The 57,351-nt window shown below is 69.1% G+C and carries 53 protein-coding genes (1 of these 53 running past the window's edge); 22 read left to right on the forward strand and 31 right to left on the reverse strand.

Translation table 11 applies throughout. The annotated features are described in order from the left end of the window. Nucleotides 1–145 precede the first annotated feature (145 nt). The 3 genes from ABFX45_RS07745 (at nt 146) to ABFX45_RS07755 (ending at nt 3,523) form a co-directional block, all read left to right on the forward strand. The gene (locus ABFX45_RS07745) at nt 146–1,243 is read left to right on the forward strand and encodes a neutral zinc metallopeptidase (RefSeq protein WP_346128667.1); all 1,098 of its coding nucleotides are present in this window, start codon (nt 146–148) and stop codon (nt 1,241–1,243) included. A gap of 325 nt (nt 1,244–1,568) precedes the next feature. Beyond that, complete coding sequence (locus tag ABFX45_RS07750; RefSeq protein ID WP_233439271.1) at nt 1,569–2,609, forward strand: neutral zinc metallopeptidase; 1,041 nt, start codon at nt 1,569–1,571, stop codon at nt 2,607–2,609. Between the two features lie 17 nt (nt 2,610–2,626). Beyond that, nucleotides 2,627–3,523, forward strand: coding sequence for a neutral zinc metallopeptidase (locus ABFX45_RS07755; RefSeq protein ID WP_346128670.1), 897 nt, complete (start codon nt 2,627–2,629; stop codon nt 3,521–3,523). Here the strand turns inward: ABFX45_RS07755 and ABFX45_RS07760 are convergent. The 3 genes from ABFX45_RS07760 to ABFX45_RS07770 all read right to left on the reverse strand — a co-directional run bounded on the left by ABFX45_RS07760 (nt 3,520) and on the right by ABFX45_RS07770 (nt 6,058). Further along, nucleotides 3,520–3,999: a hypothetical protein gene (locus tag ABFX45_RS07760; protein ID WP_346128672.1), complete on the reverse strand. Its 480-nt coding sequence runs from the start codon at nt 3,997–3,999 to the stop codon at nt 3,520–3,522. The genes ABFX45_RS07755 and ABFX45_RS07760 overlap by 4 nt on opposite strands. 119 nt (nt 4,000–4,118) lie before the next feature. Beyond that, nucleotides 4,119–5,378, reverse strand: a complete 1,260-nt coding sequence (locus ABFX45_RS07765) for a sensor histidine kinase (protein ID WP_233442289.1) — start codon at nt 5,376–5,378, stop codon at nt 4,119–4,121. An 11-nt stretch (nt 5,379–5,389) separates the two neighbouring features. Next, nucleotides 5,390–6,058 (reverse strand): response regulator transcription factor, encoded by a 669-nt coding sequence (locus ABFX45_RS07770; protein ID WP_109632599.1) that lies wholly within the window; start codon nt 6,056–6,058, stop codon nt 5,390–5,392. 80 nt (nt 6,059–6,138) lie between these two features. Here ABFX45_RS07770 and ABFX45_RS07775 point away from each other — a divergent pair, with 80 nt between their 5' ends. From ABFX45_RS07775 to ABFX45_RS07785, 3 genes are all read left to right on the forward strand, one after another. Beyond that, on the forward strand, nt 6,139–6,708 hold the full coding sequence (locus tag ABFX45_RS07775; RefSeq protein WP_109632597.1) for a single stranded DNA-binding domain-containing protein: 570 nt from the start codon (nt 6,139–6,141) through the stop codon (nt 6,706–6,708). 43 nt (nt 6,709–6,751) lie between these two features. Further along, on the forward strand, nt 6,752–7,204 hold the full coding sequence (locus ABFX45_RS07780) for a hypothetical protein (protein WP_146231419.1): 453 nt from the start codon (nt 6,752–6,754) through the stop codon (nt 7,202–7,204). A 146-nt stretch (nt 7,205–7,350) separates the two neighbouring features. Continuing rightward, nucleotides 7,351–7,947, forward strand: a complete 597-nt coding sequence (locus ABFX45_RS07785; protein ID WP_346128677.1) for an RICIN domain-containing protein — start codon at nt 7,351–7,353, stop codon at nt 7,945–7,947. A gap of 56 nt (nt 7,948–8,003) precedes the next feature. Here the strand turns inward: ABFX45_RS07785 and ABFX45_RS07790 are convergent, their stop codons facing one another. Further along, nucleotides 8,004–9,044, reverse strand: coding sequence for a potassium channel family protein (locus tag ABFX45_RS07790; protein WP_109632590.1), 1,041 nt, complete (start codon nt 9,042–9,044; stop codon nt 8,004–8,006). After that, nucleotides 9,041–10,450 carry a M20/M25/M40 family metallo-hydrolase gene (locus ABFX45_RS07795; protein WP_346128680.1) on the reverse strand — a complete coding sequence of 470 codons (1,410 nt, stop codon included), beginning with the start codon at nt 10,448–10,450 and terminating at the stop codon, nt 9,041–9,043. The genes ABFX45_RS07790 and ABFX45_RS07795 overlap by 4 nt, the downstream gene beginning before the upstream one ends. A gap of 62 nt (nt 10,451–10,512) precedes the next feature. On the opposite strand from ABFX45_RS07795, the gene ABFX45_RS07800 reads away from it, so the two are divergent. After that, nucleotides 10,513–10,893 carry a DoxX family protein gene (locus ABFX45_RS07800; protein ID WP_346128682.1) on the forward strand — a complete coding sequence of 127 codons (381 nt, stop codon included), beginning with the start codon at nt 10,513–10,515 and terminating at the stop codon, nt 10,891–10,893. A 66-nt stretch (nt 10,894–10,959) separates the two neighbouring features. Beyond that, nucleotides 10,960–11,496, forward strand: a complete 537-nt coding sequence (locus ABFX45_RS07805) for a hypothetical protein (RefSeq protein ID WP_112228759.1) — start codon at nt 10,960–10,962, stop codon at nt 11,494–11,496. Nucleotides 11,497–11,604: 108 nt separating this feature from the next. Here ABFX45_RS07805 and ABFX45_RS07810 read toward each other — a convergent pair whose 3' ends face one another. Next, nucleotides 11,605–14,964 carry an ATP-dependent helicase gene (locus ABFX45_RS07810; protein ID WP_346128685.1) on the reverse strand — a complete coding sequence of 1,120 codons (3,360 nt, stop codon included), beginning with the start codon at nt 14,962–14,964 and terminating at the stop codon, nt 11,605–11,607. 223 nt (nt 14,965–15,187) lie between these two features. Continuing rightward, nucleotides 15,188–18,328: an ATP-dependent helicase gene (locus ABFX45_RS07815; protein ID WP_346128687.1), complete on the reverse strand. Its 3,141-nt coding sequence runs from the start codon at nt 18,326–18,328 to the stop codon at nt 15,188–15,190. Nucleotides 18,329–18,502: 174 nt separating this feature from the next. Here ABFX45_RS07815 and ABFX45_RS07820 point away from each other — a divergent pair, with 174 nt between their 5' ends. Then, on the forward strand, nt 18,503–19,450 hold the full coding sequence (locus tag ABFX45_RS07820) for a chitinase (protein ID WP_112228762.1): 948 nt from the start codon (nt 18,503–18,505) through the stop codon (nt 19,448–19,450). Between the two features lie 42 nt (nt 19,451–19,492). On the opposite strand, the gene ABFX45_RS07825 is transcribed toward ABFX45_RS07820, so the two are convergent. Both ABFX45_RS07825 and ABFX45_RS07830 read right to left on the reverse strand, forming a co-directional pair. Then, entirely contained in the window at nt 19,493–21,502 is a 2,010-nt protein-coding gene (locus ABFX45_RS07825) for a putative bifunctional diguanylate cyclase/phosphodiesterase (RefSeq protein WP_346128690.1), read from the reverse strand. 208 nt (nt 21,503–21,710) lie between these two features. Beyond that, nucleotides 21,711–22,526 (reverse strand): SAM-dependent methyltransferase, encoded by an 816-nt coding sequence (locus ABFX45_RS07830; RefSeq protein ID WP_109633269.1) that lies wholly within the window; start codon nt 22,524–22,526, stop codon nt 21,711–21,713. 160 nt (nt 22,527–22,686) lie between these two features. On the opposite strand from ABFX45_RS07830, the gene ABFX45_RS07835 reads away from it, so the two are divergent. Together ABFX45_RS07835 and ABFX45_RS07840 are read left to right on the forward strand one after the other, a co-directional pair. Beyond that, a complete protein-coding gene (locus tag ABFX45_RS07835) occupies nt 22,687–24,000 on the forward strand; it encodes a cytochrome P450 (protein WP_346128693.1) in 1,314 nt (437 codons plus the stop codon). Between the two features lie 17 nt (nt 24,001–24,017). Further along, complete coding sequence (locus tag ABFX45_RS07840; protein WP_233439222.1) at nt 24,018–25,016, forward strand: alpha/beta hydrolase; 999 nt, start codon at nt 24,018–24,020, stop codon at nt 25,014–25,016. Here ABFX45_RS07840 and ABFX45_RS07845 read toward each other — a convergent pair. Together ABFX45_RS07845 and ABFX45_RS07850 are read right to left on the reverse strand one after the other, a co-directional pair. Next, nucleotides 25,013–27,094: a putative bifunctional diguanylate cyclase/phosphodiesterase gene (locus tag ABFX45_RS07845; protein ID WP_346128696.1), complete on the reverse strand. Its 2,082-nt coding sequence runs from the start codon at nt 27,092–27,094 to the stop codon at nt 25,013–25,015. The two genes, ABFX45_RS07840 and ABFX45_RS07845, sit on opposite strands and share 4 nt — an antisense overlap. Before the next feature lie 102 nt (nt 27,095–27,196). Beyond that, on the reverse strand, nt 27,197–28,015 hold the full coding sequence (locus tag ABFX45_RS07850; protein ID WP_346128698.1) for an SAM-dependent methyltransferase: 819 nt from the start codon (nt 28,013–28,015) through the stop codon (nt 27,197–27,199). A 178-nt stretch (nt 28,016–28,193) separates the two neighbouring features. Here ABFX45_RS07850 and ABFX45_RS07855 point away from each other — a divergent pair, with 178 nt between their 5' ends. The 3 genes from ABFX45_RS07855 to ABFX45_RS07865 are packed head-to-tail and all read left to right on the forward strand — an operon-like array spanning nt 28,194 to nt 30,827. Further along, on the forward strand, nt 28,194–29,489 hold the full coding sequence (locus tag ABFX45_RS07855; RefSeq protein ID WP_346128700.1) for a cytochrome P450: 1,296 nt from the start codon (nt 28,194–28,196) through the stop codon (nt 29,487–29,489). 17 nt (nt 29,490–29,506) lie between these two features. After that, complete coding sequence (locus tag ABFX45_RS07860; protein ID WP_170154756.1) at nt 29,507–30,496, forward strand: alpha/beta hydrolase; 990 nt, start codon at nt 29,507–29,509, stop codon at nt 30,494–30,496. A gap of 13 nt (nt 30,497–30,509) precedes the next feature. Further along, nucleotides 30,510–30,827, forward strand: coding sequence for an MGMT family protein (locus tag ABFX45_RS07865; protein WP_109632568.1), 318 nt, complete (start codon nt 30,510–30,512; stop codon nt 30,825–30,827). A gap of 160 nt (nt 30,828–30,987) precedes the next feature. On the opposite strand, the gene ABFX45_RS07870 is transcribed toward ABFX45_RS07865, so the two are convergent. The 11 genes from ABFX45_RS07870 to ABFX45_RS07920 form a co-directional block, all read right to left on the reverse strand. Further along, a complete protein-coding gene (locus ABFX45_RS07870) occupies nt 30,988–31,629 on the reverse strand; it encodes a sirohydrochlorin chelatase (RefSeq protein WP_109632566.1) in 642 nt (213 codons plus the stop codon). Further along, nucleotides 31,626–32,720, reverse strand: a complete 1,095-nt coding sequence (locus tag ABFX45_RS07875) for a uroporphyrinogen-III synthase (RefSeq protein ID WP_112228764.1) — start codon at nt 32,718–32,720, stop codon at nt 31,626–31,628. Before ABFX45_RS07875 ends, ABFX45_RS07870 begins: the two co-directional genes overlap by 4 nt. Further along, nucleotides 32,717–33,031, reverse strand: a complete 315-nt coding sequence (nirD, locus tag ABFX45_RS07880; protein WP_109632561.1) for a nitrite reductase small subunit NirD — start codon at nt 33,029–33,031, stop codon at nt 32,717–32,719. Before nirD ends, ABFX45_RS07875 begins: the two co-directional genes overlap by 4 nt. Beyond that, complete coding sequence (nirB, locus tag ABFX45_RS07885) at nt 33,028–35,484, reverse strand: nitrite reductase large subunit NirB (RefSeq protein ID WP_346128704.1); 2,457 nt, start codon at nt 35,482–35,484, stop codon at nt 33,028–33,030. Before nirB ends, nirD begins: the two co-directional genes overlap by 4 nt. Before the next feature lie 112 nt (nt 35,485–35,596). Then, nucleotides 35,597–36,901 carry an MFS transporter gene (locus tag ABFX45_RS07890; protein WP_109632557.1) on the reverse strand — a complete coding sequence of 435 codons (1,305 nt, stop codon included), beginning with the start codon at nt 36,899–36,901 and terminating at the stop codon, nt 35,597–35,599. 98 nt (nt 36,902–36,999) lie between these two features. After that, nucleotides 37,000–38,430 carry an FAD-dependent oxidoreductase gene (locus ABFX45_RS07895; protein WP_109632555.1) on the reverse strand — a complete coding sequence of 477 codons (1,431 nt, stop codon included), beginning with the start codon at nt 38,428–38,430 and terminating at the stop codon, nt 37,000–37,002. Next, entirely contained in the window at nt 38,415–40,346 is a 1,932-nt protein-coding gene (locus tag ABFX45_RS07900; RefSeq protein ID WP_346128707.1) for a molybdopterin oxidoreductase family protein, read from the reverse strand. Before ABFX45_RS07900 ends, ABFX45_RS07895 begins: the two co-directional genes overlap by 16 nt. A gap of 105 nt (nt 40,347–40,451) precedes the next feature. Further along, nucleotides 40,452–41,249 carry a TIGR02569 family protein gene (locus ABFX45_RS07905; protein ID WP_346128709.1) on the reverse strand — a complete coding sequence of 266 codons (798 nt, stop codon included), beginning with the start codon at nt 41,247–41,249 and terminating at the stop codon, nt 40,452–40,454. Nucleotides 41,250–41,397: 148 nt separating this feature from the next. Next, nucleotides 41,398–42,570 (reverse strand): adenylyltransferase/sulfurtransferase MoeZ, encoded by a 1,173-nt coding sequence (gene moeZ, locus ABFX45_RS07910; protein WP_109633261.1) that lies wholly within the window; start codon nt 42,568–42,570, stop codon nt 41,398–41,400. An 83-nt stretch (nt 42,571–42,653) separates the two neighbouring features. Further along, nucleotides 42,654–43,643, reverse strand: a complete 990-nt coding sequence (locus tag ABFX45_RS07915; protein WP_233439219.1) for a DUF3152 domain-containing protein — start codon at nt 43,641–43,643, stop codon at nt 42,654–42,656. Between the two features lie 40 nt (nt 43,644–43,683). Next, entirely contained in the window at nt 43,684–44,637 is a 954-nt protein-coding gene (locus ABFX45_RS07920) for an alpha/beta fold hydrolase (RefSeq protein WP_233439218.1), read from the reverse strand. Nucleotides 44,638–44,763: 126 nt separating this feature from the next. Between ABFX45_RS07920 and ABFX45_RS07925 the strand changes: the two genes are divergently transcribed. Then, a complete protein-coding gene (locus tag ABFX45_RS07925; protein ID WP_109632542.1) occupies nt 44,764–45,393 on the forward strand; it encodes a TetR/AcrR family transcriptional regulator in 630 nt (209 codons plus the stop codon). Between the two features lie 30 nt (nt 45,394–45,423). Here ABFX45_RS07925 and ABFX45_RS07930 read toward each other — a convergent pair whose 3' ends face one another. Beyond that, nucleotides 45,424–46,206: an alpha/beta fold hydrolase gene (locus ABFX45_RS07930; protein ID WP_109632540.1), complete on the reverse strand. Its 783-nt coding sequence runs from the start codon at nt 46,204–46,206 to the stop codon at nt 45,424–45,426. After that, the gene (locus tag ABFX45_RS07935) at nt 46,179–47,066 is read right to left on the reverse strand and encodes an AurF N-oxygenase family protein (RefSeq protein WP_346128713.1); all 888 of its coding nucleotides are present in this window, start codon (nt 47,064–47,066) and stop codon (nt 46,179–46,181) included. The genes ABFX45_RS07930 and ABFX45_RS07935 overlap by 28 nt, the downstream gene beginning before the upstream one ends. Before the next feature lie 61 nt (nt 47,067–47,127). On the opposite strand from ABFX45_RS07935, the gene ABFX45_RS07940 reads away from it, so the two are divergent. Both ABFX45_RS07940 and ABFX45_RS07945 read left to right on the forward strand, forming a co-directional pair. Continuing rightward, nucleotides 47,128–47,811 carry a TetR/AcrR family transcriptional regulator gene (locus tag ABFX45_RS07940; protein WP_109632536.1) on the forward strand — a complete coding sequence of 228 codons (684 nt, stop codon included), beginning with the start codon at nt 47,128–47,130 and terminating at the stop codon, nt 47,809–47,811. Further along, nucleotides 47,811–48,119, forward strand: a complete 309-nt coding sequence (locus ABFX45_RS07945) for a DUF4873 domain-containing protein (RefSeq protein ID WP_109632534.1) — start codon at nt 47,811–47,813, stop codon at nt 48,117–48,119. The genes ABFX45_RS07940 and ABFX45_RS07945 overlap by 1 nt, the downstream gene beginning before the upstream one ends. A gap of 46 nt (nt 48,120–48,165) precedes the next feature. Here the strand turns inward: ABFX45_RS07945 and ABFX45_RS07950 are convergent, their stop codons facing one another. Further along, nucleotides 48,166–48,390 (reverse strand): DUF3107 domain-containing protein, encoded by a 225-nt coding sequence (locus ABFX45_RS07950; protein WP_109633259.1) that lies wholly within the window; start codon nt 48,388–48,390, stop codon nt 48,166–48,168. Nucleotides 48,391–48,433: 43 nt separating this feature from the next. Then, a complete protein-coding gene (locus tag ABFX45_RS07955) occupies nt 48,434–49,075 on the reverse strand; it encodes a ferritin-like fold-containing protein (RefSeq protein WP_109632532.1) in 642 nt (213 codons plus the stop codon). A gap of 225 nt (nt 49,076–49,300) precedes the next feature. Here ABFX45_RS07955 and ABFX45_RS07960 point away from each other — a divergent pair, with 225 nt between their 5' ends. The 3 genes from ABFX45_RS07960 to ABFX45_RS07970 are packed head-to-tail and all read left to right on the forward strand — an operon-like array spanning nt 49,301 to nt 53,109. After that, nucleotides 49,301–50,875 carry a DEAD/DEAH box helicase gene (locus ABFX45_RS07960; protein ID WP_170154789.1) on the forward strand — a complete coding sequence of 525 codons (1,575 nt, stop codon included), beginning with the start codon at nt 49,301–49,303 and terminating at the stop codon, nt 50,873–50,875. A gap of 4 nt (nt 50,876–50,879) precedes the next feature. Then, nucleotides 50,880–52,223, forward strand: coding sequence for an Rv3212 family protein (locus ABFX45_RS07965; RefSeq protein ID WP_215732494.1), 1,344 nt, complete (start codon nt 50,880–50,882; stop codon nt 52,221–52,223). A gap of 7 nt (nt 52,224–52,230) precedes the next feature. Further along, entirely contained in the window at nt 52,231–53,109 is an 879-nt protein-coding gene (locus ABFX45_RS07970; RefSeq protein ID WP_109632527.1) for an alpha/beta fold hydrolase, read from the forward strand. Between the two features lie 35 nt (nt 53,110–53,144). Here the strand turns inward: ABFX45_RS07970 and ABFX45_RS07975 are convergent, their stop codons facing one another. Next, nucleotides 53,145–53,579: a hypothetical protein gene (locus ABFX45_RS07975; protein WP_109632525.1), complete on the reverse strand. Its 435-nt coding sequence runs from the start codon at nt 53,577–53,579 to the stop codon at nt 53,145–53,147. Between the two features lie 591 nt (nt 53,580–54,170). Between ABFX45_RS07975 and ABFX45_RS07985 the strand changes: the two genes are divergently transcribed. Then, nucleotides 54,171–54,665 (forward strand): response regulator transcription factor, encoded by a 495-nt coding sequence (locus ABFX45_RS07985; protein WP_233439216.1) that lies wholly within the window; start codon nt 54,171–54,173, stop codon nt 54,663–54,665. Here ABFX45_RS07985 and ABFX45_RS07990 read toward each other — a convergent pair. Together ABFX45_RS07990 and ABFX45_RS07995 are read right to left on the reverse strand one after the other, a co-directional pair. Then, nucleotides 54,662–54,958, reverse strand: a complete 297-nt coding sequence (locus ABFX45_RS07990; protein WP_146231417.1) for a hypothetical protein — start codon at nt 54,956–54,958, stop codon at nt 54,662–54,664. The two genes, ABFX45_RS07985 and ABFX45_RS07990, sit on opposite strands and share 4 nt — an antisense overlap. A 146-nt stretch (nt 54,959–55,104) precedes the next feature. Beyond that, nucleotides 55,105–55,944, reverse strand: a complete 840-nt coding sequence (locus tag ABFX45_RS07995) for a RecB family exonuclease (protein WP_109632515.1) — start codon at nt 55,942–55,944, stop codon at nt 55,105–55,107. 117 nt (nt 55,945–56,061) lie between these two features. Here ABFX45_RS07995 and ABFX45_RS08000 point away from each other — a divergent pair, with 117 nt between their 5' ends. Next, nucleotides 56,062–56,364, forward strand: coding sequence for an ArsC/Spx/MgsR family protein (locus tag ABFX45_RS08000; protein WP_346128721.1), 303 nt, complete (start codon nt 56,062–56,064; stop codon nt 56,362–56,364). Here the strand turns inward: ABFX45_RS08000 and ABFX45_RS08005 are convergent. After that, nucleotides 56,361–56,972, reverse strand: a complete 612-nt coding sequence (locus ABFX45_RS08005) for a MarC family protein (RefSeq protein WP_109632511.1) — start codon at nt 56,970–56,972, stop codon at nt 56,361–56,363. The two genes, ABFX45_RS08000 and ABFX45_RS08005, sit on opposite strands and share 4 nt — an antisense overlap. A gap of 9 nt (nt 56,973–56,981) precedes the next feature. Continuing rightward, nucleotides 56,982–57,351: the 3' portion of a PHP domain-containing protein gene (locus ABFX45_RS08010; RefSeq protein WP_211337158.1), read on the reverse strand. Its footprint extends 488 nt past the window's final position; the window shows 370 of its 858 coding nt (coding positions 489–858); its start codon lies beyond the right edge, outside the window; it ends in the stop codon at nt 56,982–56,984.

A 57,351-nucleotide genomic window follows, 5' to 3' on the forward strand; every position in this document is an offset into this window, starting at 1 on the left:
GGCGATGACGCAACCACCGCCGCCGGGCAATTGGCCGCCGCCACGCCCGGTAGGCCCACCGCCCGTGCCCGCACCACGGCAGTACGGGCCGCCGATGCCTCCCCGGCCTGTTCAGGGACCTCCGCGTCCACCCCAGATGCGTCCGATGGGCCCGCCTCCCGGCTACCGGCCGTTGCCGCCGCCGCGTCCCGTGATGCCGCCGCCGCAACGGATGTGGGGCCCGCCGCCGCCCGGAGCGCCCGGCGGGTTCGCGCCGCCGTACCCGGTGATGCCTCCGCGCCGCCAGAGCAGCAACGGCCCGATCCTCGCGTTGGTGCTGGGCGGCGTCGTGGTCCTCGGCCTCGGCGCTGTCGGCGTCTTCGCGGCGACGTTGAACAGCAAGGTGAAGGACGCGGGCTACTCCAACTACACGACGTACAGCCCGACCTACACCTACACAACTACGGCGGCAGCGACCACCACGACGACGCCGTCCACCCGTACGTCGTCGACGCGGACGTCCTCGACGCCGACGACGCCGCCCGGCCCGAAGGCGGTCTACAAGCTCGCGGACCACCCGATCTTCGCCACCGGGGTCGGCGCCAACGACTTCCCGTCGTGCCCGCTGCCGAGGATGGAGTACAACCCGGCGGGCGAGGAGCGGTTCCTCTCGGCTGCGCTGCCGTGCATCGAGAAGGCGTGGCAGCCGGCGCTGAAGGCGGCCAACCTGCCGTACCAGCCGGTCGAGCTGCAGGTGTTCACCGGCACCGTGCAGACGCCGTGCGGCTCGCGCCAGGCGAACTCAACCGCGATGTTCTGCCGCGGCGTCATCTACTGGCCCGGCAACTTCTACGCGAACGAAGGCGGCTCGACGGTCCGTCACCCCGGCGTCTACCTGGGCCAGCTCAGCCACGAGTACGGCCACCACGTCCAGTGGCTGACCGGCCTGCTGCGCGCCGCCGACCAGGCCCAGTACGACGTCGGCGGCTGGGACACGCCGAAGGGACTTGAGCTCAACCGCAGGCTGGAACTGCAGGCCACCTGCATCGGCGGCATGACGCTCGCCCCGTTCTCGCACAAGAACGTCGTGCCGATGGACGTCGTGAACACCGGTCTGCAGGACGCGGGCCAACGCGGCGACTACAACCGCACGCCAGACCACGGCAGCGCGCCGAACAACCAGCGCTGGGTGATGCACGGCCACAAGCAGAACGACATCAAGGCCTGCAACACGTGGGCGGCGAGCCCAGCGGACGTCTCGTGAACCGATCCCCCGGCCCGTGCGTCACAAGGACGTGGACGGGACGCGTTAGCCCGGTCGGGGGACGCACGAAGACAGTCCGCATATGCTCGTACCCGACCCAGGCTCACCAATGGGGGGACCTCAGGCGATGACGCAACCACCGCCGCCGGGCAACTGGCCGCCGCCACGCCCGGTCGGCCCTCCGCCGATGCCCGCACCTCTCGGGCAGCGTCCGCCCCAAGGCCCACCACCTCCCTATGGCATGCCGCCACAGGGAAATCCGCCACAGGGCCCGCCGCCCACCTACGGTCGGTACGGCGCTCCACCGCCGCCACCGGGCCCGGTCATGCCACCCCCGCAACCGTCGTGGGGCGGCTACCAGCCCGGTTACGCGCCGTACCCGACGATGCCGCCCCCAAAGAAGAGCAACGGCCCGATCGTGGCGCTGATCCTCGGCGGCGTCGTGGTCCTCGGCCTGGGCGCCGTGGGCGTCTTCGCGGCGACCCTGAACAACAAGGTGCAGGACGCGGGCTTCTCGAACTACACGACGTACAGCCCGACTATCAGCTACACGACCACCACCACCGACGCCACGACCACGACAACCACCCCGTCGCGCCCGTCGGCCTCCCGCGCCCCGTCGACCTCAACGGCCCCGGCAGGCCCGAAGGCCGTCTACGCCCTCGCCGACCACCCGTTCCTGAAGGGCAACTTCGGCGCGAACACGATCTCCGGCTGCGCCCTCCCGGCGATGGACTACTCCCCTGCGGGCCAGGACCGCTTCCTGCGCGCCGCCCTCCCGTGCATCGAAAGCATGTGGAAGCCGGCCCTGCAGGCCGCCAACCTCCCGTACCAGCCGGTGGAACTGCACGTGGTCACCGAAACGATGCAGTACCCGTGCGGCACCGTCCGCCCCGACTCCACGGCGCGCTACTGCCAGGGCGGCATCTACTGGACGGCCAACGCCTACGCCGCCGAACGCAACCCGAACAACCCGAACCACCCCGGCAAGTACCTGGGCCAGCTGGCCCACGAGTACGGCCACCACATCCAATGGCTCACCGGGATGCTCAAAGCCTCGGACCGCGCGCAGTACGACGCGGGCGGGTGGGATACTCCAAAGGGACTTGATCTGAACCGCCGGATGGAGCTGCAGGCCACCTGCTTCGGCGGCATGACCCTGGCCCCGCTCTCGCACGGCGCAGTACCGATGGACGTGATCCGGGTGGGCCTGTCCGACGCAGGCAACCGAGGCGACTACGACATCTACCCGACGAAGGACCACGGCACACCGCAGAACAACGCGAGCTGGGTGGACAGGGGCTACCGCACCAACAAGGCCTCCGAGTGCAACACCTGGGCCGCCGACGCAGGCTCAGTCTCCTAGACCCGGAAGGGGCAAACGTGACCCAACCAGCCAAGAACAACCCGGTAGTGCTCGGGTCCGTCTTCGTGCTGGTGGTCGCCTTCGTCCTCGGAATCGGTCAACTGAGCCGCCCGAGACTGGTGACGGGCCACCCCTTGGCGGGTTCCCGCCCGGCCCCGTCCCCGTCCACCACGGAACCGTCCACCCCGGTGCGCCCCCGCGCGGTCTACCGCCTGGCGGACCACCCGTTCCTGGTGACTCCGGCCTCGCTCCCGCAGGTGACCTGCCAGCTCCCGGTCTTCGGCCTCTCCGACCAACAGCTGGCGGCCTACTACTCCGCGGGCGTCGAATGCCTGGACAACGCCTGGGGCCCGCTCCTGACGTCGGCAAACCTCCCGTTCGAAAAGCCCACCCTGGACGCCTCCCCGGAGCTGAAGGACGGCCCGTGCGGCGCCGCCCCGGAATCCGACCACGCCGTCGCCTACTACTGCGGCCGCAACCGCACCATCTACATGCCCACGGCCCGCCTGCGCGACAACGGCGGCGGCGACGCCCCGGCAACCCACCTGGCCACCCTCTCCCACGAGTACGGCCACCACGTCCAAGCGCTCTCGGGCCTGCTGCGCGCCGCCGACCTGAAAATCACCGACGCGGGCGAGAAGACCCCGGCGGGCCTGGAAATGTCCCGCCGGCTCGAACTCCAGGCCAACTGCTTCGCGGGCATGTTCCTGACCAGCGTCTCCGGCAAGGGCTCCATCCCCGCCAGCCTCGCCAGGCAGGCGCAGGAGGACTTCAAGTACGCCATCGAGGAAAAGCCGGAGAACAACGCCCACGGCTCAGCGGCCAACCAGGCCCAATGGGCCACCACAGGCTTCAAGTCGAACTCCACGGCCGCCTGCAACACCTTCGCCGCCCCCGCAGCCCAAGTCGCCTAACGCAGCCGAGCCCGCTCGTCCACCAGCCGAGTGGGCTTCCCGAGGAACACCTTCAGGTCCGCAACGCCGCCGTACGCCAGGTTGAGCGTGGTCATCTCGTAGTTCCACCCACCGTCACGCGGCCGCACCCACCGGTGGTCGAGCTGCCACCGAACCCACTCCCCACGCTGCAACCGCACAGGCGAAGGCCGGGCCCACCGACGAGGCGCGGCCAGCATGACATCCTGCAACTGCACCGCCAGGATCCCGTCCTCCTCCCGGAGGCTGAGCCGCATCCGGTCGATCGAGGAGCTCTCCTCGGACCACACGGGCTCGTAGTCTTCCCACTCCCGCTGAAACACCTCGTGCACAGCAGCCTTGGTGTGCGGCAACGCAATCGCCACAGGCAGCGAGTTCCGCAGACCGGCCGAAACCCCACCCCGTGAGGCCTTGGTCCACTCAGTCCGCACCCACTGCACAACAACGTCAACGTCCATCTCTAAAGGGAACCAAACCCCGCAAAACGAAGCGACTGGTTGACCCCAGAGGACGGGAGCCGAAAAGACCAATGCGGCCTACCCCACGCATCGCAACCACCTGCGCAACCGGGAACGACCTACGAAACCGGCGCGCCCCCAGAAATCACCCCAGGCAGAACAACCCGAAACACCGCCCCAGAATCCGAAGGCTCACAGGTCAACTCCCCACCATGAGCCAGAACGACCCCACGAGCGATGGCAAGCCCCAACCCAGACCCCCCGGACCGCCGATCCCGAGCATCATCCAACCGAACCAGCCGGTCAAAAATCCGCTCCCGCTCAGACTCCGGCACCCCAGGCCCATCATCAGAAACGGTGAACCCAGAAGAATCCACGGAAATCCGAACCGACCCCTGAGGCCCAGTGGCCTGCCGAGCGTTGTCCACCAGGTTGGCCAACACCTGAGCCAACCTCTGCCCGTCCCCGACCACAACCGCCGATTCCCCAAAAGCGGCAATGTCAAAATCAGGGGCCACAAACCGAGTCCGAGCCACCTCAGCCTCAGCCAGCCCCATCAGGTCCACGCTCTCCCGCTGCATCTCGTACCCGGCATCCAACTGGGCCAGCGCAAGCAGGTCATCCACCAGCCGCCCAGCCCGCCGAGCCTCCCTCACCAGCAGGAACGACATCTGATCCCGATCAGGAGAGTCGACCGGCGCCTGCACCAGAGCCTCAGCCACGGCCTGCACCCCGGTGATCGGCGTACGCAGCTCATGAGCAGCATCAGCGACAAACCGCCGAGTCCGCTGCTCCGACCCCTCCAACGAATCCAGCATCCCGTCAAAAGCGGCAGCGGTCCGCCCCAGCTCGGTGTCCGTCCGAGAGGGATTCAACCGCCCACCCCGATGCCCAGCGGCAATGGCCTGAGCCAGCGAGGTCATGGCGTCCAACGGCGCCAACGCCCGCCGAACAACCCAAATCATCAGAACCCCGGTGACCACGATGGCCCCGAGCCCCAACAAGATCAACAGCTTCCGCAACCGGACCTGAGCCTGCGAAATGGCCTCGGTGTCAGCGTAGAACGTGAACTTGGCCCCGCCGATGACCCGGTTCTTGCGCTGAACCGATCCCCCGTCCGGAGCCTCCCCGAACCGAGCACCGTTACCCAGCTCCACGGTGACGTGAATGTTCCGCTTGCTCAGCTGCCGAACCACGTCCCGAGGCGCCGCCCCGCGCATCATCTGCGCGACGGCCCGGTTCTCGGCATCCCGCAGAACGACATCGACGTCCCGGTTCGAAAGCCCCTGGAACGTCCGGTCCACCGAGATCACCAGCGCCACCAGCACCAGGAACAGCACCAGCAGCACCGAAACAGCGACCCGTCGCCGCAGCGACACCGTGCGAAGGTTCATTCGTCAGCCCGCAACACGTACCCCAACCCGCGCACGGTGTGCACCAACCGGGGCCCGTGCTCCTCCAGCTTCCGCCGCACCGCGCTGATGTGGACCTCGACGAGGTTCGGGTCGTAGTCCTCGTACCCCCACACAGCGGTGAGAATCTGCGTCTTGGACACCACACGCCCACGCTGAGCCGCCAGGTACACCAGCAACCGCAGCTCGGTGGCCGTCAGCTCGATGGCCTGATCGGCCCGCATGACGACGCCGGCGTCCGCGTCCACCACCAGGTCCCCGACCTGGACCGTCGTGGGCGTCCGCCCGAGCCGGCGCAACACCGCGGACACCCGCGCCACCAGCTCAGCCAGCACGAACGGCTTGCCCACGTAGTCGTCGGCCCCGCCGGACAGCCCGCGCAACCGGTCGGGCACCCCGTCCCGCGCGGTCAGCATGACCACCCCGGCCCCGGAAGACCGGCGGATCACCTCCAGCAGCTGGAAGCCGTCCCTGCCGGGCAGCATCACGTCGAGCACGACCAGATCGGGCCGGAAGCGACCGAGATCGGTCTCCAGCTGACGCCCGTCCAGCCGGTGCTGCACCTCGTACCCGGACTCGCGCAACGCGGACGACACCGCGGCGCCGATCGCCTCGGCGTCCTCGATCACCAACACCCTGGCGGACACCTCACCATTCTGCTGATCATCCGGACTTCGGGCGACTTGCCTTCAGCTCACGCTCAGAATGCGCGCGCACTCTGAGCCACATGTCGAAGAAATCTGCGTGGGCCGGCGCCATCGTCGCGGCCGCCGGACTCACCGTCGGCGGCATCGCGGTCGCGGCAGCGGCCGACAACCCCGACGGCCCGCCCGCGGCGTTCGCGGAACGCCACCCCGGCGGTCCCGGCAAGCCCGGCCGCCCGGACAAGGTGAAGCTGAAGGACAGCACTCTCGTCGTCGGACGGGTGAAGTCCGTCGAGTCCGGCAAACTCACGATCACCAAGGACGACGGCAGCGACGTGTCGTTGACCACTGACGGCTCCACGAAACTGCGCGGCGGCGACCTCAACGGGCTCAAGGCCGACCAGCGCGTGACCGTGCGCGTGAAGGACGGCAAGGCGCTGAACGTGGCGCTGGCCAAGGCCCACGAGCAGGGCACGATCAAGGACGTCAACGGCAACAACGCCACGTTGATCCAGCTCGACGGCCTGCAGACGCCGCTGGACCTGTCCGCGGTCAGCGAGAAGCCGAAGAACGGCGACCTCGTCGCGGTGACCGGAACGGTGTCCGACGGCAAGACGGTCAAGGTCGAGCAGCTGCGTCAGCTGCCGAAGTAAACCTGGGCTCCACGCGGGCCGCCGCGTCTGCGAACATCGCAGTGTGGCGGTTCCGCGAAGCCCCGACAGATGGGTGTTCATCCTGCTGGTCGTCGGACTGGTCGGGATCGGAGTCGCGATCGCACTTCTGGTGCCCGCCAAGGTGCTCGGCGCCGAGGAACCCCCCAGACCCGTGGCCGCGACCGTCGTCGAGACCGGCGCGTGCGGCCAGGGCATGGACACCGTCGAATGGGACGCGGGCGGCCAGAAGAAGCAGGCCAAACTCGACGGCTGTGGTCACAGCAAGGGCGAGACCGTCGAGATCGTCATGACGGGCGGCGACATGGTCTCCTCCGCCGCCTCGGTCCCCGCCGGACTGCCGGTCGGGCGCCGCCTCACCGCGCTGCTGCTCTGCATGGCAGCCCTGGCAGGCGGCTTCTACGCGTTTCTCTTCCGCTACGCACCTCTGCGCGCACCGGCCGTGCTGCCTGCTCCCAAGCAGGGGACGCTTTCTTAGATCCGTTCGGTCTATTTCCCTTTATGGACTTCCCCAATACCGTGGTTCTCGGACCAGGCATGGGGGCATCGAGGTCCATTGGGGTTAAGACACTTCGTAACGCAGCCACGACTGCGCCCTCGATCACGCTGAGCTGCTGTTACGGCGTGCGACCGATTCTGCCGTTACGCGTTCTTTCAGTCTTGGGGGACTCTTTGAAGCGTGCAAGCATTCGAATCGTCATCGCATTTTTTGGAGCGCTGTTCGCCCTGGTCGGTGTGCTTCAGCCGGCCAGCGCGGAACCGGCGGCCGCTTTGCCGGGAAATGCTGCTCCGGTGAAGATGGACATGGCGGCTTCGGCCGCCACGTGGCTGATGAACCTGAACAGCGGCAAATGTGCACTGTCCCAAGGTGGGGCCGACGGCCAGCCCGTCGTCCAGTACCAGTGTCTGAACTACAACGACCAGAGGTGGAGCCTCGTCGACAAAGGCAGCTCGCGGTTCCAGCTTCGCAACGCGAACAGCGGCAAGTGCCTGCTCGTCCGCGGTACTGGCAACGAGGCGCCCGCCGTCCAGTTCCAGTGCCTGAACTACGTCGACCAGTACTGGGAGTTCTACAACTACCCGGGCTACCCCGGTTGGTACTGGCTGCAGAACGTCAACAGCCGCAAGTGCCTGATCGTACGCGGAGGCAGTGACGGCACCCAGCTGGTGCAGTTCGACTGCGCGCAATACATCGACCAGGCGTGGGGTCGGGTCATCTGACCTGGTGAGCCCAAGTGCCCGCCTCGGCAAGTCCGAGGCGGGCACCGGCGCATCGGCTAGTCCCCGGCGGGCGTCACCTTCTTGACGTAGAGCAGCCGGTCGCCCGGCTCGATCGCGTCGGCCTCCGGCGCGTCGACCCGGTACAGCGTCCCGCCTCGCACCACACCCAGCACTATGTCCGACAGGTGCCGCGGCGAGCCGCCGACCTCGCCCGGTTCGACGTCGCGTTCGGCGATCGCCAGACCCGCGTCGGGCGTGAGCAGGTCCTCCACCATCGCGACCACCGTCGGCGTCGCCGTGGCCATGCCGAGCAGACGGCCCGCCGTTTCCGACGACACGACGACCGAGTCGGCACCGGACTGCTTGAGCAGGTGCTCGTTCTCCCGCTCCCGGACCGACGCCACGATCTGCGCCTTCGGCGCCAGCTCACGGGCGGTGAGAGTGATCAGCACCGCCGTGTCGTCCCGGTTCGGGGCAACGACGATCGCGCGCGCTCGGGCCGCACCGGCGACCCTCAGCACGTCGTTGCGCGTACCGGAACCATGCACGGTCACGAGCCCGATGGCGGACGCGGCGTCGAGCGACTCCTGCACGGTGTCCACGACGACGATCGAGCCGGGCTCGACACCGTCGCCGAGCAGCGCGGCGACCGCCGACCGCCCCTTCGTGCCATAACCCACGACCACAACGTGGTCCCGCACGACCCGCCTCCACTTCTGAATGCGCAACGCCTGACGGGAGCGCTCGGTGAGAACTTCGAGTGTCGTGCCGACCAGCACGATCAGGAACAGGACTCGCAACGGCGTGATGACCAGGACGTTGACCAGCCGTGCCGACGACGAGGCGGGCGTGATGTCGCCGTAGCCGGTCGTCGAGAGAGAAACAGTCGCGTAGTAGAACGAGTCAAGCAGTGAAACGCCGTCCTCGTTCACGTCGCGATAGCCATCGCGGTCTATGTAGACGATCAGCACGGCGAGCAACAGCGCGGCCGACGCGCCGATCACGCGCTTGACGATCGCCTGGACCGGGCTCTGCACCTGGTCCGGCATCCTGATCACACCGACGAGCGAGTGCGACGCTTCGTCAGACAGGCTCATCGTGTCAACCTCTCGGGCAACATCCGCCACAGGTGAGCAGCCGCCTCCGCGCCTTTGAGGAGCAACGGCACAACCACGCGCTCGTTCGGCGCGTGCACGCGATCATCCGGCAAGGTCGCTCCGAGGTAGACGAGGGGCACCCCGAGCCACGCCTGCAGCACCGCCGCGGGCCCCGACCCGCCGGCACGTGCGAACCGCACCGGCTGGTCGAACGCCAGCTCCATCGCCTCCTTGACGGTCGCGTTGGCCGGGTCGTCCGGGCTGATCGCGTACGGCGGCACCCCGTCGCCGCGGAAGCTGATCTCCGCCCGGATGCCCGGCGGCGTGTGCTTGGCGACGAACTCCTTGAGCTGGTCCGCGACCTTCTCGGGCAGCTGGTCGGGCACGAGCCGGAAGCTGATCTTCGCCGTGGCACTGGCCGGGATGATCGTCTTCAGGCCGGGCCCGGTGTAGCCGCTGCTCAGACCGTTGATCTCGGCGGTGGGCCTGACCCAGATCCGTTCGAGGGTCGTGTAGCCGGGCTCGCCGCTCAGCGCCTGCGCCCCGCCTCCGTTGTGCGCCAACCACTTCTGCTCGTCGAACGGCAGCTCCGCGTAGTCCTTCCGCTCCCGCGCGGACGGCTCGCGGACGTCGTCGTAGAAGCCAGGCAGCTGGATCCGGCCTTCCTCGTCGTGCAGCGCGGCGACCAGTTTCGCCAGTGCTGTCGCGGGATTCGGAATCGCGCCGCCGGCCCGTCCGGAATGAACGTCATCGGTGCCGCCGAGGAACGTGATCTCGCCACCGAGAACACCGCGCTGGCCGGTGTTGACCGTGGGCGCGTCGCGTTCGTGCAACGCGGTGTCGGTGAACACCACAAGATCGCAAACGAGATCGTCCGCATGGTCCTGCAACAGCTTTCGCAAGTGCGGAGAACCCGATTCCTCCTCACCTTCGATGAAGAGTTTCAACGTGACGCTCGGCGCATTCTGTCCGGTCGCCGCCAGATGCGCCTTCACCGCGAGCAGGTGCATCGCCACCTGCCCCTTGTCGTCGCTAGCGCCCCGGCCGTACAACTCGTCGCCGCTGGTCACAGGCTCGAACGGCGGATGGTGCCAGCGCTCGACGGGATCGACGGGCTGCACGTCGTGGTGACCGTAAACCAGCACGGTCGGCGCCCCGGGATCCGCGGCGGGCCAGCAGGCGTAAACGGCGGGAAGCGCCGGTCCGCGATCCCAGATCGCGATCTCCGGCCACCCGTCGGCGCGCAGCTGATCGGCCAGCCATTCCGCAGATCTCCGCACGTCAGCATGATGCGCCGGATCGACGCCGATGGACGGGATCTTGATCCACTCGCGGAGCCCGGCGACGAACGAATCGCTCAGCGCGGCAACCGCGGCGCGTTCGGGATGATGAGAATCACCTGCCACGCTCGTGGACAATAGGCCAGCCCCATCTCGCCTACGCGGCGTAGGCATGACAGGGTGACGGCATGGAACCGAACCGTTCCCGAGCGCGATCGGCGCTGGCGCTCGCCGCACTGCTCGGTCTGGCGGGCGCAACCCACTTCACCAGGCCGAAGTACTACGACGCGATCGTCCCGCGCGCGCTGCCCGGCACCTCGAGGCAGTGGACCTACGCGTCGGGCGCGGCAGAGCTGGCCCTGGCGACGGCGGTGGCGGTTCCGCGCACCCGCCGGCTGGGCAGTCTCGCGGCCGCGGCGTTCTTCGTGGCGGTGTTCCCGGCAAACGTGAAAATGGCTCTGGATTTCCGCTCCAAGTCGCCAAAAGCACGCGCATTGGCGTATGGTCGCCTGCCGCTACAGGTTCCACTCGTCGCTTGGGCCTGGAAAGTGGCCAAAGCAGCCCCATGACCACCCTGGGTAATCCTTAACCAAGAACTCCCAAACGCTGTCATTTTCCGCGCGAGGAACCCTAGGATGCGCCCTGTGCAAACGCTTCTTCAGCGCGCTGCGACAGCGCTGGCCTGGGACGGATTCGTCGTTCCCGACGTCGCCGTGCTCGGCCAGCAGGTGTCAGCGGTGGTGCGTTTGCTGCCCGAGGTCCACGAGTGGAGGATCCAGAACGGCTGGCCACCCCGCGCCGACCCGTCGTGGTTCCGCTCCTGGTTCGAGCCGGCCGCCCACGACCGCCTGCCCGTCGCGGCCGTCGAGCTCGTCGGCGTGCTCGTCAGCGAGTCGACCACGGACCGCGCCCTCCAGTCGTGCGGCACCCTGCTGACCCTCGCGCCGTGCGCGGTGATGCTGCCGCGGTCCGACGAGTCGCAGGCCTGGTCGTACATCGAGCTCGACTACTACGGCATCGGCGTCGTCGTGGCCGACGAGTCGTCCGCCGACCTGATGGTGCCGCCGGAGGACCGCTCGCCCGAGTTCGGGCCGTCCCTCTTCGGGCGGTGGCTGCTCGAGGTGTTGTACGAACGGGTCCTCAAGGCCTCGCACGCACCCGCCAGCACCTGAGCCGACCGGTACCTGAGCCGAGATGTCGTCCAGTCCGACCCACCGCGCGACCAGGTCGGCCCGATTCCGCGACCAGGCCGACCCGATCCCGCGGGCCCACCGTCCTGATCACGACCCCACCGACCTGATCAGGTCCTTGAGCCCCTGCTCGTCCAACAGGTCCGCCGGCCGCACCGTGTGGTCGTGCCGCACGTAGTGGAACGCGGCCCGCACCCGTTCCAGCGGCTCCCCCACCAGCGCCGCCCACGCCAGCCGGTACGCCGCGAGCTGCACCGAGAGTGCGGGCAGGGCTTCCGCGTCCGGCACCGCGCCGGTCTTCCAGTCGACGACGGTCCAGCCGTCCGGGTCCTTGTAGACGGCGTCCATCCGTCCGCGCACCGAAATTCCGTCGAACTCCGCCTCGAACGGCACCTCGACGTCGTGAGGGGTCCGGTCGGCCCAGGTGCTGGCGAGGAACGACTCCTTCAGGCGTTCGAGGTCGGCGTCCGGGGCGGCGTCGGCGTCGCCCGCTCCCGGCAGTTCGTCGATGTCGAGCAGGCGGGTGGCGCCGAAGCGGTTCTCCAGCCAGGTGTGGAAGGCGGTTCCGCGGCGCGCCAGCGGGTTCGGCGGGAACGGCAGCGGGCGGCGCAGGCGGCGGGCCAGCAGGTCAGGGTCCTTGGCCAGCTCGACGAGCTGGCTGACCGACAGGTGGTCGGGCAGCTCCACCTGTTCGCGGCGGTTCATCGACGCCGCTCGTTCGGCCAGCAGCACGTCGACGTCCTTGGCCCAGCCCTCCGGGTCGTCGTCCTCTGGCATCTCCGGGTCGTCCGGGACCACGTCGTCGGGCAGCGGTTCGGGCTCCGGCGGGAAGTCTTCGTCCGGAGGTTCGTCGGGTGGCGGGTAGTCCTCGTCCTCGACGAGCGTGGCGGGTTCTTCCTCGAAGATCAGCGGCAACGGCTCCGGCGGGGCCTTGCGCAGTGCGTCGAGCGCGGCCAGCACCATCTCGGCGCCCTCGACCACGGCGTCACGGCGCTTGCCCAGCGGGTCGGCGGGCCACTGCGAGGTCTTCACGTCCTCGGCGAGCGGGTTCGGGGTGTCGGCTTCCGGCTCGGCGGCCCACACGCTGATGTCGCCCGGCGGGTTGTCGCGTTGCAGGACCTCGTGCATCTCCTGCAGGAACACCGACGGGCCTTTGGGCTTGTCGCCCGCCTCCGCCCACCAGTGGCCCGACATGAGCAGGCTGTGCTCGGCCCTCGTCACGCCGACGTAGAAGAGCCTGCGTTCCTCGACCAGGCGCCGGTCCTCGAACTCCTCCGCGTGGACGGTCAGCGCCTCGTCGACCTCCTTGCGGTTGAAGCCCGCCGACAGCCGCAGCACCGGCAGGTCCTGCGCGTCACCGCGAAGGTCCGCCGGCAGCTCTGTCACCGCCTTCAGCCAGCACGACGACTTCTTGCGGCCGGGGAAGACGTCCTTGACCAGGTGCGGCAACGCCACGATCCGCCACTCCAGGCCCTTGGCGGAGTGGACGGTCAGGATCTGCACGCGGTCCTCTGACACCTCGATCTCGCCGGGCTCCAGCCCGTCCTCGGCGTGCTCGGCCGTGTACAGGTAGTCGAGCAGCGACGGCAGCGTCGCCGACGGACTGGCCGCCGCGAAGTCCGTGACGACGTCGGCGAACGCGTCGAGGTGGGCCCGCCCGACCATGCCCGGCCGCGACATGGCCTCGATGTCGAGCAGCAGCGTGCGTTCGACGTCCGCCACCAGTTCGGGCAGCGGCTGGTCGAGCCTGCGCCGCAACGCCGCCAGCTCGCCGCCGAGCCGCCTGATCCGCCGGTAGCCGTCGGTCGAGTAGGCGTCCGGATCGCCGGGGTCGTCCAGCGCATCGGCCAGACCTGCCTGTTCCGCGTGCTCGCCCGGCAGCGCGTCCGCCAGCACGAGCAACGGGTCGTCCACAACGGACTGTCGGCTTTGGACTCCGGCCAGGTCGCGCGCCCTGCTCCACAAAGCCGCCAGGTCTCGGGCCGCCAGCCGCCAGCGCGATCCGGTCAGCAGGCGCGCGGCCGCCGTTCCCGCCAGCGGATCCACGAGAACGCGCAGTGCCGACACCAGATCGCGCACCTCCGGTTCGTCGAGCAACCCGCCCAGGCCCACGACCTCGACCGGCAGCCCGCGTTCCCGCAGTGCCGCCGCGATGGCCGCCATGTCCGACCGGCGCCGCACCAGCACGGCGGCGGTCGGTGGCACGCCTTCCGCGTCGAGGTGCGCTTCCCATTGCGCCGCAACGTTGTCCGCCATCCAGTCGAGTTCCTGGCGGATGTCCTCGTGCAGCGCGAGCCGGACGTCGCCCGGCCCCGCACCCGGCCGGGCCCTGAGCTCCTCGACGTCCAGCCCGGACTCGCGCAGCGGCAACGACACCGCGTTCGCCAGCTCCAGCACCTCCGGCGGGTTGCGGAAACTGGTCAGCAGCCCGAACTTCTTCGTCGGCGGGAAGTCGTCCGCGAACCGCGGCAGGTTGGCCGCACTCGCCCCGCGCCAGCCGTAGATCGCCTGCGCCGGGTCGCCGACCGACGTGACCGGCATCGGCTTGCCCTCACCGAACAACGACCGCAGCAGAACGCGCTGGGCGTGCCCGGTGTCCTGGTACTCGTCGAGCAACACCGCGCCGTACCGTTCGCGTTCGCCCTCTGCGACCTCCTTGAACGCGGCGAGCTGCGCGGCGAGCGACATCTGGTCCGCGAAGTCGAGCGCCGCCTCCTTCCGCTTGCGCTGCTGGTACGCCTCCAGCAACGGCAGCAGCGCGACCCTCAGCCGTTGTGCCCTGATGATCTCCTGCAGCTTCTCCGGCAACCCGTCGCGCTGTCTCGGCGCGCGCGGGGCGTTCTCGATCAGCGCGCAGAGCCGGTCCGCGTGGTGCTGCAGGGCTTCCGGGGTGACCAGGTGCTCGCCGAGCTCACCTGCCAGCGCCAGCAGGTAGCCGGTGATCGTCGCCGGCACCTTGTCGGTGTCGAGGTCCTTGGCCCACGTCGACACCACCCGGTGCGCGAGCTGCCACGACGCGGTCTCGGTCAGGAGCCGCACCCCCGGCTCGACCGGCAGCCTCAGTCCGTGTTCGGACACCAGCCGTCCGGCGTACGCGTGGTACGTCAGCACCACGGGTTCGCCGGTCAGCACGGCCATCTTCCGCTCACCGCTCGGGTCGAGCTCGTCGAGCAGGGGCGACCCGGCCAGCCTGCGGAGCCGCGCCCGCACGCGGTCCGCGAGCTGGCGCGCGGCCTTGCGGGTGAAGGTCAGGCCCAGCACCCGGTCCGGCACCACGATGCCGTTCGCGACCAGCCAGACGACGCGCGCGGCCATGGTCTCGGTCTTGCCCGCGCCCGCACCGGCCACGACCAGCGCGGGCTGGGTGGGCGCGGCGATGACCTCGGCCTGCTCGGGGGTCGGCTTGTTGAGCCCGAGGGCTTCGGCGATCTCGAAGGGACTGACGGTCATCGGCCGGCCAGCCTCCGGACGACGCGATGCCGGACAACACGCTGTGCGGTGGTCCGGTCGCAGGTCCAGGGCGAAGTCACCAGCACATCTTCCTACCCCGGCCGTACGCGTCCGCAGCACCCAGGACCGTGTGTTCGCCGACCGTTCGATCGAACGAAACACGCAGGTCAACGGCTGACCGTACCCCCGCAGCCCCAGTGCTCGGCCGCGCCACTCTCACCACCTACTCGCTCACCTGTCGCCCGGACGGGTGGACCGGACACGTCGTGCGTGCCGGGCAACGGTCGCAGTCCGCGTTCTCCCGTGCTGTGTAGTCAGGACCCAGCACCGACTCGGCGGCGCCCTGCACCACCTCCAGCCACGCTCGGACGCCCTGTTCGTCCAGCGGCGCCTGAGTGCGTTCCACGGCGCCGGTCTTCTTGTCCTCCTTGGCCACGTAGAGCAGGCGGGCGCCACCCGGTTCGGTGCCCAGGCCGATGTGGGTGAAGCCGCCCAGCGACGTCGCCAGCTGGTAGACGGCCAGCTGCGGGTGTTCCTGCGAGGCGTCGCGGGAGACCGGGCTCTTGCCGGTCTTGATGTCGATGACGACCGGGCGGCCGTCCTCGTCGTGTTCCAGTCGGTCCACCCGGCCGCGGACCTGGAGCCACGGGCCGCCGTCGCGTTTGGGGACCTCGACGACCATCTCCTCCTCCACGGCGACCTGGGTGAGCTGGCTGCGGCTCATGGTCAGCCAGGCGAGGAACGTGTCGAGCATGCGTTCCACGCGCAGGCGTTCGCGGCGGGAGAACCACGGTGCGCCGGCGTCGACGGCTGCCCAGGCCTCGTCGAGTTTCACCCGCAGCTGGGCCGAGTCGGCACCGGAGGCCGCTGCCTGGGCCAGCGCGTGGACCAGGGTGCCCGTCACGGACGCCAGTTCGGCCGGGTCCTGGCCTCCATGGCGTTCCACGACCCAGCGCAGCGGGCACTTCGTGATCACCTCGATGGTCGACGGCGTCACGCTGACCTTCTGCTCCTCCGTCCACAGTGGAGCATCGGTGGACACGTCCGCGACGCCGTACCAGGACTCCGGGTGCGCGCCGGGGACGCCGGCCTCGGCCAGCCGGGCGAGCTGAGCGGCGGCCCGCGAACGACGATCCGGGGTCTCCGAGTCCGAGCACACGACGCGGCGCAGCTCGCCGACCAGCTCGGCGAGCACCAGGCCGCGTTGCGGGCGGTGCAGCTTGCGCTCTTCCTCGGCGGACGACTCGATCTCGTCGAGGAAGCGCGACGGCTGTTCGTCCTCACCCCGGACGGCGCTGATCAGCAGCTTCGAGCGGGCGCGGGAGGCGGCGACCAGCAGCAGGCGGCGTTCCTCCGCCAGGATCGGCGCCACGGCCGACACCGACGGTTCGAGGCCGGCCAGGACGTCCACCATGCGTTCGACGCCCAGCACCGTGCCGCGCAGGCGCAGGTCGGGCCAGCTGCCCTCCTGCACCCCCGGCACGGCAACGACTTCCCACTCGCGGCCGGCCGCGGAGTGTGCGGTCAGGACGGACACGGCCTCGCCCGTGGGTGCGGAGGCGGCCAGGGTGTCGCCGACGATGCGCTGGGACTCCAGGTAGTCCGCGAAACCCGCCACGCCCGAACCCGGCAGGCGGTCGACGTACTTCGCGGCCGCCTCGAACAGAGCGACGATCGCGTCCAGGTCGCGGTCCGCCTGCATGCCCGGCACGCCGCGGCGGGCCGACTGCGCCACCCACCGGTCCTGCAGGCCCGCCGCCGTCCAGATGTCCCACAGGACGGCCTCCACCGACTTGCCGGCCTCGATCGCCTTGCGCGCGAGCCCCAGCAGGTGCGAGATCCGCCGCGCGGGCAGCGACTCCACGTCCTCCAGGGCCGCCAGCCTGTCGGCGGTCTCCACGACCTCGACCAGCAACTCGCCACTCGGGCGGTCACCGCCGGCGGCCATCTCGAGCCGCCGCAGACCACGCCGCAACCGCCGCAGCGCCAATGGATCCGCACCGCCGTACGCGGACGACAGCAGCATCGCGGCCGTGTCCTCGTCCAGCGAACCCGGCACCGCCGCCGCCCGCACCAGAGCGAGCAGCGGGCGCACGGCGGGCTGCTGCGCCAGCGGCAGCTCCTCCGACGGCACGGCCACCGGCACCCCCGCCGCCAGCAGAGCCCGCTGCAGCACCGGCAGGGAAAGCGTCGCCGAACGCACGACCACGGCCATCCGCGACCACGGCACCTCGTCGGCCAGGTGGGAACGGCGCAGCTGGTCGGCCACCCATGTCGCCTCCTGCGCTGACGACGCGAGCAACCGCACCTGGACGGAACCCTCGCCGTCGGCGGGCAGCACCGAACGCGTGGGAGAGGCGCCGGGCAGCCGGGCGGCCAGGCGAGCCACCGCGTCCCGAATCTCCGGCATCATCCGGTGCGACTGGCGCAGGACCACCGTCTCGCCCGGCACGTCCCGCAGGATCTCCGGGTCGGCGCCGCGGAACGTGAAGATCGCCTGGTCCGGATCGCCGGCCAGGACGAACCGCGCCGCCCCCGATCCCAGCGAGCTGATCAGCGAGTACTGCATCGGGTCGAGGTGTTGCGCGTCATCGACCAGCAGATACCGCACTCGGCGCCGTTCGTTGAACAACAGCTCCTCGTCGTTCACGAACGCCGCGTACGCCGACGACACCAGCTCGGCGGCGTCGTAGGCGGGGGCGAACGCCGTCGCGGAGTCCAGGCCGGACAGCAGGTTCACCGACTCGTACTGCTGACCGAAGAGCCCGGCGGCCACCCACTCGTCCCGGCCGTGCTCCTCGCCGAGCTCGATCAGGTCCTCGGGCCCCAGCCCTCGTTCGGCCGCGCGCAACAGCAGATCGCGCAGCTCGTGCGCGAAGCCCGGCAGTTCCAGTGCCGGCCGCAGCCGCTCGGGCCAGTTCAGCGCGCCCAGCTCGACGTCACCGGCGAGCAGCTCGCGCACCATCGCGTCCTGGTCGGGGCCGGACAGCAGCCGCGGCGGCGGTTCTCCCAGCAGCACCGCTTGGTTGCGCAGCACCGCGAACGCGTAGGAGTGCACCGTGCGCACGAGCGGCTCGCGGATCGTGGAGAGCCGCCCGGTGAGCAGCCGCGTGATGTGCGCGCGCAACGCCACGGACGCGCGCCGGTTCGCGGTCAGCACCAGCACGTTCTCCGGATCGGCTCCCTCCTCCAGCACGACGTGCGCGGCCAGCTCGGCGAGCAGCGTCGTCTTCCCCGTACCCGGACCGCCCAGGACGCGCAGGAACCCGCCCGGATGCGAGAAGACCCGCTGGGCAGCCGCGTCCCACCGGGGACGCGGGCGCGTCTCCGGCTTCCGGCGGACCAGCTGGGGTGGAAGTGCCACGTCCCGATTTCACCACGCTGCACCGACAAGATCAGTCATGCCCGCCGGAAGGAGCATCGCCGATTTCGACTACCTTCTTGACAGAGAGAGGTGGTCTAGTCCACTTTTGAAGTCGTTGTGAGCCCTCTCACTGCCAGCTCCGCCGCCCTGGACCGAGCAGTTCTTGGAGGACTGATGAAGCGGTTCCTCGTCGGCGCTGTCGCTGCCGCGTGCGCGGCGATGCTGCTGCCCACGACCGCACAGGCGGCCGTCAACCCCGTGCTCGCGGCGCCGTACCTTTACCAGTGGGGCAGCGCGCCCAACCCCGCCACGGTGATGCAGCAGACCGGCATCAAGGCCTTCACCCTCGCCTTCATCCTCAGCGACGGCACCTGCAACCCGAAGTGGGACGGCAACCGCTCGCTGACCGGCTCGGACGCGACCCTGATCAGCAACATCCGTGCGGCGGGCGGCGACGCGGTGCCGTCGATCGGCGGCTGGTCCGGCAACAAGCTCGGCCAGTTCTGCACCTCGGCCAGCGCGCTCGCCGGCGCCTACCAGAAGGTGATCAACGCCTACCAGCTCAAGGCGATCGACATCGACATCGAGGCCGCGGAGTTCGAGAACAACACCACGCAGGACCGCGTGCTCGGCGCGTTGAAGATCATCAAGCAGAACAACCCCGGCGTGAAGACGGTCATCACCATGCCGACCGACCGCACCGGCCCGAACTCCTGGGGCAAGCGCCTGATCACCCGCGCAAAGGAGCTCGGCGCGCCGATCGACACGTGGGCCGTCATGCCGTTCGACTGGGGCAGCGGCGGCGACATGTTCGCCTACACCAAGAGCGCGGTCGACGGGCTCAAGAACCACGTCAAGTCCACGTTCGGGCTCACGGACGACGCGGCGTACCGGCGCAGCGGCCTGTCGTCGATGAACGGCAAGACCGACACCGGCGAGACCGTCACCCCGCAGAACTTCCGCGACATCGTGACGTGGGCGAACTCCAAGCACCTGGCCCGCGTGTCGTTCTGGGCCGTGAACCGGGACCGCGGCAACTGCGGCGCGATGAGCTCCTCGTGCAGCGGCATCAACCAGCAGACCTACGAGTTCACCAAGGCCCTGGCGAAGTTCACCGGGTAGCGATCTCCTCCGGTGACCGGACGTGACCCCGACCCCGTCCGGTCACCGGGGTTCCAAACCCCTCAGGAAGTCTCCCGGTGCCCCCGCTGTGCCGAACAGGTCGCCGGTCGCGAAGTCCGCACCAGCCGCACGCCACCACTGAGCCTGCTCCTCGCTGCTGACCCCGTCGACCGCGACCGTCACACCCGCCTCGCGCATCAGTGGCATCAGCGCCGCCACGAAAGGCGATCGGCGTTCGACCAGACCGCGAGCCACCCGCACCGACTTCACCGGCAGGTCCGAAACGGTCGAGGGATCCAGCGGTCCAAGCCCGAAGTCGTCGATTCCCACGTGGACGCCCAGCCCCGCGAGCACGCTCAGGTTGTCGGCGGCGTCGGACTCCGGCAGCACCTCGGCCGGCATGCTGAGCGCCAGTTCGTGCGTCTTCAGCCCGGTTTCGCCGAGGACTCTCACCACGCGCTCGACCAGATCCGCGTCGGACGACTGATGCGCGGTGAGCCGCACGACCAGCGACCTGTCGAACTGCCCGCGCTGCCGCCACCACGCCGACTGGCCGCTCGCGACCCGAAGCAACCACTCGCCGAGCGGCAGGATCAACCCGGTCGCCTCGGCCAGCGCCGCACACCGGTCGTGGTCCAGCACCTCGGCATCCGGCCGCTCCCAGCGCAACGCCGCCTCGACCCCGCTGACCACGCCGTCGGCCAGCCGCACGATCGGGCGGTACCGCACCGTGATCTCGCCGTCCTCCCACGCACCCGGCATCGCCACGGCCACCGCGTGGTCGCGGCGCTCCTCGGCGTCCTGATCGGGGTGAAACACCTCCCACTGGCCACGCCTGCGCATCTTGGCCCTGCGCAACGCCGTGTCCGCCGCACGCAGCAGGTCCACCGGTTCGGCGGCACTGTCGGGTCGATGCACCACACCCGCGCTCACCGACACCGCCAGCCCGTGACCGTCCACATAGGTCGGTTCGAGCAGGTCGTCGTTGATGCTCTTCATGATCGTGCCGATGCCCGGTGTGGTCGCCGTGTTCTCCAGAAGGACACCGAACTCGTCGCCGTCGAACCGGGCGATCATCGCCTTCTCGCCCGCGAGCAACACTTCCAGCCGCCGGGCCACGTGCTGCAGCAGCCGCTCGGCGACTCTGCCACCGACGCTGTTGGACACCATGCCGAACGCGTCGATGTCCAGGTGGAAGAACGTGATGCCGTACCCGGTGTCCGTCTTGCGCAGCGCGGTCTCCAGCTGCGTGGTGAAGAACTGGCGGTTCGGCAGCCCGGTCAGCACGTCGTGCAGCGCCTGCCGCTTGAGCTCGCTCTGCAGCAGCTCCAGCTCGGTGCCGTCCTCGACCACCACGACGAAGTGGCTGGGCTCGTCGTCGGCACCTCGCAACAGTGACGCGGTCAGGGACAGCCGTGCCGCTTCACCGTCCTTGCGCAGCATCCGCTGCGACTGCCTGATCCGCTCCGCGGTGCCGCCGACCAGCTCGGCCATCGCCGTCTGCAGCATCTCGGTGAAGCCGGGAGCGATGAGGTCGGTCAGCAGCACCCCGACGAGCTCGTCCTGGGAGTGCCCGAGGATGTCGCAGATCGCCGTGTTCGTCCTGAGGAGCCGCCCCTCGATGTCGACGATCAGCACACCGTTGGTGGACGACGTGACGACCTCGTTGAAACGGGCCTCGCTCTCCTTGAGGTTCCAGTTCGCGTCGCGCACGGCCTTGAGCAACGACTTCTGCATGCCCTCCTGCTGCGCGAGCACGGACTCGGTGTTGGCCCCGGTGAAGCCGGTGCCGAGCGCGCCGATCGCGAGCGCGATCCGTTCCGCGTACCGCTCGACGGGCTGGAACTCCGGCAGCGCCAGCAGCCCCTTGCCGAGCACCTCCGCAGTGCACCGCAGCCCGAACTTCCCGAGGTGGCCCAGCGCGGTCAGCTCCGCGCCGAGCCGCTCGATCGAGGCAGTGCTGAACGGTTCCTCGTGCAGCATGGCGCACAGCGCGTCGAGGCGGCCGCTCAGCTCCTCGTCGAGTTGTGCCTGGCCCAGCGGAATTGCCACGCTGCTGAGCAGCCGATACGACCATTTCCGCGCAAGCGTCGCCCTCGCCCGAACAGCCTCCTCGGGCGAGGGCGTTACGTCAGGTGTTCGACTCGGCATGGGCATTCGGGCCGCCTCATCACGGGCTCAGAATGTCCGGCAGTTTACCCACGCACGGTTGACCTAACGAGACCGACCGTGTGAACCAACCTCACTCTATCGGCATCCCCTATGGCTTGCGGCCGACGCCCGCGTACGCGATCCCGTTCACCTCAGGGTCGTCGGAGATGTCACCCGGCCCGGTAGGCCGCCATTCGGCGAATTTGACGAGCCCCGGCTCGACGAGTTCGAAATCACCGAAGAAAGCCTCGACCTCGTCGTGAGTGCGCTCGATGACCTCGCCGCCGCCCACCTTGTTCATCCTGTCGGTGACGGCCCTCGCCTCCGCGATGGTGTGCTCGGAGGCCAGGTGTGAGATCGCGAGGTAACTCCCGCTGGGCAGCGCCTCGCGGTAGCGCTTCATCAGGCTCTGCGGGTCCGCCGCTGTCGGCACCCAGTGCAGCATGAACAGCAGCAGCAGACCGATCGGCTGGTCGAAGTCGAGCAGCCGGCCCGTCTCGTGGCTGTTCAAGATGCTGTCCGGATCGCGCATGTCGGCCTGCAGCACGCCGACGCGGTCGTTGCCGGCCACGAGCAGCTCGCCGTGCGCGACGGCGACGGGATCGCGGTCCACGTAGACGACCCTGCACTCCGGAGCCACGTCCTGCGCGACCTCGTGCACGTTGGCCACGGTCGGGATGCCCGAGCCGATGTCCAGGAACTGACGCACCCCCTGCTCGGCCATGAACCGCACCGCGCGGCGCAAGAACGCCCGGTTGAGCCTGGCCGCGCTGCGCGCGAGCGGCATCATCTGCTCGGCCTTGTCGCCCATCAGGCGGTCGACCGCGAAGTTGTGCGCGCCCCCCAGCAGGTAGTCGTACACCCGCGCCGCACTCGGCACGGAAACATCGACTCCCGGTGGGATCCAGCTCTGTCCGTCGGACACGGCGACCACCTCTTCGGTCGGGGACGCACAAGCTTAGTCATGCACAAAGGACGCATGATTAGTCCACAAGCGTGAACACGCGCCACCCGATCGGGCACTGTCACTCTCGACCGAACGACTCCTATGGTGGTCCATCTCTTTCCACTCGCGAGGAGCGATGATGTCCGTCCCGGTGGCACCCGGCAGGCTGCCATTTCTCGGACACACCCTGCCGATGCTGCGGAAAAGATTCGAGTTCACCGCGAATTTACGGCACCAAGGCGATCTCGTCGAAGTTCACCTCGGGCCGTTGCGAGCGTATTTCGTCACGAGCCCGCGGTTGATGCACCAGGTGCTGGTCACCGACGCACCGAAGTTCCACAAAGGCCGTATGTACGACAAGTTCCGGCCGTTCGTCGGCAACGGGCTCGCTCTGTCGAACGGGGCCTTCCACCTGCGCCAGCGTCGGATGATGCAGCCTGCGTTCCACCGCGACCGGATCGCGGGCTACGCGAACATCATGGCCCGCGCAGCGCGTGACCTCGTGGAGGGATGGCAGCCGGGCGAGGTGCGGCGGCTCGAGGAGGACATGCAGGGCCTCGCGGTGACGATCGTCGGTGAGGCGCTGTTCTCCACCGAGATCGGCGAACGCGCGATCGACGAGGCCCGCCGATCCGTCTTCGTGATCATCAAGAACGGAATGCTGCGCGCGCTCTCACCGGGGTTCGTCGAAAAGCTGCCCATACCGGCCAACCGCGAGTTCGACGAAGCCATCGCCCGGATGCGCGCGATCGTGCACGAGGTCATCGAGAGCCGGCGCGACGACGACATCGACCATGGCGACCTGTTGTCGATGTTGCTGCTGGCCAGGGACACCGAGACCGGTGAACCGATGACTGACGAGCAGGTCTTCGACGAGGTCGTCACGCTGCTGACCGCGGGGATCGAGACCACCGCGCTGGCGCTGGCCTGGATCTTCCACGAGATCGCCGCCAACCCGGAGGTCGAACAGCGCGTGCTGGCGGAGATCGACGAGGTGCTGGCCGGGCGGCCGGTCACGTTCGACGACGTGCCGAAGCTGACTCATCTCGCCAGGGTGGCGAACGAGGTCCTGCGGAAGTACCCGCTCTGGCTCGTCATGCGCCGCACCGCGGAGGAGGTCGAGCTCGGCGGCATCCGCCTGGCACCGGGCACCGAGGTGATCCTCAGCCCGCACACGATGCACCACGACCCCGCGCACTTCCCCGACCCGGAGCGATTCGACCCGGACCGCTGGACGCCCGAGCGCGCCAAGCACCTGCCGAAGGGCGCGTTCGTCCCGTTCGGCGGCGGTATCCACCACTGCATCGGAAACCACTTCGCACTGACCGAGATCACCATCGTGGTGGCGACCGTCTGCGCCCACCACCGGCTGGTCCCCGACCGGCCCGTGCGCACCAAGCTCACGAATGCGGCCTACCCCAACGACCTGATGATGAAGGTCGTCCCCCGCTAGTTGGAGGTTGTTCCCCCATGCGTTTTCGTCGGCTCTGTGCCGCCGTGCTGCTCGCTGCGCTCATACCGGTTCCCACGCCGGCAAGCGCTGCCCAGACCACCTGCGAGGACGTGTACACACCGGTTCAGTTCGGACTCGTCCGGCAGATGATGTACGGCAGGCTGTGTGTCCCGCAGAGGGCCACGACCGTCCAGGTGCTCATCCCCGGTGGCACGTACACCAGCGGGTACTGGGACATCCCGGTGGAGAGCGAGACCCGTTCGGTCACGCGCGCGATGAACAGCGCGGGCATCGCCACCATGGCGGTGGACCGGATCGGCTCCGGCAAGAGCACCAAACCGCTCAGCATCCTGGTCGACGTCCCCAACCAGGCCGAGGCGGTGCACCAGGTGATCCAGACCCTCCGCCCGCGGTTCTCGAAGGTGTTGGTGGGCGGGCATTCCATCGGTTCGGCCATCGCGATGGTCGAGGCGGGCAGGTACCACGACGTCGATGGCGTCCTGGTCACCGGCATGACGCACCAGTGGGACTACGTCCGGGCCGTGCCCGCGCTGACCAACCTGATCCCTGCCGCGATCGATCCCAGGCTTGGCCTGCGCAACCTCGACGTCGGCTACCTGACGACGGCGCCGGGAACCCGCTACACCATGTTCCACGCGCCAGGTCCCAACATCTCCACCGTGATCAACCTCGACGAGTCCACAAAGGACGTGGTGTCGGCCGGTGAGTTCGTCACGACCGCTCTGATGTCCAACCTCGTGCTTCCCGCGAGCAACGCCATCAACGTGCCGGTGATGACCGTTCAGACCTCGGCCGACTACTTCTGCGGCACCCCGCCGCTCGGTGCCGACTGCTCGTCGGCGCAGGCGCTGGTCAACTCCGAGAGGCCGTTCTACCTCAGGGCACCTCGACTGAACGGCTTCGTCGTCAACGGCTACGGGCACGTCTTCAACTTCGACACCAAGAACGCGAACCGCTACCACGCGGCCGTGACCGCGTGGCAGCGCAGCATCTAGAGCTCTTTCAGGAAGTCGCCCGCATCCAGCGGGGAACCGAAGTGGGCGCCGATCGCGAGGTCGGCGCCCACTTGCGTCCACCACGCCGCCTGCTCGGCGGTCTCGATGCCGTCGACGCAGATGTTCACGCCCACCTCGTGCACGGCCGGGATCAACGCGACAGAACGGGGATCCATGCGCCGCGTCAGATCCTTCGGCACGCACACGGACGCGATCGGCAGCTCCGAGAGCCAGGCCAGATCCCGCGGACCGAGCCCGAAGTCCTCGAGCGCGATCCGCACTCCCCTGGCCGCGAGCGTGCTCAGGTTCTCCGCCGCGTCGGCCACGCCGAGCACACCGACCGGCATGCACAACGTCAGCCGTTCGTGCGGCATCCCGGTCTCCTCCACGACCTTCGCCACCCGTGACACCAGATCCGCGTCGGTCGACTGGTGGTGCGTGAGCCGGATGCCGAACTGCGCGTCGAGCTCGCCGCGCTGACGCCACCACTGCGCCTGGCCGGCGGTGATCCTCATCAGCCACTCGCCCATCGGCAGGATCAGGCCGGTCTGGTCGGCCAGCTCGGCACACCGGTCCGAGAGATCCCAGTGCAGCACCGCTTCGACGCCGGCCAGCTCGCCGGTCGCGAGCACGCGAACGGGCTGGTAGCACACACCGATGTCGCCCTGCTCCCACGCTCCCGGCATCACCACGGCCAGCGCGTGGTCACGCCGGCGCTCCATGTCCTGGTTGCCGTGGAACAACTGCCACTGACCGCGCTGGTCCTTCTTGGCCTGCCGCAACGCCAGATCCGCCATGCGCAGCAGCTCCGTGGGATCGACGTCGGGCGACGGCCGGTCGACCACGCCGGCGCTCACCGAGACCGCGAGCCCGTGATCGTCCACGAAGATCGGTTCGGCCAGGTCGGCGTTGATGGAGGCCATCGTCGTCGCGATGTCCGGCGTGGTGGCGGTGTTCTCCACGATGATGCCGAACTCGTCGCCGTCGAACCGGGCCACCATCGCCTGCTCGCGCGACATCACCGCCCGCAGCCTGCGTGCCACGTGTTGGAGCAGTTGGTCGCCGACTCGCCCGCCGAGGCTGTTGCACACCAGGCCGAACGCGTCGAGGTCGAGGTGGAAGACCGTCACGCCGAACTCGGGATCGGCCCTGCGCAGCACGGTTTCGAGGTGGGTGGTGAAGAACTGCCGGTTCGGCAGGCCGGTGAGCACGTCGTGCAGCGACTGCCTGCGCAGTTCTCCTTGCAGCAGCGCGAGTTCCGTGTCGTCGTCGATCATGGCGAGGACGTGGCTCGGCTTGCCGTCGTCGTCGCGCAGCAGCGACGCCGTCAGCGTGACCCTGGAGAACTCGCCGTCGCCGCGCACCAGTTGCATCCGCTCGCGCTGGAACTCGTCGCGTTCGGCGAGAACCCGTTCCATCAGCTCGCGGAACACCACGATCGACTGCGGTGCGACGAGCTCCGCGAGCCTGGTGCCAGGCTCCGGCTGATGGCCGAGAATGTCGCCGATCGCGTCGTTGCCCCAGGCCACTCGTCCGTCGAGACCGACGATGAGGATGCCGTTCGTCGACGAGGACGCGAGGCCCGCGAACTTCGCCTCGCTCTGCCGCTGGTCCCGCTGCGCGTCGTGGGCAGCCTTGAGCAGCGAGCGCTGCATGCTCTCCTGCTGGTCCAGGATCGCCCTGGCACGGGCGCTGACGAAGCCGCACGCCAGCGCGCCGATGCCACCGACCACGTGGACGGTGTGCTGCTCGGTCGCGCTGAACTCCTCCAGTGCCAGCAAGCCCTTGCCCAGCACGTCGACGGTGCGCCGGAGGCCGGGCTCGTTGACGTAGCCGAGAGCGACGAGTCGCTCGCCCACCTCCTCGAACGGAGCAGGGTCGAACGGCTCCTTGTGCAGCGCGGCGCACATCGCGTCGAGCTGGGCGCCCAGTTCAGCGTCCAGCTCGTCTCTGCTCAGCGCGACAACTATGACGCTGCTGACCAGGTAGCTCCACTTGCGCGCCAAGGCTTCGCGCGCCCGGACGGCGGCGGTGTCCGCAGGTGGAACGGCATCGGGTCTTCGGCTCGGATTCGTCATTCCCGTTGCCCTGTATGGGTTGGAGAGTGTGCGGCAGTTTACCTACCGGCAGTCGACGCCTACTGCGCCGACAGAGTGAACCTCCGACACTACCGGGTGGTTTCAGTCCTTACGACCGACACCAGCGTACAAGAACATGTTCATGCTCGCGTCGTCCGCGATGTCACCAGGTCCGTCCGGCCGCCACTCGCCGCAGCCGACCAGGCCGGGCTCGACCAGCTCGAACCCGTCGAACAGCGCGTTGACCTGCGCGTGCGTGCGCATGTACATCTGGTCCGCGCTCTTGCTGCGGTTCACCACCTCGGCGGCCTCGCCGACGTTCTCACCGATCTGGTCCTTGGCGACGTGGGTCATCACGATGAAGCTGCCGGCGGGCAGCGCGTCGCGGTACGTGGCGACGAGCTTCTGCGGGTCGTCCTCGTCCGGCACCCAGTGCAGCATCAGCAGCATCAGCAGGCCGATCGGCTCGTCGAAGTTCAGCAGGCGGCCGACCTCGGAACTCGACAGCACGGCTTCGGGATCGCGCATGTCGGCCTGGACGATCGCGGCATTTTCGTTGTCGGACAGCATCAACTGACTGTGCGCGACGGCGACGGGGTCCTTGTCGACGTAGACGATGCGCGCCGCGGGGTCGCGTTCCTGGGCCACCTCGTGCACGTTGGCGACGGTCGGGATGCCGGAGCCGATGTCGAGGAACTGGCGAATCCCCTGGTCCATCAGGAAGTTCACCGCGCGGCCGAGGAACCGCCGGTTGAGTCTGGCGACGCTAGGCAGGCCGGGGACCAGCTTCTCGATCTGGGAACCGACCTGCCGGTCGGCGGCGAAGTTGTGGGCGCCGCCGAGGATGTAGTCGTAGACGCGGGCCATGCTCGGCACGTTCGTGTCGATGCCGAGCGGAACCCAGTTCTGGGGCTCTGCCACGGGAAACACCTCTTAGGTTCGTGGCGGTTCGAGGGAGACGCACGAGCTTAGTCACCCGTGCGGCTTGCGCGCTGAACCATCAGAGTGATGCGGAACCACCCGTTCAGGCACTGTCGTCTTCCTCCAAACGGCTCCTAGGGTGGTCCGTCCCCATTCGGCCCAACTCCTGGGAGTCTGGATGCCCGTCCCGGTGGCTCCGCGCCGCTGGCCGTTACTCGGGCACACACCGGCAATGCTCACCCAGCGTGCCAAGTTCACCGACGCGCTGCACGAGCACGGCGATGTGGTGCGCCTCGACCTGGGCCCCTTGCACGCCTACTTCGTCACCGATCCCGCGCTGACCCACGAGGTTCTCGTCGCCCAGGGGGCGAAGTTCCGCAAGGGCGCGATGTTCGACAAGTTCCAGCCGTACCTGGGAACGGGCCTGCTGCTGTCGAACGGCGAGTTCCACCTGCGACAGCGCCGGTTGATGCAGCCGGCGTTCCATCGGGAACGGATGGAAACCTATGCCTCGACGATGGCTCGTGCCGCTGCTTCGCTGGTTGCGCGGTGGCAGCCCGGCGAGGTCCGCGTCATCGAGAACGACATGCAGGAGCTCGCGGTCACCATCGTCGGCGAGGCGCTCTTCTCGACGGAGATCGGCGAGCCGGCCGTCGAGGAGGTCCGCCGGTCGATCTTCACCGTCATCCAGCAGGGCATGATCCGGGCGCTGTCCCCGTCGTTCGTCGAAAAGCTCCCGATTCCAGGTAACCGAGAATTCGACGCGGCCATCGCCCGCATGAAAGCCGTTGTGCTGCAGGTGATCGAGAGCTGGCGCGCCGACGGCGTGGACCGCGGCGACATGCTTTCGATGCTGCTGTTGGCCGGCATGACCGACCAGCAGACCTACGACGAGGTCCTGACCCTGCTGACCGCGGGCATCGAGACCACCGCGATCGCACTGGCCTGGGCGCTCTACGAGGTGGGCCGCAACCCCGAGATCGAACGACGGCTGCACGCCGAGGTCGACTCCGTGCTGGGCGGCCGCCCCGTGACGTTCGCCGACGTGGCCTCCCTGACCTACACCGAGCAGATCGTGCAGGAGACCCTGCGGATGTACCCGATCTGGTTCGTGATGCGCCGAGCGCTGGTCGACGTCCAGCTGGGCGACGTCCACCTCCCCGCGGGCGCCGAGGTGATCGTCAGCCCGCACGCCCTGCACCACGACCAGCGCTACTTCACCGAACCGTGGCGCTTCAGCCCGGACCGCTGGACACCTTCCTTCGCCTCGGGACTCCCGCGCGGAGCGTTCATCCCGTTCGGCGGCGGCAACCGACAGTGCCTCGGCAACACCTTCGCCCACACCGAGATCGTCATCACCCTCGCGACCATCGCGGCGAACTGGCGTCTCACCCCCACCCGTCCGGCGCGCGTGAAGTTCACGTCCGCCCCGTACCCAAACGGCCTGCTGATGAAGGCTGTCCCCCGCAACTAGTTGGAGGTCGTTCCACCATGCGTTTCCGCCGGTTGTGCGTCGCGGCTCTGCTCGCCACCGGAACACTGCTGGCCCCCACACCCGCTTCAGCCGCCGTGACGTGCGAGGACGTCCACACCACCGTCAACATCGGCCTGACCCCGCTGGTGCCGATGCTGGAAAGGATGTACGGCAGGCTTTGCACCCCGCAGGGCGCGAAGACCGTGCAGGTGCTCATCCCCGGCGGCACCTACGACAACTCGTACTGGGACATCGGGTACGAGCCCAACTCCCGCTCCTACACCCGCGCCCAGAACAAGGCGGGCATCGCCACCCTCGCCGTGGACCGCCTGGGCACCGGCAAGAGCTCCAAGCCGCTGAGCGCCCTGGTCACCGCCTCGGCCCAGGCGAACGCGGTCCACCAGGTCATCAAAACCCTGAAGCCCCGCTTCGAAAAGGTCATCGTCGGGGGCCACTCCATCGGCTCGGCGATGGCCATGATCGAGGCAGGCACCTACCGCGACGTGGACGGCGTCCTCGTCACCGGCTTCACGCACAAGATGAACTACATCACCGTCGTCCCGGTGCTGGCCAACATGGTCCCGGCGGGCCTGGACCTCGGTTACCTCACGACGATGCCGGACACCCGCTACAACTCGTTCCACAAGCCGGGCCCGCTGGTCTCCGGCGCGATCTCGTTCGACGAGTCCACCAAGGACGTCTTCTCCGCCACCGAGGCGGTCGACACGATCCTCCTGAACACCGTCATCATCCCGATCTCCCGCAAGATCAACGTCCCGGTGATGATCGCCCTTGGCAACGACACCCACTTCTGCGGCAACAACTTCCCCCTGATGGGCAGCGACTGCTCGTCCCCAGCCGCCCTGAAGGCCGACGAGCGCCAGTTCTTCCCGTCGGTCCCCCGCCTCGACACCTTCATCCTCAACGGCTACGGCCACTCCATCAACTACGCCCCGAACGCCCCCGACTACCACTCCGCAGTCGCCGCCTGGTCCAAGAGCCTCTGACTAAACTCAGGGGATGGACGAAGAGATCCACGAGCGAGTCCGCGACATCATCAAGGCCATCCCCCGCGGACGCGTCGCCACCTACGGCGACATCGCAGATCTCGCCAAGGCGCCGTCGCCACGGCTGGTCGGCCGCATCCTCAACGAGGACGGTCACGACCTGCCGTGGCAACGCGTCCTGAAGGCGGACGGCACCTGTGCGCCGCACCTCCGTGAGACGCAGCTGCAGATGCTGCACGAGGAGGGCGTGCCGAACCTGGACGGCAAGGTCAACCTGCGCGAGTACCGGTGGGAGGACGCGCGCAAGGAGGAAGCACCCGGCCTCTGGTAGGCGAGGCGCCCTTCAACCGTGATGGCGAAGCTGAGCCGGACGGGTCCGCCGCGTGAGCGCGTACGCACCCGCCGGCCCCGCACGCCCGGTCCCCACCAAGCCTCAAACCCTGTCAAACCACCCGGTGGAACAGTTCCATTGAGGCCGGTTCACCCAAGCCTCATGCTGATTGCAGCAACACCGCCCGAGCCGCGTAGTACTTGCGCAACAACACATCGACCACAAGAGGATGCGCCCCGATCGGTTCGGACACGACGTCCGCGCCGCAGTCGGCGAGCGACCCGTGGAACGTCCCTGGTGCCAGGAGCCACGAGGCAACGGCCACGCGGCGCCCCCGCAGCCCGGCAACGACGTCGGGCACGCGGGGCGTCGCGGTAGCCACGTACCCGACAGCGGAAGCGCCGAGCAGAGCCGCAGCCCGACGAACGTCCGCCAGCGCCCGAGCGTCCGACGAACCCGCCGCGGCGAGCACCAATGCGTCGCCGCGGCGGAAACCTGCTTCCCGCAACCGGTCCCGCACCGCCGGCACCGCGTCCACGCCGAGCGGTGAGGTCAGCACCACGTCCGGCCGGTTCCCGATCTGTTCGGGGATGTCGACCCGGACGTGGTACCCGGCAGCCAGAAACGCGGGAACCACCACAGCCGGGCCGTCCACAACCGACCGGACATCGGGCTGACGGACATCGGCGTATGCGACCTCCACGGGCACATCAACCTGCGGCCGCACCAGATCCGCGATCTCTTCGCACACCACGGCGCCTCGCGGATCACGAGTGCCGTGGAAGGCAAGAACAAGCTTCATGCGGGCTCCATCGCTAGCCGGTAACCACGCTTCACGACCGTGCACACCATCTGCGGCGACCCCAGCGCCGTCCGCAACCGCCCGATCGCCGTCTCGACCGCGTGCTCCTCACCGCCAGAAGGCAAGGCGGCCAACAGGTCCTGCCGGGAGACCACCCTGCCCCGAGCAGCCACGAGCGTCCGCAACACGGCCATCGGAGCCGGCGCCACCGGCCGAAGCTCCCCGTCGATCACCACCGCCTGCGCCCGCATCTCCATGTCACGGGACGCGATCCGCAACCGAGTGGCACGCGACGGCAACTCGACGGCCAGCTCGCGAACCATCGAACCGATCCGGGAGCGAGCCGGCTGCACCACCGGAATCCCGGCGGCCACCAACGGGCCGGCGGTGATGGCGCCGACGCCGACCACGAGCACGTCCCGGCGCAACGCGGAAACCAGATCCGCGTACCGCGGCCCGGCAGTGCGCAACACCGAAGCCGCGGCAGGCGCGCTGGTGAACGTCAGCGCATCGACCTGTCCGGCCAGCACCGCCTCGATCAACCGCTGCAACGGCCCCATGTCGGCGGGCGGCTCCCACCGGTAGACCGGGATCTCGACGACCTCGGCACCGGCGGCCCGCAGCGTGTTCACGAAGTCCGGCAAGGGTTCGCCGTGCAGCTGGATGGCGACCCGCTTGCCGGACACGCCCAGCCGCAGCAGGTACTGCAGCAGCTCGGCGTTCGACTCCGACGTGGGGGACCAGGTCTCGACCAGGCCGGCCGCCCGCACCGCACCCTTGGCCTTCGGGCCCCGTGGCAGCACCACGGCGCCTTCCAGAGCGCGGTGCAGTCGACTGGCCAGTCCCCACCCCTCGGCGGCTTCGAACCACCCGCGGAACCCGATCGCGGTGGTGGCGACGACGACGTCGACCGGTGACGACACCAGTTCCCGCGTCGCGGCGTGCAGGGTGGTGTCGTCCGGCAGAGGCACTATCCGCAAGGCGGGCCCGTGCACGACGGACGCGCCCTTGCGTTCCAGCAGCGCGATGAGCTCGTCGGCGCGGCGGGCAGCGGTTACCCCGATGGTGAAGCCCGCCAGCGGCGCGTTCATGTCAGCTCCACGACGCCGTCACGCACTCGCACCGGGTGCACCGCGACAGAGACGGCGGGCTCGTCGAGGCACTTTCCGGTCGCCAGCTCGAAGGCCTGCTTGTAGACCGGCGACACCACGACGGGGACGCCGCCGCGGTCGCCCACGATGCCGCGGGAGAGCACCGCGGCGCCGCTGAACGGGTCGATGTTGTCCAACGCGTGCAAGGAACCGTCGGCGGTCAGGAACACCGCCACCTGCGATCCGTCGGGCAGCAGAGCGGCCACACCGGTCTCGGGACGCAGAACGTTGAAGTCACAGACAACGGTCACCTGACGACCTCCGGAATTCCGAGCTGGACGGGGACGCGCTGACCGCGCTCAGCGCGGAACGAGATCGTGGGGTCGGGTGTGCCGGGCGCGTTCACGAACGACGTGAACCGCGCGAGCTTCTCCGGGTCCTCCAGCACACCTCGCCACTCGTCGGCGTAGTCGTGGACGTGCGCGGCCATCGCGGCTTCCAGCTCGTCGCAGATGCCGAGCTTGTCGTCGACGATGACCTCGCGCAGGTGGTCGAGCCCGCCGTCGAGCCCTTCCAGCCACGCCGAGGTGCGCTGCAGGCGGTCGGCGGTGCGGATGTAGAACATCAGGAACCGGTCGATCACCTTGATCAGCGTCTCGGTGTCCACATCGGACACGAGCAGGTCGGCGTGGCGAGGCGTGAAGCCGCCGTTGCCGCCGACGTAGAGGTTCCAGCCGTTCTCGGTGGCGATGACGCCGAAGTCCTTGCCGCGTGCCTCCGCGCACTCACGCGCACAACCGGAGACGGCCGACTTGAGCTTGTGCGGCGAACGCAGGCCGCGGTAGCGCAGCTCCAGCTCGATGGCGAGACCGACGGAGTCCTGGACGCCGTAGCGGCACCAGGTCGTGCCGACGCAGGACTTCACGGTGCGCAACGCCTTGCCGTACGCGTGGCCCGACTCGAAGCCCGCGTCCACCAGGCGGCGCCAGATCTCCGGCAGCTGGTCGACGGTCGCGCCGAACAGGTCGATGCGCTGGCCACCTGTGATCTTGGTGTAGAGGCCGAAGTCGCGGGCCACCTCGCCGATGACGATCAGCTTCTCCGGCGTGATCTCGCCGCCGGGGATGCGCGGCACGACCGAGTACGTGCCGTTGCGCTGCAGGTTCGCCAGGAACCTGTCGTTGGTGTCCTGCAACGGGGCCTGTGCCTCGCCCAGGATGTGCCCGTTGTTCAGCGACGCGAGGATCGACGCCACGGCGGGCTTGCAGACGTCGCAACCACGACCGGTGCCGTGCTTCTCGACCAGCGCCGTGAACGTCGTGACGCGAGTCGCCCGGACGATCTCGAAGAGCTCCGCCCGCGAGTACGTGAAGTGCTCGCACAACGCCTTGGACTGCTCGACACCGCAGTCGGTCAGCAGCTTCTTCAGCATCGGCACGCACGAGCCGCAGCCCGTACCTGCCTTGGTGCACGCCTTGAGCTCGGCCACGTCGCACGCGACACCGGACTGGATCGCGTCGGTGATCGTCTGCTTGGTCACCGCGTGGCACGAGCAGACCTGCGCATCCGCGGGCATCTCGACGTCGACGGCCCCGCCCGGCTGCAGCAACGCCGCCGGAACTTCCTTGCCCACCAACGGCCGCAGCGACGGGTAGGCGGAAGCGTCGCCGACGAGAACGCCGCCCAGCAACGTCTTGGCGTCGTCCGACACGACGAGCTTGCTGTAGGTCCCGGCGACCGCGTTGTTGACGACGACTTCCAGCGCACCCTCGGTCTGCGCGTGCGCGTCACCGAACGACGCCACGTCCACACCGAGCAACTTCAGCTTGGTGGAGAGGTCCGCACCGGGGAACGTCTTCGCGCCGCCGTGCAGCTGGTCGGCGACGACCTCGGCCATCGCGTAGCCAGGAGCCACAAGTCCGTACGCCACGCCCTCGACGGCAGCGCACTCACCGATCGCGAACACGTGCGGGTCAGCGGTGCGGCAGGCGGCGTCGACCAGGTAGCCGCCGCGCGGCCCCAGCTCGAGGCCCAGGTCGAGGTCGGTGCGCGGCCGGATGCCGGCACTGAACACCACCACGTCGAGGTCGAGCTCGACCCCGTTGGCCAGCTTGGCGATCAACCGCGAGCCGTCGCGTTCGATGGACGAGGCCGAGGTACCGGTGTGCACGGTCAGGTCGAGCTTCTCGACCAGCCGCTTCAGCAGCCCGGCACCGCCCTCGTCGACCTGGATCGGCATCAACCGCGGCGCCAGCTCCACTACGTGCGGCGAGACGCCCATGCCGCGCAGCGCGTTGGCCGCCTCCAGCCCGAGCAGGCCACCGCCGAGCACCATGCCGGAGTGCCGTCCGGGCCGGTCAGCGGCCTGGACGGTCGCCCGGATGTCGTCCAGGTCGTCGATCGTCCGGTAGACGTGGCAACCGGGCAGATCACGACCGGGCACCGGCGGAACGAACGGCACCGAGCCGGTGGCCAGCACCAGCGCGTCGTACTGCACCTCGACACCGGAAGCGCCCGTCACCACGCGGCGCTCCCGGTCGACCGAGACGGCCTTCTCACCGAGGCGGAGCTCGCAGCCGGACAGCGGCGTCAGCTCCAGATCGGCGGAGTTCCACGTGTCCACATAGGACGACAGCGCGACTCGGTCATAGGCAGGGCGCGATTCCTCGCCGAACACCACGATCCGCCAGGACGAGTCGCGGAGGATCTCAACGAGCCGGTGGCCGACCATGCCGTTACCGATCACGACCAGGGTCTGAGTCATCGGGCATCCCTCCTTCCGACCGGTATGCTCACCGGGCGGCGTGTCATCCCAAGGTCCGCAACATTTCGCGGGTGTTAAAGGAAACTCTCTCCGCAGATCAGCGCGATGTGCGTCACACGCCGGCGTAGGCGAGCGACGGCCGCGTCGCGAACACGTTGCGCCTCAAGTAGAACCACCACGTCGTGCCGAGGCACAGCGCGTAGAAGACGAGAATGGCGGTCAGCGCGGGCGTCAGCGTCTTCGAACCCTCGAGCGAGAACTTGAAGACGAGGTTCACCAGCACACCACCGGCCGCACCGATCGCGCCCGCGATGCCGACGACGGCGGCGGCCTGGCGCTTGGCCGACTTGTCGTCGTCCGCCTGCGTCTTGAAGATCGCCGGGATCATCCGGTACGTCGAGCCGTTGCCGACGCCCGCCAGGATGAACAGCGCGATGAACGAGGTGAAGAACAGCGGGAAGCTCTTCATGTCCACGCTGGTCATGACGCCGATCGTGCCCACACCGAGCCCGATGAACGTGGCGAGCGTGACCTTGGCGCCACCGATCCGGTCCGCCAGCCACCCGCCGGCCGGACGGGCGATCGAGCCGATCAGCGCGCCGAGGAACGCGAGCGCCACCCAGCCCTTGTAGTCCACGAAGCTGATCTTGATCAGCGACGGGAACGCGAACGAGTACCCGATGAACGAGCCGAACGTGCCGATGTACAGGAACGACATCACCCACGTGTGCTTGTTCGACATCGCCAGCTTGTACGACTGCCCGTCCGGCTTGGCCTGGGTGAGGCTGTCCATGAAGAACCACGCGAAGGCGGTCGCGAGGACGATGAACGGCATCCAGATCAGCGCCGCGTAGGCGAGGTTGATCCCGGTGCCGATGGTGATGATGACCGGCACGATGAGCTGCGTGATGGCGACGCCGAGGTTGCCACCGGCGGCGTTCATGCCGAGCGCCAGGCCCTTCTTGCCCTCCGGGTAGAAGAACGAGATGTTCGCCATCGACGACGAGAAGTTGCCGCCACCAAGACCCATCGCGGCCGAGGTGAGCAGGAAGAACCAGTACGGCGTGCCGGGCGTGGTCACCGCGTAGGCCAGCATCGTGCACGGGATCAGCAGCAACCCGGCGCTGATCGTCGTCCACAGCCGCCCGCCGAAGCGCGGCACCGCGAACGTGTAGGGCACCCGCAGGATCGCACCCACCAGGTTGGGCACGATCAGCAACCAGAACTGCTGGCCGACGCTGAAGTTGAAGCCCACCGAGCCGAGGCTCACCACGACGATGCTCATCAGCACCCAGACGCTGAACCCGAGGTTCTCCGCGAAGATGGACAACGCCAGGTTCTTGCGGGCGATCCGCTTGCCCTTCGACTCCCAGAACTCGGCGTTCTCGGGTTCCCAGTGCTCGATCCAGCTCCGCATGAATGTCCTCCAGGGGTTCGGCGACTGCCGAAAAAGCTAAGAAACCCGCATTACCAAGGGGTTCTGGCCGATGACGGCGAAGGCAACTCCGCCGCACATCACGCCGAGGCCGGTTGTGAGGCCCCGAGCCAGTCGAGCAACCCGCACACAGCGTCCTTGCAACCACCACAGCCCGTGGTCGCCCGTGTCGCTTCGGCGAGCTGTGGCAACGTCTCCGCGCCCGCACGCCAGGCCGACACGATCTGTCCCTTGGAGACGGTGTTGCAACGGCAGATCACCGCGCTGGACGGCAGGTCCGCCGGGCTCGCCGCCTCCGCGGGCAGCGCACGTCCCAGCAACAACGCCAGCCGGTCCGTCGGCGCGGGGATGCCGCGGTCGTAGAGCTGGGTGATCGTGGCGGCCGCATCCGGTGCGCCCAGGACGATCGCGCCCGCCACCCGGTCGTCCCGCAGGACGAGCTTCGCGTAACGACCGCGGGATGGTTCCTGGAAGCACAGGACTTCCGAGTCCGGACAGTCCACGTCGGTGTGCACATCGCCCAGTGCGGCGAGATCCACGTCACGTGCTTTCAACCGCGTCACAACGGAAGTGCCGCGGTAGCGCGCGGCCGGATTGGCGCCCGTCAGGCGATCCGCGAGCACCGCTGCCTGGTCCCAGGCCGGTTGCACGAGGCCGGAGACCGTGCCGGGGTGCTGGGCGCAGTCGCCGATCGCGTGGATGCGCGGGTCGTTGGTGCGCAACACGTCGTCGACGACGATGCCGCGGTCGACCTCCAGGCCCGCCTTGACGGCCAACGAGGTTTCGGCGCGGACACCGGCGGAAACGACGACGAGCTCCGCGGGAACGTGGCTGCCGTCGTCGAGGACCAACCCGTCGCCGGGGAGGTACTTGGCGGCGAGCGCGTTGAGGCGGAACTCGATGCCGAGCTGGCCCAGCGTCCTGGCGAGCACACCGCCCGCACCGGGGTCGAGCTGGCGTTCCATGAGGTGGCCGACCGGGTGGACGACGGTGACGAGGCAGCCGCGTCCGGCCAGGCCACGAGCGGCTTCGATGCCCAGCAGACCGCCGCCGAGGACGACGACGGGCATGCCCTTCTGGGCCTTCGCCTCGATCTCGGCGCAGTCGTCGAGAGTGCGGAACGCCACGACACCGGACGCGAGCTTGCCGTCCTCGACGAGACCTTCTGCCGGAGGAACCCAGGGGGTGCTGCCGGTGGCCAGGACGAGGGCGTCGTAGGGAATGGGCTCGGCCTCGGCCAGAGTCACCGTCCGCGAGGCGCGGTCGATCTCCAGCACCTCCTGCCCCAGCCGCAGGTCGATGTCGTGCTCGTCCGCCCACCTGTCGTCGTGCAGCCTGGTCGACTCCGGTGTCATGGTCCCGGCGACCACGGTCGAGAGCAGCACGCGGTTGTACGCGGCGTGCGGCTCCGCGCCGATGATGGTGATGGAGATGTCCTGGTCACGACGCCGCAGCTCGTCCGCGAGCCGCGCGCCTGCCATTCCGTAGCCAACGATCACGATTCGTCGCATGCCCGCTCCAATCGCACCGCGCAGACCTTGAACTCGGGCATCCGGCTCGTGGGATCGAGCGCGGGGTTGGTGAGCAGGTTCGCCCGCCCGTCACCGGGGAAGTGGAACGGCAGGAACACCGCGTCGGCGCGCATGCTCGCCACGCACCGCACGGTCGCCGTCACCGTTCCCCGCCTGGACACGACGTGCGCGGGCTCACCGGAGGCGAGGCCGGCGCGCGAAGCCGTGTCCGGGTGCATTTCCACGTACATCTCGGGAACCGCCTTCATCAGCTCGCCGATCCGCCGCGTCTGCGCACCCGACTGGTAGTGCTGCAGGACCCGCCCGGTGGTGGCCTGCAACGGGAACTCGTCGTCCGGCGGTTCCGCCGGACCCCTGTGGTCGACCGGGATGAACCGCGCGAGACCGTCCGGATGCGCGAACCGGTCGAGGAAGAGCCTTGGCGTGCCGGGATGTTCGACGGACGGCACCGGCCAGTGCAGCTGCTCGGCGTCGAGCCGCTCGTAGGTGACGCCGGAGTAGTCGGCGGGACCGCCGGCGGACGCCCTGCGCAGCTCCTCGAAGACTTCCTTCGGCTCGGTCAGGAACTTCTCCGCGCAGCCGAGGCGCGCGGCCAGTCCGTGGATGAGGTGCAGGTCGCTGCGCACCCCGGCAGGCGGGTCGAGTGCCTTGCGGCGCCTGATGATCCGGCCTTCGAGGTTGGTCATCGTGCCGTCTTCCTCCGCCCACTGCGTGACCGGGAACACGACGTCGGCCATCGCGGCGGTCTCCGACATCACGAAGTCCGCCACCACCAGCAGGTCCAGTGCGCGAAGACGATCGGCGACGCCGGACGCGCGCGGCGCCGACACCACGGGGTTGCTGCCGAACACCAGCATCGCCTTGAGGTCGTCGGCGTTGAGCAGCTCGTACGCGCTGCGCCCCGGCCCCGGCAGCCAGTCGACACCCCAGACGTCCATGATGTAGCGGCGCGCCTCGGGGTCGTCGAGCTTGCGGTAACCGGGCAGCTGGTCGGCCTTCTGCCCGTGCTCGCGGCCGCCCTGGCCGTTGCCCTGCCCGGTCAGGCAGCCGTAACCGGAACCCACCCGGCCGGGCAGACCCAGGGCCAGCGCCAGGTTGATCCACGCGGAGACGTTGTCGGTGCCGGACGCGTGCTGCTCGGTGCCGCGGCCGGTCAGGATGTACGACCGCCCGGCCAGCATGTGCACGGCGGCGCGCTGGTCAGCGGCGGAGACACCCGTGACGCGCTCGGTGTGCTCCGGCCACCACTGTGCGGCGATGCGCCAGGCCTCGTCGAAACCGCTGGTGCGAGAAGAGATGTACTCCTTGTCGAGCACGCCCTCGATGACCGCGGTGTGCAGCAGTCCCAGCGCCAGCGCCAGATCCGTGCCCGGCGCGGGCTGCAGGTGCAACGTCGCGCGCTCGGCGGTCGGGGTGCGGCGCGGGTCGATGACGATCAGCCGCGCGCCCTCGATGTGGCGCAGGAACGGCGGCATCGTCTCGGCCGGGTTGGACCCGGCCAGCAGCACCGTGTCGGCGGACCGCAGATCGGTCAGCGGGAACGGCATGCCGCGGTCCAGCCCGAACGCCTTGTTGCCCGCCGCGGCGGCCGACGACATGCAGAACCGGCCGTTGTAGTCGATCTGCGAGGTCTTCAGCGCGACCCGCGCGAACTTGCCGAGCAGATACGCCTTCTCGTTGGTCAGACCGCCGCCGCCGAACACAGCGACCTCGTCCGGCTCGAACTCCTTGATCCGGGACGCGACGAAGTCCAGGGCCTCGTCCCACGAGGCGGGCTCGCCGTGAATCAGCGGTGTGGTGAGGCGGCCTGGATGGCGCAGCAACTCCCCCGCCGTCCAGCCCTTCTGGCACAGCCCACCGGGACCAGGGGCCACCTGGCCGTCGATGACGCTCATGGAGCACTGCAGCGCGCAGTAGGGGCAATGGGTCACCCCGCTGACGCTAAGAAGCCCCTGTTAACCCGATGCTCCGCAATGTTTCGAACCTGGAAATTGGCCCGCTCACAGCAGTGCGGTGACCTGGTGAGCAGCTCGTTCCAAGCCCGCAAAGGACTGTGATGTTGACAACGGGTGCAGCGCGTGCACGGCGAGCCGGAACAGGGTCGCGCGCACCAGCACCTGCGTCCACTCGCTCAGGTGGCTCCACCGCTTGAACAGGCCGTGGTCCGCGCCACCCCACGCGACGGCGTCCACGGCGACCACGGCGGCGGCCCACTCGGCGGGCCGCCAGTACGCGGTGAAGTCGATGACGGCGGGCGGGGCGTTGCCGGCGAACAGCACGTTGCCGAAGAGGTCGCCGTGCACGACCTGGGACCTGAGGTTGAGCGGCTTCTGCGTTTCCTTGAGCAGCTCGAACAGCCTGCCGCCGAGGTCGGCCTCGAGCGGCACGTCCTCCTCGCCCCACGCCAGGCGGTCGGCGACGGCGAACACGTCGGTCCGTGCTTCCAGGAAGCGGGGCTTGGGCAGCTCGGCCGTGGCCTGGTGCAGGCGCTGGGCGACGGCGATGACCTCGTCGTGACGTGCCTCGGCCCGACCGGCGAGGAACTTGGTGGCGGACCAGCCGCCGACGACAAAACGACCGTCGGTGGATCTCAACGGTCTGCCGATGCGCAGGTTCGGCACGTCCAAGCCGTCGAGGGTCTTGGCGATCCAGGTCGCCTCCGCCGGCTTGGGCGCCGGACGGATCGTGGCGTCGCCGCAGCGCCAGGCGGGGCCGCCGTCGATGAGCTCCGGCTCGGCGTCACGTGCCCCGAACGCCGCACGCACGTGCGCTGGGGGCGGTTCGGGGGTGCGGGTCACGGTCGGGCACGCTACCTGCTCAGACCACCCGGTTGGCGGAACGCGACACGCCGTGATTCGCGCCACCACCCACTTGGCCCAGTGGTTGGAGCGTCTGCAAGTACCACCAACTGGGCCGTTGGTGGTACTTGCAGACGCCATCAAGCCATCAGTACGTGGGCAGCGACGGGTCGACTTCGCGAGCCCAGGCCAGCACGCCACCACCGACGTGCACGGCGTCCTTGAAGCCCGCCTTGTGCAGCGCCGCGAGCGCCTCCGCCGAACGAGCACCGGACTTGCAGTGCAGCACCAGCGGCTTGTCCTGCGGCAGCTCGGAGAACGCCTCGCCGGACAGGATCCGGTCCTTCGGGATCAGCACCGAGCCCGGGATCTTCACGATCTCGTACTCGTGCGGCTCGCGGACGTCCACCAGCAGGAAGTCCTCGCCGGACTCCTGCTTGTGCTTGAGCTCGAGCGGCGTGATCGTGTTGCCCGCGGCCGCCTGCTGCGCGTCCGTGGACACGACACCGCAGAACGCCTCGTAGTCGATCAGCTCGGTGATCTTCGGCGACTCCGGGTCCTTGCGGATCTTGATCGTCCGGTAGGTCATCTCCAGCGCGTCGTAGACCATCAGGCGGCCCAGCAGCGGGTCACCGATGCCGGTGAGCAGCTTGATCGCCTCGGTGACCATGATCGACCCGATGGACGCGCACAGCACGCCCAGCACGCCGCCCTCCGCGCAGGAGGGGACCATGCCGGGAGGCGGCGGCTCCGGGTAGAGGTCGCGGTAGTTCAGGCCCTGGCCGTTCGGCGCGTCCTCCCAGAAGACGCTGACCTGGCCCTCGAACCGGAAGATCGAACCCCAGACGTACGGCTTGCCCAGCAGCACCGCGGCGTCGTTCACCAGGTACCGCGTGGCGAAGTTGTCGGTGCCGTCGAGGATCAGGTCGTAGTCGCGGAAGATGTCCAGCGCGTTCTCGGAGTTGAGATGCGTCTGGTGCAGCACGACCTTGACGAACGGGTTGATCTCGGCGACGGAGTCGCGCGCGGACTCGGCCTTCGGGCGGCCGACGTCGGACTGGCCGTGGATCACCTGACGCTGCAGGTTCGACTCGTCCACGACGTCGAAGTCGACGACGCCGAGCGTGCCGACCCCGGCCGCGGCCAGGTACAGCAGTGCCGGGCTGCCCAGGCCGCCCGCGCCGACGACGAGGACCTTCGCGTTCTTCAGCCTCTTCTGCCCGTCCACCCCGACATCCGGGATGATCAGGTGCCGGCTGTACCGCGCGACTTCTTCCTTGGTCAGCTCCGCGGCTGGCTCAACGAGCGGCGGAAGCGCCATTTGCTCCTCCTCGACGGACTGCATGCCTCTGTATCCGAGACAACATCTACCCTGCCTGGACTCTTCCTCGTTGGAAAGCCGTCTCAGCCAGCGGGAAACGGGTTCGGCGTGCAGACCTTGCCGTCGGCGGGAACCACGTCCTGCCCGGCGTTGAGCTGGGAGACGAAGTTGTTCGCGACGCCGAACGTCTGCTGCATCATCACGGGCGCGGGAGCACCGTTCTCCGGGCACGCCGCGTGGTTGTTGCCCAGCGCGTGGCCGACCTCGTGGTTGATCACGTAGGTCCGGTAGCCGGAGAGGTCGGGCCCGTAGACCATCGCGCCGCGCACCCAGCGGGCGACGTTGATGATCACCCGCTTGGTGGGGAAGTCCCAGCAGGAGGTCTCGAACGGGATCTCCTTGCCGCAGATCGTGTGCGAGGTCTTCGTGCTGGCCAGGATGATGGTGAAGTCCGGGTTCTGGTTCGCCTCGACCCGCTGGAAGGCCACTTGCTTCGTGCCGATCCAGCCGCGGGGGTCGGACAGGAAGCCGTCGATCGTGCGCCCGAACGCGGCCGCGTCGTCGTTGTAGTCGGCGGGCTTCACGCCGTCCTCGATGGCGATCGCGTACTTGCGGAACTTCTGCGCGTTCGCCTCGCCGACCCTCGCGCCGCTGCCGGGGACGGCTTTGAACGTGCCGACGCCGTCCTCCGAGAACGCGGGCCCCGCGGGCAGTTCGGCGGTGGGCACGTCGAGCTTCGGCTTCGGCGCCTGCACCTCGGACGCGGGCGGCTCCGGTGTGGTGGTGACCACGTCGGTGGGGTTGCCCGCACTGCCACCAGCCGCGGGCGACTTCGGCTGCACCGTGTCGAGCACGACCAGCGCCGTCAGCACGAGCAGCACCGGGATGGCGTAGATCCGCCATCCGTAGTTGGCGACGAGCTTCTTGGCCCCGCGCTTGCGGGGCCGTCTGTGCTGCGCGGTGCCCTCCGGCTCCCAGGCTGCCGCGAGCGGCTCCGCGCTGGTCCGGCGCGCGCCACGACGGTAGCGGTCAGAGGGCGGAGCAGAAGGTCCTCGCTCGGGGGCGCGATTCACGTTGCCCAGGGTCCCACACCCCCCGTATGGCCGTTGTTCGTCACCATGTGTGTCGGTCCACCGCCTCCCACATGCCCAGGACGGCCCTCGCCACGGTGGCGGGCCGCTCCATCTGGGCCACGTGCCCGGTCTTCGGGAGCACCAGCAGTCGTCCCCTCGGCAGCAGACGGGCCGTGCGCGGCCCCTTCCGCACGCTGACGAGCCTGTCGTTCTCGCCCCACAAAACCAGCGTGGGCGCCTTGACCAGCGGGAGGAAGCGCCAGAGCGACTTCGGGCCCGGCATGAGCCAGGTCTGCATCAGCCCGAACGTGCTGCGGTTGAGCGCGTGCCCGGCCCACTTCTGCCGGGCGCGCTCCTCGTTCTCCCTGATCGACTCCTCGATGCGGTGGTCGGGCACCACGCTCGGGTCGGCGAAGCACAGTTCGAGCATCTGCCTCGTGCGCTCGTGCGCGCTCAGCTTGGCGAGCTCGCGGCGCACCCTGGACCCGACGATCGGCAGGAACGCGAGCGCCATCCGCGGGTCCGACATGCGGTCCAGGCGCGGCCTGAAGTCGGGCACGGCCGGGCTCACCAGGGTGAGCGTCCTGACGAGGTCCGGCCTGGTCGCGGCGACGATGAGGGAGATCGCGCCACCCATCGAGTTGCCGAACAGGTGCACTGGCTCGCCGAACGTCTCGAGGTACTTGATCACCGTGCGCGCGTGCGTCGGAAGACTGAAGTCATAGCCGGGAATCGGCTCCGACCGCCCGAACCCCGGCAGGTCGATCGAGTACCCGTTGACATGTTCCCTGAGCTGGGCGGCGAGGTCCGTCCAGTTGGTCGCGGACCCGCCCAGCCCGTGCACGAAGACGGCGGGCGGCCCGTTCCCCCTGGTGACCCTGACGTGTACCTCATGGTCATCGACCTGGTGAAACTCACCTGGCCACGGCGGCTGCGACGTGTCCAGCGGCGGCAGCTCGACCGTGGACAGCGGGGCGGGGATCAGGGCGCTCACCAGACCAGGATGCGGGAAAGAAGGCGGAGATGGTTCCCGGATGTGGGCTACCAGCGAGTAAGGTTGCGCTCACGCCTCGGTCAGGCAACCCCTCTCCGACGGCAGATGACACGTGCTGGAGGCACCATGACGGAGACGGCGCAGAGCGCACCCGCAGGCAGGGGCGTTCGACTGCCGCGCACCGCCCGCCGCGCGCAACTGCTGGCAGCGGCGCAGGACGTGTTCGTCGCCAACGGCTACCACGCCGCGGCGATGGACGAGATCGCCGAGCGCGCTGGCGTGTCCAAGCCGGTGCTCTACCAGCACTTCCCCGGCAAGCTCGAGCTGTACATGGCGCTGCTCGAGTCCCATGTGGACGAGCTGGTCGGCCGTGTCCGCACCGCCATCGGCTCGACGACGGACAACAAGCTGCGCGTGCGTGCCGCCGTGGCCGCCTTCTACGACTTCGTGGACGGCGAGGGCCAGGCCTTCCGCATGGTGTTCGAGTCCGACCTGCGCTCCGAGCCCGCCGTGCAGCAGGCCGTCGAGCGCGCGACCACCGACTCCGTCGACGCGATCACCGAGACCATCACGGCGGACGCCGGCCTTGACCCGGAGCGGGCCCGCCTGCTGGCGGTCGGCCTTGTGGGGCTCTCGCAGGTCACCGCGCGGTCGTGGCTCGCGGACAACCGGCGGGTGCCGAAGGAGGACGCGGTCGCGCTGATCTCCAACCTGGCGTGGCGCGGCATCGGTGGCGGCTTCCCGCTCCAGCACTGAGAGAAGGGGCCCGCGGCGCGGGCCCCTTCTTCACATCAGCGCGGCGATTCGTCTCGCCACGTCCTCCGAGCGTTCGAACGGCAGCATGTGCCCCGCCTTCGGATAGATCACGAACTCCGCTGACGGCAACGCGTCCGCGATCGCCCGCGAGTGCCGCATCGGCGTCAGCACGTCCCACGACCCGGCCATGACGACGGTCGGGATCGACGAGAGCACCGAGAGCGCTTCCCGCCGCTGGTGCCTGGTCAGCTCCTCCCGGAGTCCGACGAACGCCTCACCCGTCGTCGCCCCGGCCATCGCCGCCGCGGCACGCACGTCGGCCCAGCGCGCCCCACGCCCGAACGTCACGCGCAGGCCAGGCGTGATCAAGCGGCCGAACCCGACCTTCGGCCGCCTGACCAGCCATCGCCCGGCGAGCCGCTCCACACCGCTCAGCCGGGGCAGGTCCCCGCACGACGTGGCCACCAGGGCCACCCCCGTGACGCGCGAGAACAACTCGGGGCGCTGCTCGGCCAGCGCCATGATCGTCATGCCGCCCAGCGAGTGGCCGGCCAGCACGATGCGCCCGGTCGGGACGTACTCGTCCAGGACCGCGGCCAGGTCGTCGGCCAGTTCGGACAGGGTCAGGGCGCTGCCGGTCGAGAGACCGTGGCCGCGGACGTCGTAGCGGACCACGCGGCCCGGCAACGCGGCTGCGACGCGGTCCCACGTCGTGAGGTCCATGGTCCAGCCGTGCAGCAGAACAGCGGTCACGTCGGAGGGCGAAGACTCCGACGTGACGACGTTCAGCCGATCAAGAACGAGCGACGCCATGAGCGCATCCCCGGCCTTCCCACAAGTCCGGCTTCGTCCAGGAACGACATGATCCGTTCCCCCGACCAGCGAATGGTCTCCTGGAACCGCGGGTTGGCCAGCGCCTGGCGGCGAGCCTCGCGCACGTCGAGGCCGACGGCGGCGTAGACGGCCGGGTTGATGATCGTGCGCGTGATCATCATCGACACGTACCCGATCAGCCACTTCTGGTACGGCAGCTCGTAGCCCTTCAACGACGACATCCCGCGGAGCAGCTCCTCTCGCGCGAACCGCACGTGGCGGGCCTCCTCCAGCACGTGGATGCGGTTCACCATCCGCACGATCGGCTGGATCGTCTCGTCGTTCATCGCCTCGCGCTGCAGGCGGTCGAGGATCTCCTCGGCGACCAGGATCGAGCCGTACATCGCCGGGCCGTAGCCGATGGTCGGCAGCAGCTTGCCCAGGCGGTGGGTGTGCCGCGTGGGCCCGTACGGCGGGCAGTCGATGCGTTCGACCAGGCGCGCGAACATCGTCGAGTGGCGGCACTCGTCGGCCACCTCGGTCAGCGCGTACTGGGCGTGCCGGGAGGTCGGGTCGGTGTTGTAGACGACCTTGACCAGCATCTGCATGAGCAGCAGCTCGAACCACAGGCCGACGGACGCGATCGACGCCAGCTCGTGCTTCGAGAGCTCGATGCGCTGCTCGGGAGTCAGCGACTCGTACAAAGGCGTGCCGTACAGCGAAATCCGCTGTTCAGGGATGTAGAAGAGCCCGTCGACCAGAGGCGCGGACCAGTCGATGTCCACCTCGGGGTCGTAGAACTTCTCGGCGGACGACTTCAGCAGCCTCTCCGCTGTCTTCTCCCGATCGGCGAGCCTCATCGGTTGCCCTCCCCGGTAAGTGTTACTTGAGGTAACGGTTACTTCTGGTAGCATGCGTCACATGGCACGCACTGTCAAGGGGCCGGACGCGCGACGCGAACGCTGGAAGGGGCATCGCGAGCAGCGCAGGGCGGAGTTCGTGGAGGCCACGATCGCCGCCGTGGCCAAGAAGGGCCCGGACGTCGGCATGGAGGACGTCGCCGCGGAGGCGGGCGTCAGCAAGCCCGTGCTCTACCGGCACTTCACCGACAAGTCCGACCTGTACCTGGCAGTCGGACAGCGGGCCACCGAGCTGCTGATGGACCGGATGGGCCCCGCACTCGCCGCCGACGGGCCGATCCGCGCGCGCATCGAACGGATCGTCGACGCCTACCTGTCGGTGATCGAGGAGAACCCGAACCTCTACCGGTTCGTGGTGAAGGGGTCCTTTGTGGACCGCCCGGTCGAGAAGGACGTCGTGCAGGAGGACAAGAACCTCATCGCGACGACCCTGGCCCGGATCCTCGGCGACTACCTGCGCGCGTTCGACATGGACTCCGGCGGCGCCGAGCCGTGGGCGCACGCGCTCGTCGGCATGGTGCAGAACGCGGGCGACTGGTGGCTCGACCGCCAGACCATGTCCCGCGAGAACCTCAGCGACTACCTCGCCACGATCATCTGGCACGCCATCGACGGGCTGCTGCGCTCGGCGGGTGTCCAGGCAGACCCGGCAAAGCCACTCACCCCGCTGCGATTGGTGGACTGATGAGCGAGCACGACGAAGAGGGTTACACGGGCGAAGCCACCCTCGTTTTCGGCGAGGAAGAAGTCGCGGTGAGCGTCGAGCTGCGGGGCTATTTCCAGCCCATCGACGGCCGCTACCACTGGTACGGCCGCGTGAAGAAGAACGACGAGGTCACGAGCCGCGTCGAGGGTGGTGCGCGGACCGCGCTGCTGCGCACCCCCACCGGCCAGGCGGAGGGCACGCTGACCGACCCCGACCCGTGGGGCCGCTACCGGGTCGGCGGCATCTCGACCCCGCCGTACAAGATCGAAGAACCAGCTGATCACTAGAAAAAGCCCCGGTCGGAGCGACCGGGGCTTTTTTCGTTCAAGAACTTCAGGCGCCGAAACCGACCTTGCGCGAGTCCTGCGGGCCGATCTCCACGTACGCGACGCGGCCAGCGGGCACGACAAACCTCGTACCCTTGGCGTCCACCAGCGACAGCACGCTGGACTTGCCGGACACCGCGTCCGCCACCAGAGTCTCGACCTCGGACGGGTTGAGCTCACTGGTCACGACGAGTTCCCGCGGGCTGTCCGCGACGCCGATCCTGACCTCCACGCTGACCTCCGTGCTCAAAGAGAAAATCTGATCGCGAGCCTACCTAGCCCAGACCCAGCTGCGTCATGCGCCGCGCGTGCGACTGCTGGAGCCGGCGGAACAGCTGACCGATCCCGGCGAGGTCTCCAGAGCCCCGCACGATGAGCTCGGAGAGGCCGTCCCGCTCCGCCACCACGTACTGGGCCTGCGTCAACGCCTCGCCGAGCAGCCGGCGGCCCCACAGCGCGAGGCGGTCGCGGACGCGCGGATCCGACTCCACGGCGGCCAGGACTTCGCGCTCAGCGAACGCCGAGTGACCTGTGTCGGCGAGCACGGCGAGCACCAGTTCGCGGGTCGGCTCGTCCAGCCACTCCGCCACCTCGCGGTAGAAGTCGGCGGCGAGGCCGTCGCCCACGTACGCCTTCACGAGCGACTCGAGCCACGACTTGGGGCTGGTCGACTCGTGGAAGGCGTCGAAGCCCTTCACGAACGGCGCCATCGCGTCCTCGACGGCGACACCCTCGGCGGCCAGGTACTTCTGCAACAGCGTGAAGTGACCGATCTCCGCGGCGGCCATCTGCGCCAACGCCGCGCGTCCCGCCAATGTCGGCGCCGTGCGCGAGTCCTCCGTCATCCGGTCGAAGGCCGAGAGCTCGCCATATGCGAGCGCTCCGAGAAGATCGACAACACCCTCCGCAACACCCATGACGACGAACTCTAGTGGTCAATTGGGTCCTGCCAGGTAGAATGGATGCGGACGCCCGGCGTGACGAGTGTGACGAACCGCTGCGCGGCGCATGAAATGGTGCGCGTACACCTTTCCCGCAGCTGATCCGAAGCGCGGTCGAGAGGCCCGGCCAGGGCTCGTACGCGCTTGGTACGAGAGAGGCTGATCACCCTGACCGCTGAAGTAGAAGCACATCTGGACCCGATCGCACTGGAGCACAGCGAGGTCGGCGTTCCCGAAGAAGACCCGTCGCACCCGCTGCTGGCCAACGCCCCGGTGCGCACCGACTCCCCGACGTTCGCCGAGCTCGGAGTGCGTGACGAGATCGTCAAGGCACTCGGTGAAGCAGGCATCGAACGCACCTTCGCCATCCAGGAGCTGACGCTCCCCATCGCGCTGTCCGGCGACGACCTCATCGGCCAGGCGCGCACCGGCACCGGCAAGACCCTCGGGTTCGGCGTGCCGCTGCTGCACCGGCTCGACACGCCCGGAGATGGCACCCCGCAGGCGCTTGTGGTCGTCCCCACCCGTGAGCTGTGTCTCCAGGTCTCGCACGACCTCACCGACGCGTCGAAGCACCTGGGTGTGAAGGTCGCCGCCATCTACGGCGGCATCCCGTACGAGCGGCAGATCGCGCAGCTCCGCAAGGGCGTCGACGTCGTCATCGGCACGCCCGGCCGCCTGCTCGACCTGGCCGAACAGCGCCACCTGGTGCTCGGCAAGGTCCGCATGCTGGTGCTGGACGAGGCCGACGAGATGCTCGACCTGGGCTTCCTGCCCGACATCGAGCGCATCCTGACGATGGTTCCCGACCAGCGCCAGACCATGCTGTTCAGCGCGACCATGCCGGGCCCGATCATCACGCTGGCCCGCACGTTCCTGAACCAGCCGACGCACATCCGCGCCGAGGAGAACGACGCCGGCGCCACGCACGAGCGCACCAAGCAGTTCGTCTACCGGGCGCACTCGCTCGACAAGCCGGAGATGCTGGCCCGCGTGCTGCAGGCACGTGACCGCGGCCTGTCGATGATCTTCGCGCGCACGAAGCGGACCGCGCAGAAGATCGCCGACGACCTGACCGAACGCGGGTTCGCCGCGGCCGCCGTGCACGGTGACCTCGGCCAGGGCGCGCGCGAGCAGGCGCTGCGGGCGTTCCGCAGCGGCAAGGTCGACGTGCTGGTGGCCACGGACGTCGCGGCACGCGGCATCGACATCGACGACGTGACGCACGTCATCAACTACCAGTGCCCCGAGGACGAGAAAACCTACGTGCACCGCATCGGCCGCACCGGCCGGGCCGGGCGCGAGGGTGTCGCCGTCACGTTCGTCGACTGGGACGAGACGACGCGCTGGCAGTCCGTCAACGAACTGCTCAACCTGGGTCAGCCCGAGCCGCTCGAGACCTACTCCACCTCGGACCACCTGTTCGAGGACCTGGGCATCCCGTCCGGCTCCACGGGCAGGCTGCCGCTCAGCCACCGCACCCGCGCCGGTCTGGACGCTGAGGAGGAGGAGAAGCTCGACAACGGCAAGCGCAAGCGCCGTCGTCGTACCGGCTCCACCCGCGGCGGCGCCGAGCAGGCGGCTCCGGAGGCGAGCGAGGAGACCAGGCCGAAGCGCACCCGGTCGCGGACGCGCAGCCGTGGCGGCGTGCCGGTCGAGGGTCAGCCCGCGGAGACCGCGGCGCCCGAGACCGGGGACAAGACCGCATCGGACAAGCCGCGCAGGCGCCGTCGTCGCCGAAGCTCTGCCGAACAGGCCGCTCCTTCGGCAGACTGATCACATGTCGTCCACCGGTTCCGACGTCACCGACATCGAGGACGTCCTCGACGAGCCCGCCAACGAGACCGCGTCCGGTCCGGGGCCCGTCGAGGAACGCCCGCCCGCCCGGTCGTGGCGCACCCGCGCCGACTTCGTCGCGGTCGCGCTGATCGCCGTGGTTTCGATCGTCGCAGCCCTGCTGACCTGGGCGTTCAGTGATGCGCGGGCCACGACGTCGATCACCGGGCCCTCGGCGTGGGAGCCACTGCCCGAGGTCGTGGCGCTACCGCCGTCGCTCGCCGAGGTGTGGCGCGCGAAGAGCGGCGCGACGCAGTCACCCGTGGTCGTGCAGACCCCGGTGAAGGAGACGGGCGAGGAGAAGCCGTCGACCGTCGTCACCGGTGACGGCGGCGAGGTCAACGGGCGCGACCCGCTGACCGGTGACATCCGGTGGACGTACAAGCGCGACCTGCCGCTGTGCGTGGTCAGCACGGCGTGGGCGCGCGCGATGGCCCTGTACTCCAAGGGCACCAACTGCTCTGAGCTCACCTCGCTGGACGGCGTCACCGGGGAGCGGCGGGCGCAGCGCAACGGCGACGCGGAACCGGGCACGGCCCTGCTCAACGAGGGCTCGCACCTGATCACCACCGGGTCGAAGTTCATGGAGGTCTACCGCCGCGACGACCTGGTGCGCTCGCTCGAGTACGGCACCCTGCGCGCGATCGTGAACCCGAACAAGCAGCCGCGCGCCGGCTGCACGTACGGCTCGGTGGCGGTGACGTCGGGCAAGTTCGGGTTGATCGAGCGCTGCCCCGACGACAGCTCCGACCGGGTCTCGGTGATCAAGCCGAACCCGGACAAGTCCGACGAGCCGAAGGTGTTCGCCAGCGTTCTGACCGGGAGCAAGAACGCACAGGTCGTTGCCGTCACGGACAAGCTCGTCGCGGTGGCGGTGCCGAACCCCGGCCGCCTCGTCGTGTTCGACGCCGAGAGCGGCAACCAGGTCGCCGAGACGCCGATCGACGTGCCCGCCGCGGACTTCGTCGACCCGCCGAACCACGTGACGCGCGCGTTCGCCACCAAGACGAACGTCTTCTGGTTCACCGGGTCCAGGACGATCGCCCTCTCGCAGGACACGCTCACTCCACTGTGGACGGCGGAGGGCACGCTCGGTGCCGGCACGACGCTCGCGGGCCGCGCGATCATCCCGGTGAAGGACGGCCTGCGGGTGTACGAGCAGGCCACCGGTGAGGTCGTGGGCACGATCCGGGTGAACCGCGAGGGCCACACCGGCCCTGTGCAACTCGCCACAGCCGGTCGCATCGTGCTCGAGCAGCGTGGCGGAACCCTGGTCGCGCTGGGATAGTTCCCTCGTGTACTCGCAGATCAGCCCGCACCGGGCGCAACGCGTCGACCTCCCGGGCCGCTACGGCACGATCGCGGCGCTGCGCGCGCCCGCGGTGGGCGACGACGCGCTGCGCACGACGGCACTGCTCGTGCCGGGCTACACGGGTTCCAAAGAGGACTTCGCGCCGATGATCGACCCGATCGCGGACGCGGGTTTCGAGGTCCTCGCGATCGACCTGCCCGGCCAGCAGGACTCGCCGGGCCCTGACGACGAGGCGCTCTACCGTCCCGGCCCGCTGGGGTCGGTGATCGCCGAGCTGATCGAGAAGGTCGCCGCCGACGGCCGCCGCGTGCTGCTGCTCGGCCACTCCTACGGCGGCCTGGTGTCACGGGCCGCGGTGTTCGCGGGCGCGCCGATCGCCGGTCTGACGCTGATGTCGTCCGGCCCGTCCGAGCTGCCGGCCGGTGAGCGCCGCACGGTGCTGGAGGTCGGCGAGCACGTGCTGAACGAGCAGGGTGTCGAGGGCACTCAACGGCTGAACGAGCTGCGGTCGTCGCAGAACCCGGCGTGGGTCGCGCTGCCGCAGGAGCTGAAGGACTTCTACCGCACCAGGTTCCTCAAGTCGCCGGCGGCGGCGTTGCTCGGCATGGGCAACGGGCTGCGCTACGAACCGGACCAGGTCGCGAAGCTGTCCCGCGCGCTGCGGTCGTCGGGCATCCCGGCGCTGGTGGTGTGCGGTGACGCGGACGACGCGTGGAGCCCAGCCGCTCAGCGCGACATGGCTGAGCGGCTGGACGCGGACTTCGCGGTGCTGCCCGGCGTGATGCACTCGCCGAACACCGAGGCACCACACGAGCTCATGGCCACGCTGCTGCCGACGTGGCGAGCGTGGCTGAGCTCGTGAGCGGTTTCAGCCGTCGGAACGACTGAAACCCTGCCTCAGAAGCGGAAGTCGATCACGCGCTCGTCGCTCGCGCTGTAGCTCGGCGGGTAGCCGTTGATGTTGGCCGCGACGAACGCGGTGCCCCACCGGAAGGCCCTGTTCTGCGCCGCGACGTTCATCGTGATCGTCTCGAACGCACCGGTGCAGTTGATGCTGCTCTTGTAAGCGCCGCCGTTGGCCACACCGCCGATCACGGTCTGGCTGACGTTCAGGTTCAGCGACGCCTGCGAGCCCTTCGGGCACGCGTACGTGACCTGGATCTCGACCGCCGCGCCGAGCGCCTTGATCTTGGCCGGCGACTCGACTCTGATCGCCGCGACCGAAGGCGACTCCGCGCTCACGTCGGCCATGACCGGCGCGATGGACGCGAGGATCGCGCCACCCGCGACGGCCACGACCGCCAGCGTCTTGCCCCCGGAGAACTTCGTCATGCTCGTACCCCCTCAACCAGTCCGTCCCGTGTGGACGGAAACCCCAGACCGGCGCAGAGGCCGGCGACGACGAGCACGACGGGCAGGTGCCACAGGAAGTCGAAACCGCTGTGCACCACCGGGGTCGGTATCACCGTCACCGCGTGCCCGGCCACGCCGTCGCCAGGCAGCAGCGCCACTGTCGAGGCCACGCACACGTTCACGTTCATCACGCCGGTGGGCGGGCTCGCCGCGCTAATCGGCGGCGGCGACTTGATCCTGTCGAGCACCAAGGGAGTCATGCCATGCGAAAGCTGAGGGGTGACGACCGGGGAGCGCTCGGCGTGCTGATCGGCATCCTGCTCGGCTTCGGTGTCCTGCTCGGCATGGGCGCGATCGTCATCGACGTCGGCATGGTCTACCAGGAACGCGCCGAGCTGCAGAACGGTGCCGACGCGGGTGCGCTCGCCGTCGCCCGCGGATGTGCGACCGGCGCCTCGACCTGCTTGGTCACCAAGGCGAACCACTACGCCAACGAGAACGCCAAGGACGGCGTGTCCGCTGTGGGCCAGGTCTGCGGGTTCTACGGCAACAGCATGCTGTCGGCGTGCGGTGCCTCACCGGACGTCGTCACCGTGGCCGTGGGCCTCCCCGACGCCGACGGCCCGCGAACTGCGCGACCGCTACCCGACGCTCGGCATCGTGGTCCTGACCGCACAGGGCGAGGACGACGTCCTGTTCCGCGCCATGGAGACAGGCGTCTCGGCCTTCGTGGGCAAGGCCGCCCCGATGGAAGAAATCCTGTGCGCCATCCGCCACGCGGCCGTAGCGGCCTCGTCGTTCACAGCGGCAGGCCTGGCCCTGGCGATGGCCCGCCGCCAGTCCACCGCCGCCCGCCTGGCGCTGTCGCCGCGGGAACGCGAACTGATGCTGCTGCGCGACGGCGTGTCGATCCCCGCCATCGCCCGTACCTTGTACGTGTCGCCGTCGACCGCCAAGACCTACGTGTCACGCCTCTACGAAAAGCTCGGCGCCTCGAGCCGCGCCCAGGCACTGATGGCGGCGCTGCGCAACGGCCTGATCCGCTGCGACGCCGCCACGGCTTAGGCCCACCAGAAGGTCCACAGCGTCGCCCCGGCCACCGCCAGCACCGCCAGAGAGGCCACCGGCGCCTTCCAGTCCGCGTACCGGTCGGCCACGATCTGCCCCGCGATGACGAGCAACGCCGCCACGACGTGCGCGGTGACCGAGAGAGTGCCGGGCCCCGGCAGGTCGCGGGAGTTCGCGTAGAACTGGACGCCGATGTTCCCCAGCGCGAGCAGCACCATGCCCACCGCGAGCACACCGCTCACGGCGCGCAGGATTCCGTAGGTCCGCGACGGCCGCTTTGCTGCTTTCACGTCCACCCAGCCACCCTACGGGGCGCCTGGGGACGGCGGCTCGAGGGTCGGAGCACCGCGCAACGCCCCAGCAACCACCGCCGTGCAGCCCGAAGCGGTGAGGTCCGCACCGCCGCCAACACCCGTGACGCAGGCACCGCCAGCACCTAGGGAGCCAACAGCGCCCAAGGCTCGATCGCCGGAGCCGCCGCCTGCCCCTCAGGACAGCTGCGCCGGAAGTCGCACCACTGGCACTGCCGCCCCGTGACCGGCGGGAACAAGATTTCCTGGTCGCCGCCCGCCTTCAGCGTCTCCGTGGCCAGGTCGATCTCGTCCGCCGCCTCCTCCGCGCGCCGGACGTGCCGCGCCAGCGACTCCTCCGTGTGCTCCCACACCGCGACCGATCCCGAGGGCAGGTGGTGCAGCTCGACGCGACGGCACGGTTTGCGCAGCGTTCGGCGGGCGGCCAGGGCGTAGAGGGCCAGGGCCTGCGAGCCTCGGGCGTCGTCCGAGGTCAGGACGTGACGGCCGGTCTTGTAGTCGACGATCACCAGTTCGCCGTCGCGGTGGTCGATGCGGTCGACCCGGCCCTCGGCCACGATGCGCTCGGTCGGCGAGGACACCCAGCGCTCCACGCCGAGCGGTTCGAAGTCCACGTCGAGCGACGCCACGTAGTCGTGCACCCAGCGACCGGCGCGTGCCCGGTACTCGGCGGCCTGGTCGACGTCGCGGAAGCCCTCGGACTTCCACTGCCGGTTCACCAGCGCGACGGCCTGGTCCGGTGTGCGGCGGTCGGCCGGCAGGTCGAAGAGCGCCTTCAGGGCGTTGTGCACCACCGCGCCCAGAGTGTTGTGCGCCCAGGCGCCGCCGCGGGGTGGGGTGGGGCGGTCGAGGTACGTCATGCGGTAGCGGCGCGGGCAGTCCGTCCACGTCGCGAGCTTCGCGGGCGTCACGCGCACGAGCCGGCGGGGTGCCGCGGTGCCGAAGTCGAAGCCGAGTTGTTCCACCCCGACCAAGTTACTCAGCACCCCTGACAGTTTCTGATGGCCCCTGCTCCGCAGATGGCGTCGGGTTCGCCTTCAAGTCGGCCGTCCGGCCGAAGCGAACTCGCTACATTTCACGGCATGGAGATCTGGCACAACCCGCGCTGCTCCAAGAGCCGCGCCGCCAAGCAACGCCTCGACGACGAGGGCATCGAGTACACCGAGCGCCGCTACCTCGACGACGCCCCCACCGCCGAGGAGCTCGACCGCGTCCTCGAGCTCCTGGGCAAGGAGCCCTGGGAGATCGCGCGCACCAAGGAACCCGCGTACCCCGAGCTCCTCGAACACGACCGCGCCAAGTGGATCGCGCACATGGTCGCGAACCCGAGCCTGATCGAGCGCCCGATCATCATCGACGAGGACAAGGCGCACATCGAGCGCTAAGCGCCGGAGATGAAGCCCTGCACCGAGGACGCGACCAGCTGCACGGCGATCGCGGCCAGCAGCAGACCGGCGATCTTGGCCATCAGCAGGATCCCGCTCTCCTTGAACACCTTGATCAGCAGGCCGGCGGACCGCAGCGTCCCCAGCAGCACGAGGTGCACGGCCACGATCGCCGCGGCCAAAGCCAGATAAGACCCCAAAGCGCCGTCCGCCTGACGCACGAACACGATCGTCGCGGCGATGGCACCGGGGCCGGCCAGCAGCGGCGTTCCCAACGGCACCAGTGCGATGTTCACGTCCTCGACCTCGGGGTGCTGGGTGGCGCCCTTGCCGGTCAGCAGGTCCAGCGCGATCAGCAACAGCAGCAGCCCGCCCGCGCCCTGCAGGGCTGGGATGCCGATGTGCATGTACGCCAGGATCGAGTTGCCCGCCACCGCGAACAGCGTGATCACCAGGAACGACACCAGCACGCCCTGCCGCGCCGCCCGCTTGCGCTGGTCCCGCGACTTGCGGCCGACCAGGCCCAGGAACACCGGCACCGTGCCCGGCGGGTCCATGATCACCAGCAGCGTGATCGTGGCCTCGATGAACAGCCGCACGTTGAACATCGCACCCGCCTAACCCACGAGGATCTTGGCGCCCGTCGCCCGCTCGGCCAGAGCATCCAGCATCTCCGGGGCCGTCGTCTCCGCGCCGAGCCGCACCGTCTTGTTCGTGCCGTGGTAGTCACTCGACCCGGTGACGATCAGGTCCAGCGACGAAGCCAGCGAGCGCAGCGAGGCACGGGTGGCGGCGTCGTGGTCCGGGTGGTCCACCTCGAGACCGGCCAGACCGGCCGAAGCCAGCGAACGCACGACGTCAGCGGTCACGATCGGGCCGCGGGACCGCGCGAAGGGGTGCGCCAGCACCGTCACGCCGCCGGCCTCGGTGATCATCTCGATCGCGCGCTCGACGGGTGTGTCCGTACGGCCCACGTAGTAGCGCCCA

The organism is Lentzea roselyniae (genome assembly GCF_039537795.1).
In the GTDB taxonomy this organism is placed as follows: domain Bacteria; phylum Actinomycetota; class Actinomycetes; order Mycobacteriales; family Pseudonocardiaceae; genus Lentzea; species Lentzea atacamensis.

Coding starts and splice junctions, on each gene's coding strand:
- ABFX45_RS07860 (WP_170154756.1), top strand. CDS start 29,507: ATGCGTTTCCGCCGGTTGTGCGTCGCGGCTCTGCTCGCCACCGGAACA.
- ABFX45_RS07900 (WP_346128707.1), bottom strand. CDS start 40,346: ATGAGCGTCATCGACGGCCAGGTGGCCCCTGGTCCCGGTGGGCTGTGC.
- ABFX45_RS08005 (WP_109632511.1), bottom strand. CDS start 56,972: ATGTTCAACGTGCGGCTGTTCATCGAGGCCACGATCACGCTGCTGGTG.
- ABFX45_RS07760 (WP_346128672.1), bottom strand. CDS start 3,999: ATGGACGTTGACGTTGTTGTGCAGTGGGTGCGGACTGAGTGGACCAAG.
- ABFX45_RS07800 (WP_346128682.1), top strand. CDS start 10,513: ATGGAACCGAACCGTTCCCGAGCGCGATCGGCGCTGGCGCTCGCCGCA.
- ABFX45_RS07840 (WP_233439222.1), top strand. CDS start 24,018: ATGCGTTTTCGTCGGCTCTGTGCCGCCGTGCTGCTCGCTGCGCTCATA.
- ABFX45_RS07875 (WP_112228764.1), bottom strand. CDS start 32,720: ATGAACGCGCCGCTGGCGGGCTTCACCATCGGGGTAACCGCTGCCCGC.
- ABFX45_RS07845 (WP_346128696.1), bottom strand. CDS start 27,094: ATGACGAATCCGAGCCGAAGACCCGATGCCGTTCCACCTGCGGACACC.
- ABFX45_RS07975 (WP_109632525.1), bottom strand. CDS start 53,579: ATGACGAAGTTCTCCGGGGGCAAGACGCTGGCGGTCGTGGCCGTCGCG.
- ABFX45_RS07775 (WP_109632597.1), top strand. CDS start 6,139: ATGTCGAAGAAATCTGCGTGGGCCGGCGCCATCGTCGCGGCCGCCGGA.
- ABFX45_RS07895 (WP_109632555.1), bottom strand. CDS start 38,430: ATGCGACGAATCGTGATCGTTGGCTACGGAATGGCAGGCGCGCGGCTC.
- ABFX45_RS07855 (WP_346128700.1), top strand. CDS start 28,194: ATGCCCGTCCCGGTGGCTCCGCGCCGCTGGCCGTTACTCGGGCACACA.
- ABFX45_RS07965 (WP_215732494.1), top strand. CDS start 50,880: ATGTCGTCCACCGGTTCCGACGTCACCGACATCGAGGACGTCCTCGAC.
- ABFX45_RS08000 (WP_346128721.1), top strand. CDS start 56,062: ATGGAGATCTGGCACAACCCGCGCTGCTCCAAGAGCCGCGCCGCCAAG.
- ABFX45_RS07835 (WP_346128693.1), top strand. CDS start 22,687: ATGTCCGTCCCGGTGGCACCCGGCAGGCTGCCATTTCTCGGACACACC.
- ABFX45_RS07935 (WP_346128713.1), bottom strand. CDS start 47,066: ATGAGGCTCGCCGATCGGGAGAAGACAGCGGAGAGGCTGCTGAAGTCG.
- ABFX45_RS07750 (WP_233439271.1), top strand. CDS start 1,569: ATGCCACCCCCGCAACCGTCGTGGGGCGGCTACCAGCCCGGTTACGCG.
- ABFX45_RS07925 (WP_109632542.1), top strand. CDS start 44,764: ATGACGGAGACGGCGCAGAGCGCACCCGCAGGCAGGGGCGTTCGACTG.
- nirB (WP_346128704.1), bottom strand. CDS start 35,484: ATGACTCAGACCCTGGTCGTGATCGGTAACGGCATGGTCGGCCACCGG.
- ABFX45_RS07930 (WP_109632540.1), bottom strand. CDS start 46,206: ATGGCGTCGCTCGTTCTTGATCGGCTGAACGTCGTCACGTCGGAGTCT.
- ABFX45_RS07820 (WP_112228762.1), top strand. CDS start 18,503: ATGAAGCGGTTCCTCGTCGGCGCTGTCGCTGCCGCGTGCGCGGCGATG.
- moeZ (WP_109633261.1), bottom strand. CDS start 42,570: ATGGCGCTTCCGCCGCTCGTTGAGCCAGCCGCGGAGCTGACCAAGGAA.
- ABFX45_RS07805 (WP_112228759.1), top strand. CDS start 10,960: ATGCGCCCTGTGCAAACGCTTCTTCAGCGCGCTGCGACAGCGCTGGCC.
- ABFX45_RS07870 (WP_109632566.1), bottom strand. CDS start 31,629: ATGAAGCTTGTTCTTGCCTTCCACGGCACTCGTGATCCGCGAGGCGCC.
- ABFX45_RS07890 (WP_109632557.1), bottom strand. CDS start 36,901: ATGCGGAGCTGGATCGAGCACTGGGAACCCGAGAACGCCGAGTTCTGG.
- ABFX45_RS07955 (WP_109632532.1), bottom strand. CDS start 49,075: ATGGGTGTTGCGGAGGGTGTTGTCGATCTTCTCGGAGCGCTCGCATAT.
- ABFX45_RS07810 (WP_346128685.1), bottom strand. CDS start 14,964: ATGACCGTCAGTCCCTTCGAGATCGCCGAAGCCCTCGGGCTCAACAAG.
- ABFX45_RS07940 (WP_109632536.1), top strand. CDS start 47,128: ATGGCACGCACTGTCAAGGGGCCGGACGCGCGACGCGAACGCTGGAAG.
- ABFX45_RS07745 (WP_346128667.1), top strand. CDS start 146: ATGGGCCCGCCTCCCGGCTACCGGCCGTTGCCGCCGCCGCGTCCCGTG.
- ABFX45_RS07945 (WP_109632534.1), top strand. CDS start 47,811: ATGAGCGAGCACGACGAAGAGGGTTACACGGGCGAAGCCACCCTCGTT.
- ABFX45_RS07865 (WP_109632568.1), top strand. CDS start 30,510: ATGGACGAAGAGATCCACGAGCGAGTCCGCGACATCATCAAGGCCATC.
- ABFX45_RS07790 (WP_109632590.1), bottom strand. CDS start 9,044: ATGAGCCTGTCTGACGAAGCGTCGCACTCGCTCGTCGGTGTGATCAGG.